We start from the raw sequence: 55,649 nt of genomic DNA, 5'->3' as shown, positions 1-55,649 counted from the left end.
CAACTCGTCCACCCGCTCCTCCGCGGCCGTGGAGGCGGCGTTCTGCGCCTGCGCCTCGGCGAGCGTCTCGGCCTGCACGTCGCGTCCCGGCAGCTTCAGGAGCTTGATGAGCGGCGGCAGGGTGAGCCCCTGGACGACGAGGGTGCCGATGACGGTCGTGAACGTCAGGAACAGGACCAGGTTGCGCGCCGGGAACGGCGACCCGTCGTCCGTGACGAGCGGGATCGAGAACGCGATCGCCAGCGAGACCACGCCCCGCATACCGGCCCAGCTCACGATCAGCGGCCGCTTCCAGTCGGTGTCGCTCTCCCGCTCCCTGATGCGCGTCGACAGACACCACGGCAAGTAGGTGGCGGGATACGACCACACGAAGCGGATCACGACCACGAAGAAGAACACCCCGACCGCGTACCAGACGGCCTGCCCCACGCTGTACTCGCCCAGATCCTCGACGACGACGCGCAGTTGGAGCCCGATCAGCGCGAAGACGGCCGACTCCAGGATGAACGCGACGACCTTCCACACCGCGGCCTCCTGGAGCCGCGTCTCGAAGTCGACCTGCCAGGAGCGGTGTCCCAGATAGAGCGCCACGGTCACCACGGCGAGGACTCCGGAGGCGCCTACTTGTTCGGCGGCGGCGTACGCGACAAAGGGGATGAGCAAGGAGAGCGTGTTCTGCAGAACGGCCTCCTTCAAGTGCGTGCGCAGCCAGTGCAGCGGCACCATGAGCAGCAGCCCGACGCCGACCCCGCCGACGGCCGCCACCAGGAACTCCTTGATGCCGCCCGCCCAGCTCGCCCCCTCCCCCACGGCGGCGGCGAGCGCCACCTTGTAGGCGGTGATCGCGGTCGCGTCGTTCACGAGGGACTCGCCCTGGAGGATCGTGGTGATCCGCGACGGCAGCCCCACCCGCCGCGCGATCGCCGTGGCCGCCACGGCGTCCGGCGGTGCGATTACGGCACCCAGGACGAGCGCCGCGGTCAGCGGCAGGTCCGGGATCAGCTCGTACGCGAGCCAGCCCACCGCCACCGTGGCGAACAGGACGTACCCCACCGACAGCAGCGCCACGGGCCTGATGTTGGCCCTCAGATCGAGGTACGAGCTCTCCAGCGCGGCGGTGTGCAGCAGCGGCGGCAGGATGAGCGGCAGCACGATGTGCGGGTCGAGCGCGTACTCCGGAACGCCCGGCACATAGGACGCGGCAAGGCCGATCGCGACAAGGAGGAGCGGTGCCGGCACCGGTGTCCTGCGTGCCGCCCCCGCCACCGCGGCGCTCACCGCGATCAGCCCCACCAGTGGCAATACGTCCATGGCCCGCCTTCCCGTCCGGCAGCCCATCGGCACGCCGCGCGTCGTAACCTGGCCATCATGAACGAGTGCCCGCACATCGACGCGCTGCCGCACCCCGAGCCCGCGCCCCTGAGCGAGACCTGCCTGGAGTGCCTCGCCGTCGGCAGTCACCCTGTGCAACTGCGGCTGTGTCTGGTCTGCGGTCACGTCGGCTGCTGCGACTCCTCGCCGTACAAACACGCGACGGAGCACCACAAGGAGACCGGGCACCCCGTCATGCGCACCTTCGAGCCTGGTGAGAGCTGGCGCTGGTGCTTCGTGGACGCGGTCCTGGTCTGATCGGCACCCCCATCGGGGTTCGATCCGTGGGCGCTTGGGTACGTCAACCCGGCGCCCGCTCTTTCCAATTGGGCCCGCACACCCTCTAGCCACTGTCCGTACCCGTAGGCTTACTATGAGTGACAGCAATGGGCCGGGGGTCCCCGGGACAGGAAAGTCGGGCGCGCGGTAGCGTCACCGCATATCTACGTGACGCATCACCCGGGGGAGGACCTCCCGGAGCCCGAAAGTGCTTGTACCACCTTGGAGGTGAGGGTGTCCCAGTTCGCAGGCGAGCCCGGGAATCAGGACTTCGTCGAAGTCCGGCTGCCGGCTGCGGGTGCCTACCTGTCGGTGCTGCGGACGGCCACGGCCGGTCTCGCGGCGCGTTTGGACTTCACCCTCGACGAGATCGAGGACCTGCGCATCGCGGTCGACGAGGCCTGCGCGATCCTGCTCCAGCAGGCCGTCGCGGGCTCCGTGCTCAGCTGCGTGTTCCGCCTCGTCGACGACTCCTTGGAGGTGACGGTCTCCGCGCCGACGACCGACGGCCGGGCACCGGAGCGCGACACGTTCGCGTGGACGGTCCTGTCGGCCCTCGCGGGCCAGGTCGACTCCTCGGTGGCCGACGACAACACGGTGTCGATCAGCCTCTACAAGAAGCGTGGCGCGGGCCCCGGCCCGGCGTGATGAGCGGGGACGGTCCGGTGCGGGACGACAAGCGCGGCACACGGGATCTCCCGGCCGACGGCACGGGCGGGGTGCGACGGCTGACCACCGGCATCCCCGAACAGCAGGCCAGGCCACACCCGGTAGACACAGCGGACCCGACCTCGGCGGCCGAGCTTCGCGGAGGCCAAGGGGGATCGGACGCGCGACGGGCGGGATTGATGAGCGACCACGAGCGACACGGTGAGCAGCAGGGCCGGCACAATCCACAGGACCGCAGCGGCGCGCGTGCGCTCTTCATCGAGCTGCGCACCCTGAAGGACGGCAGTCCGGAGTACGCGGAGCTGCGCAATCGGCTCGTGCGCATGCACCTGCCCCTCGTCGAGCATCTGGCGCGCCGCTTCCGCAACCGCGGCGAGCCGCTCGACGACCTGACCCAGGTCGCGACGATCGGCCTGATCAAGTCGGTCGACCGTTTCGACCCGGAGCGCGGCGTGGAGTTCTCCACGTACGCGACGCCGACGGTCGTCGGCGAGATCAAGCGGCACTTCCGCGACAAGGGCTGGGCCGTGCGTGTACCGCGCCGTCTCCAGGAGCTGCGGCTCGCCCTGACGACGGCGACGGCCGAGCTGTCGCAGCTGCACGGCCGCTCCCCCACGGTCCACGAGCTGGCCGAGAAGCTGGCCATCTCCGAGGAAGAGGTCCTGGAGGGCCTGGAGTCGGCCAACGCGTACTCCACGCTGTCCCTGGACGTCCCGGACACGGACGACGAGTCCCCGGCGGTCGCCGACACCCTCGGCGCGGAGGACGAGGCACTGGAGGGCGTCGAGTACCGCGAGTCCCTCAAGCCGCTCCTGGAGGACCTGCCGCCGCGCGAGAAGCGCATCCTGCTGCTGCGCTTCTTCGGGAACATGACGCAGTCGCAGATCGCCCAGGAGGTCGGCATCTCCCAGATGCACGTCTCCCGCCTGCTGGCCCGCACGCTGGCCCAGCTCCGGGAGAAGCTCCTCGTCGAGGAGTGACCTGTCGCCGCAGCGACGTACGTACGCACATGAAGGCGCCCGGTGCAGTGACGGTCACTGCACCGGGCGCCTTCATGTCGCTCACATGTCCGTCACTTGGATTCCTGCGCGCCCCCCGGCGTGCGGATGCCGAGCGCGCGGGTGGTCTGCGGATTGACGAGCAGCACCAGCGCGGCGATCGCGACGACGGCGAGCACGATCCCGCCGGGGATGGCGACGCTGTCGGCCTGGAGCAACGTATAGGCGACCGGGAGCGCCATGATCTGCGTGATGATCGCGGGGCCGCGGCTCCAGCTCTTGCGGGCGAGCAGCCCGCGCGCGGCGAACAGCGGCAGCAGTGCGAGGACGAGCAGCGTGACGCCGCCGGTGATGGCCTGCTCCGGGTTGTCGGGCTTGCCCGTGAGACCGGCGATCAGCATGTAGGCGCCGCCCACGGCGAGCGCGGCGCCTTCAAGGCCGGCCAGAGCGGCGGCGGCGGTCAGCCGGCCGGGGCGCGGGCCGGCTTCTTCGGGGGTCTCGGGGGCGGGGTTCTGCTCTGAGGTCACCTTTGCAGCGTAGCCCCCGACCCCTACCTCGGTCTGGGCCGGATCAAGGCCGCTGGGTACTCTGCCTTGCATGCGTGCACTTCTCGTGGTCAATCCGGCGGCAACCACCACCAGTGAGCGCACGCGTGATGTGCTGATCCACGCCTTGGCGAGCGAGATGAAACTCGAGGCCGTCACGACCGAGTACCGCGGCCATGCCCGGGACCTCGGCCGGCAGGCCGCGGAGAGCAAGGACATCGAGCTGGTCGTCGCCCTCGGCGGCGACGGCACGGTCAACGAGGTCGTGAACGGGCTGCTGCACAACGGCCCCGACCTCGACCGGCTGCCCGGCCTCGCGGTCGTCCCCGGCGGCTCCACGAACGTCTTCGCGCGCGCCCTGGGCCTGCCCAACGAGCCCGTCGAGGCCACCGGCCAGCTCCTGGACGCCCTGCGCGAGGGCCGGCAGCGCACGGTGGGCCTGGGCCTCGCCGCGGGCACGCCCGGCACCGAGGACGAAGGCGTCCCGTCGCGCTGGTTCACCTTCAGCGCGGGGCTCGGCTTCGACGCGGGTGTGGTGGGCCGGGTGGAGCAGCAGCGGGAAAGGGGCAAGCGTTCGACTCACGCCCTGTATGTGCGGCAGGTCGTACGCCAGTTCCTCGGGGAGCCGGACCGCCGGCACGGCACGATCACGCTCGAACGGCCGGGCGAGGCCCCGGTCACGGATCTGGTCGTCTCCATAATCAGCAACACCTCGCCGTGGTCCTTCCTGGGCAACCGGCCGCTGTACCCGACGCCCCAGGCGTCCTTCGACACCGGCCTTGACGTGCTAGGACTCAAGAAACTCTCCACCCCCGCGGTGGCCCGTTACGGCACCCAACTGCTCGCCTCGACACCCGAGCGCGGCCCCCACGGGAAGAACGCGGTCACGCTCCACGACCTGACGGACTTCACCTTGCATTCGAAGGCGCCTCTGCCCCTCCAGATGGACGGTGACCACCTGGGGCTGCGGACGAGCGTGACGTTCACAGGCGTACGTCGTGCACTGCGTGTGATTGTGTGAGTGGAAGGGCCCAAAGTCCTTTATCTCGAACGTTTGGGCCAGGCTCCACCCCATGGAAGTACGGCTGTGACCTAGCCGACACCGAGGAATCAAAAAAAACTTTCCAGAAGGGGTTGTATCCGCCGCCGAGGTTTGCGAATCTCTACATGGCGCTCGGGACGGCCCGCAACATCGGCCCCACAGAGAGCCCGAATCCCCTCCTCAAAGCAACGGACCACCGTCGCGTATGTGACGTTCGGCCCTTCACTTGTTGAGGGATTCGTGAAAGCGTTCACATTCACAAGCAACCTGCATGTAATACCAAGGAGAGGTAGCAGCCATGGACTGGCGTCACAACGCCGTTTGCCGCGAGGAAGACCCCGAGCTCTTCTTCCCCATCGGCAACACCGGTCCTGCGCTGCTGCAGATCGAGGAAGCCAAGGCCGTCTGCCGCCGCTGCCCCGTCATGGAGCAGTGCCTGCAGTGGGCGCTCGAGTCCGGCCAGGACTCCGGCGTCTGGGGTGGCCTCAGCGAGGACGAGCGCCGCGCGATGAAGCGCCGCGCCGCTCGCAACCGGGCCCGTCAGGCCTCTGCCTGATTCCCACCCCGTTCGAGCCTGAGCCCGGCGGCGCGTACAGCGAGTACGCATCTCCCGCCCCCGAGCCGCAGCGCGCAGTACCCCCGATGCTCCCCCAGGCTCAGCCCGGGACATGACCCGAGCAACGCGAGTAATGAGCCCCGGACCGTTCAACGGTCCGGGGCTCACTGCTGTTTGCGTCTGCGCAGCACTACTCAGCGCTACTTCTGGGTGCGCACCGGGATGTCGAGCACCACCCGGGTGCCGCGCTCCGGTGCGGGCACCATGTCGAACGTTCCGCCCAACTCGCCCTCCACCAGGGTGCGTACGATCTGCAGTCCCAGGTTCCCGGTCCGCTTCGGGTCGAAGCCCTCCGGCAGGCCGACGCCGTCGTCCTGGACCGTGATCAGCAGGCGGGCCTCCTTGCTGGTGCCGCCGCGCACCGCCGAGACCTCGACCGTGCCGGTGTCGCCCTGGCGGTAGCCGTGCTCCAGCGCGTTCTGGAGCACCTCGGTGAGGACCATGGAGAGCGGCGTCGCCACCTCCGCGTCCAGGATGCCGAAGCGGCCGGTGCGCCGGCCGGTGACCTGGCCCGGTGAGATCTCCGCCACCATGGCGAGCACGCGGTCGGCGATCTCGTCGAACTCCACGCGCTCGTCCAGGTTCTGGGAGAGCGTCTCGTGCACGATCGCGATGGAACCGACCCGCCGTACCGCCTCCTCCAGGGCCTCGCGTCCCCGGTCGGACTCGATGCGCCGCGCCTGGAGGCGCAGCAGCGCGGCGACCGTCTGCAGATTGTTCTTCACCCGGTGGTGGATCTCCCGGATGGTCGCGTCCTTGGTGATCAACTCCCGCTCGCGGCGGCGCAGTTCCGTCACGTCGCGCAGCAGTACGAGCGAACCGATGCGCGTCCCCTTGGGCTTGAGCGGGATCGCGCGTACCTGGATCGAGCCCTCCTCGCCCTCGATCTCGAACTCGCGCGGTGCCCAGCCGCTGGCCACCTTGGACAGCGCCTCGTCCACCGGGCCGCGGGACGGGGCGAGTTCGGCCGTCGTCGTACCGAGGTGGTGGCCGACCAGATCGGCGGAGAAGCCCAACCGGTGGTACGCGGACAGGGCGTTGGGCGAGGCGTACTGGACGACGCCGTCGGCGTCGAGGCGGATCAGGCCGTCGCCCACGCGCGGCGAGGCGTCCATGTCGACCTGCTGGTCGGGGAACGGGAAGGAGCCGGCCGCGATCATCTGCGCGAGGTCGGACGCCGACTGGAGATAGGTCAGCTCCAGGCGCGAGGGCGTGCGGACCGTGAGCAGGTTGGTGTTGCGCGCGATGACGCCGAGGACCCGGCCCTCCCGGCGTACGGGGATGGACTCCACCCGCACCGGGACCTCTTCGCGCCACTCGGGGTCGCCCTCGCGCACGATGCGGCCCTCGTCCAGCGCGGCGTCCAGCATCGGGCGGCGGCCGCGCGGCACCAGGTGGCCCACCATGTCGTCCTGGTAGGACGTCGGTCCGGTGTTGGGGCGCATCTGTGCGACGGAGACGTATCGCGTGCCGTCGCGGGTGGGGACCCACAGGACGAGGTCGGCGAAGGAGAGGTCGGAGAGCAACTGCCACTCCGAGACCAGCAGATGGAGCCACTCGAGATCGGAGTCACCGAGAGCGGTGTGCTGGCGTACGAGATCGTTCATGGAGGGCACGAGCCCGAGCGTACCTGTCGGCCGACAGCGCCCCGAATCGATCGGCTCCGCCCCGAATCGATCGTGATGGCGCCCGAAAAGACCGACGGGCCGCGGCGCCGGGGGTCGGGACCCTCAACCCTTTCCCTGGCACCGCAGCCCTTCAGGTGCATCGGCTTCCAGGTGTGCGGTCCCGGGGGCCGATCGAGGATCCGGCGCAGTCAGGGCAGAGAGCGACGGGTCCTCTGTCCGTCCTCCTGTGCGGGGAGGGCGGAGGTCTCAGTTACGCATTGTGGACTAGACCATTCTCCGATGTCCATGCATCGACGGAGGTTTGTTGTCGTCGCTTCCTCCGACAACCGCCCACGGTTACTCCAACGTACGCCCTCACTCACGCGTGCCGTGCAGGGCCGGTTCATTTGCCGGCCAGACCGTCATCGCGACCGCGGCGACGGCTTCGAGCTCGGCCCGGCTCGCACCGTCCCGCGACTGCTGTGACATGCCCTGGAACACGGCACCGACGAAGCGGGCGAGCGCCGTCGCGTCGGTGCGCGAGGGCAGCTCCCCGGCGGCGACGCCCTGGCGGATCCGGTCCTCGATGGCGCCCAGGCTGGCGTTGCGCTGATCCCGCAGCGTCTGCTCGACCTCGGGGGTCGTGCAGTTCGTCGCGGCGTGGATGACGAGGCAGCCGTGCGGATGATCGGGGTCGGTGAACTCGTCGGCCGCCTCGCGGAGCAGGCGCTCGACCGCCGCGCGCGCCGTGGGTTCCTCGGTCAGGGCGCGGCCGGGCCCTGCGCCGTGGGTGATGCCGTAGACCCGCACGACCTCCTCGAACAGCGAGCGCTTGTCGCCGAAGGCGGCGTACAGGCTCGGGGCGCCGATGCCCATCTCGCGGGTCAGGTCCGAGACCGAGGTCGCCTCGTACCCGTTCTCCCAGAAGGCGCGCATGGCCTTCTCCAGGGCGGTCTCCCGGTCGAAGGAGCGGGGCCGCCCGCGCTGCTTGGTCGCCATGGGGTGAATTCTATAGCGCCCACTAGAAAACCGGGACGGGTGTGCGCTACGGTCATTTTCATAACGAGCGCTACAGATTTGTGGCCACGGGTGAGCCGTGGCCGCCGCACGGAGGGGAAGGGGCGACGTCATGGGCGTACTCACGGGCAGGACGGCACTGGTCACGGGCGCGAGCCGGGGCATCGGGCGGGGCATCGCCGAGCGCCTGGGCCGGGACGGGGCGCGGGTCGCGGTGCATTACGGGTCGAACGAGGTGGCGGCGAAGGAGACGGTGGCCGCGATCGAGGCGGCGGGCGGTTCGGCGTTCGAGATCCGGGCGGACCTCGCCGAGCCGGGCGCGGCGCACAGGGTGTGGGAGGAGTTCGACGGGCGGGCGGACGGCCTGGACATCCTGGTGAACAACGCGGGGATCGGGACGTCCAGCGCCTTCGGCGAGATCGACGAGGCGGAGTTCGACCGTCTCCTCGCGGTCAACACCAAGGCCCCGTTCTTCCTCGCCCAGCTCGCGGCCCCGCGGCTGCGCGAGGGCGGCCGGATCATCAACATCTCGTCCGGCGCCGCCCGCACCACGATTCTCCCCGACCTCATGCCGTACGCGATGACGAAGAGCGCGCTCGATGTGTTCACGCGCTATCTGGCCCGGGTGCTCGGCCCGCGCGGCATCACGGCGAACACGGTGGCACCGGGGATCGTCGACACGGATGTGAACGCGGAGTGGCTGCGGGCGAGCGACGAGGCATGGGCCGGCGCCGCCGCCCTCTCGGTCCTCGGCAAGGTGGGGACACCGGCGGAGATAGCCGACGTGGTGGCGTTCCTGGCGTCGCCGGACGGGCGGTGGGTGACGGGCCAGTGGGTCGACGCGACGGGAGGTTCGCTGGTCTGACGGGCCCGTCACCGCCCTGACGGGGCGGGCCGACCGCCGATCGGCCCCCGCTACCGCGTCTCCGTCACCTTCGCGAGCGCGCGCGGGGCGTCGGGGTCCTGCCCGCGCGCGATGGTGACCTCGTACGCGAGCAGTTGCAGCGGCAGGATCTCCAGGACGGGCTGCACCTCTTCCGCCACCCCGGCGGTCGGCAGCACGAAGCCGGCCGAGGCCGCGTCCACCTGGGCCTGGGGCCCGATGACCACGAGGTCGGCACCGCGGCCGCGCAGCCGGTCGAGCACGGGCTGAAGGGCGAGGCCACCCCTGCCGTCGGTGACCACGGCGATGACCGGGGAGATGTTGTCGACCATGGCGAGCGGCCCGTGCAGCAGGTCGGCGCCCGAGTAGGACAGGGCGGGGATGTAACTGGTCTCCATCAGCTTCAGGGCCGCTTCCTTGGCGGTCGGATAGCCGTAACCACGGGAGGTGATGACCATGCGCTCGGCGAAGCGGTAGCGGGAGGCGAGGGTGCGGACCTCGTCCTGGCGGGCGATCAGCGCGGCCGCGAGATCGGGCAGGACGGCGGCAGCGGAGCCGTCGCCGCCGCGCAGTCCTTCGACGAAGAGGTACAGGGCGAGCAGGGACGCGGTGTACGTCTTGGTCGCGGGCAGGGCCTTCTCCGGCCCGGCCATGATGTCGATGTGGTGCTCGGAGACGGCCGCGAGCGGGGAGTCCGGGTTGTTGGTCACGGCCAGGGTGATCGCGCCGGCCTCGCGGGCGGCCTTCGTCGAGGCGACCAGGTCGGGGGAACCGCCGGACTGGCTGACGGTGATGACGAGGACGTCGCGCAGATCGGGGCGGGCGCCGTAGGCCGTCGTGGTGGACATCGAGGCGAGGCCGCAGGGCAGACCGAGCTGGATCTCCAGGAGGTACTTGGCGTAGAGGGCGGCGTTGTCCGAGGTGCCGCGGGCGGTGAGGAGGACGAAGCGCGGGGCGCGGGCGGCGACCTGACGGGCGACCTCCTGGATCCGCGGGGCGCCGGAGTCGAGGAGGCGGCGCAGGACGTCGGGCTGCTCCCGAATCTCCCGGACCATGATCCGCCCGGGCCGCTCCTCCCCCAGCGACCGCCCCGGCTCCGAGGAATCCAGCGACTCCGTCGGCTCCGAGGACTCCGGCGGCCGGCGCTGCGGATGGGCCTGCGGGTCGGGAGCGGATGGCGTGGCGGTCATGCGGGCACCTCCGATGGGGGACGCGGGCCCGGTGCCGGGGGCGGACCGGGGCGGGCGATCCGGGCACCTTCCACTGTGGCGGCCCCGGGCGCGCTTCGCCCAGTGGACGGGGGCGGACGCCGGGGCACCTCCCCGCCGGCACGCGCCGGCACCCCGCGCGCCCCGTGCTCCCCGTACTCCCTGCTCCCTGCCCGCCGCCCGCCGCTCCCCGACATGCCGACCCCCCGTCCAGCGTCGAGCATGGAGCCAGTGGACCGCACGGGATGCACACAGTGAGGGCGTGGAGGGCCTGACCGGGAGGGTCACGCTCTGCTAGATTGGTCTATACCACACGTTCCCTTCCAGTCCCCTCTGACCAGAAACGGCAGGCCCAGCGTGGAAGTTGTGATCGTTCCGGACGCCAAGGCAGGTGGCGAGCTGATCGCCGAGGCCATGGCCCAGCTGCTGCGGCGCAAGCCCGACGCGTTGCTCGGTGTGGCCACCGGCTCGACCCCGCTGCCCATCTACCAGGCCCTGACGGCCAAGGTGCGCGCCGGTGAGGTCGACGCGTCGGCGGCGCGCATCGCCCAGCTCGACGAGTACGTGGGCCTGCCGACCGGGCACCCGGAGTCGTACCGGGCGACCGTGCTGCGCGAGGTCGTGGAGCCGCTCGGGCTGAGCGAGGCGGCGTTCATGGGGCCGGACGGGAGCGCGGAGGACGTGCAGGCGGCCTGTGTGGCGTACGACCAGGCGCTTGCCGCGGCCGGGGGTGTCGATCTGCAGCTGCTCGGGATCGGGACCGACGGGCACATCGGGTTCAACGAGCCGTGTTCGTCGATCGCGTCGCGGACCCGGATCAAGACGCTGACCGAGCAGACGATCGCGGACAACGCGCGGTTCTTCGACGGGGACCTGAGCCAGGTGCCGCGGCACGTCATCACGCAGGGCATCGGGACGATCCTCGAGGCCCGGCACCTGGTGCTGCTCGCCACGGGTGAGGGCAAGGCGGACGCCGTGGCGGCGACCGTCGAGGGCCCGGTGGCGTCGGTGGTGCCGGCGTCGGCGTTGCAGCTGCACCCGCACGCGACGGTCGTGGTCGACGAGGCGGCCGCGTCCAAACTGAAGCTGGCGGACTACTTCCGGCACACGTACGCCAACAAGCCGGAGTGGCAGGGCCTGTAGGCCCCAGGTGCCCGGGCGACCGGGCACCCTCCACGGCAGAGGCAGAGTCCGGAGACGTAAAGGTGCCGGTCACCCCCGCCCGGGGTGACCGGCACCAGTCGTAGGTGCAGCTCGCAGGCGCCGGTCAGCCGCCGACGATGACCTCTGCCGCCGCCAGACCGCAGACGCGGGCCGCGCCGTGCGTGGCGATGTGCACGGCGCCGCGGGGCGGGGCCTGCGGCACGCCCATTTCGACGATCACCGTGTCGGGGCGGGCCGCGAGCAGGGTGTCGAGCGCCGTGGACATCCAGGCGTGGCGGTGTTCGTCGCGGACGACGGTCACGATGCGCCGGTCGCCGGCCGCGGCCAGGGCGGCGGTGCCGGCGTCCGGGCCCGTGTAGGAGCCGGTGGTGATGCCGGGCAGGAGGCGTTCCAGTTCGGCGGCGACGCCCCACGGGGTCTCGTCGCCGACCGCGATGTTGGCCACCGGCGAGAAGGCGGCGACGTGCACCGGGCCCGTCACCGGCGGGGTGTGCTCGCCACGGGTCACCCGGACCGCACGCCGCGCCGCGACCAGGCCGACCTCGGTGTCCACCGCGCCCCCCGACGACACGGCGGCGCGTGGCAGGGCCGTCCACTGGGCCAGCTCCCGCACCCGGGCGGCGGCGTCCGCGAGGCGTTCCTCGGAGAGTTCGCCCGCGCGGACCGCGGAGACGAGGGCGTCGCGCAGCCGGGTCACCGTCTCGTCGTCGGCGAGCCCGCCGCCCACGCAGATGGCGTCGGCGCCGGCCGCGATGGCGAGGACGCTGCCGCGCTCGATCCCGTACGTCGCGGAGATGGCCTGCATCTCCATGCCGTCGGTGACGATGAGCCCGTCGTAGCCCAGCTCCTCGCGGAGCAGGCCCGTCAGGATGCGGCGCGAGAGCGTCGCCGGGCGGTCCGGGTCGAGGGCCGGGACCAGGATGTGCGCGCTCATGACCGCCCGCGAGCCAGCCTCGATCGCCGCGCGGAACGGGGCGAGGTCGCGGGCGTGCAGGACGTCGAGGCCGACGTCGATGCGGGGCATGTCGTGGTGCGAGTCCACGCCGGTGTCGCCGTGCCCCGGGAAGTGCTTGGTGCAGGCGGCGACGCCGGCGGACTGCATGCCCTCGACGTACGCGGCCGTGTGGCGGGCGACCAGCGACGGGTCCGCGCCGAAGGAGCGCACGCCGATCACCGGGTTGTCGGGGTTGGCGTTGACGTCCGCGGACGGCGCCCAGTTGAGGTTGACCCCGCACTCGGCGAGGCGGCGGCCCAGTTCGGAGGCGACGTCCCGCGTCAGGGCGAGGTCGTCGACGGCGCCCAGCGCGTGGTTGCCGGGGAACGAGGAGCCCGTACGGACTTCGAGGCGGGTGACGTCGCCGCCCTCCTCGTCGATCGCGACCAGGATGTCGCCGCACTCGGCCCGCAACTGGGCGGTGAGGGCCGCCAGTTGGCCGGGCGTGGCGATGTTGCGGCCGAACAGGCCGACCGAGGCCAGGCCCTCGCCCAGGCGCCGCAGCAGCCAGTCGGGGGCGGTGGTGCCCGTGAAGCCGGGCTGCAGGACGGTGAGCGCGTCCCGCGTCAGAGTGTCCGTGCCGGTTGCGAGTGTCGTCATCAGGAGGGGTTATCCCTTCACGGCGCCGGAGGTGAGACCGCTGACGGCCTTGCGCTGGAGGAAGACGAAGAGGATCAGGATCGGGACGGCGAAGAGCGAGGACGCCGCCATCGTCGCACCCCAGTCGTCACCGAAGGCAGTGCGGAACTGGGAGATCCACAGCGGCAGCGTCTGCTTCTCGACGGCCTTGTTGAGGATCAGGACGAGCGGGAACTCGTTCCAGGCGGTGATGAACCCGAACAGCGAGGTGGCCATCAGGCCCGGCGCGAGCAGCGGGAAGATCACCTTGACGAAGGCCTGCGGCCGGGTGCAGCCGTCGACCATCGCGGACTCCTCCAGCTCCTTGGGCACCGCGGCGACGTAGCCGCGCAGCGTCAGGATCGTGAAGGGCAGCACCATCATCATGTAGAAGACGGTGAGCGGGACCAGGCTGTCCAGCATGTCGTTGTCGCGGACCAGCATGTAGATCGCGATGACCATGACCTCCCACGGGGCCATCTGCGCGATCATGAAGACGATCAGGAAGCCGCGCCGGCCCTTGAACCGCATGCGCGCCAGGGCGAACGACGCGAACAGCGCGATGACGAGGGAGAAGACCACGGCGAGGACGGTCACGGTGAGCGAGTTGCGCACCAGCGTCCAGAAGTGGTCGGCGTGGACGGCCTTGTCGAAGTGGTCGAACGTGATGTTCGTGGGGAACCAGACCGGGTCGTCCGTGATGATGTCGTTCGTCGGCTTGAAGGCCGTGGCGAACATCCAGTAGACGGGGAACGCGAAGACCACGAAGAGGGCGACCGCGGTCACGTTGGGCCACAGGCGGCCGAAGATCGAGCGCTTCACAGCCCGGACTCCTCTTCATTTTCCTGCTTGATCACGAGTCGCAGGTAGTACGACGTCAGGACGAGCAGCACCAGGATGGTCAGGAAGGCGATGGCGGAGCCCATGCCGAAGTGCTGGTTGCCGAAGCCCTCGATGTAGGCGTAGATCGGCAGGGTCTCGGTGAGCCGGTCGGGGCCGCCCTCGTTCATCGCGAAGATCTGCGGGAACGCCTTGAAGATCCAGATGACTTCGAGGAAGGTCGTGGCCAGCAGGAACGGCTTGAGGAACGGGAAGGTCACCGAGGTGAACGACTTCCAGCCGCCGGCGCCGTCCAGCGACGCGGCCTCGTACAGCTCCTTGGGGATGGTGGTCGTGGCGGCGTAGAGGTTGATCGCCACGAAGGGGATGGACTGCCACACGATCAGGAGGGTGACCACGGAGAACGTGGACATCTGGGTGCCGAGCCAGTTGTGGTCGGCCATCGAGTGCCAGCCGAGCGAGTCGAGCACGGAGTTGATCACGCCGAACCGCTGGGCGAACAGCCACTGGAAGACCGTGGTGGCGGCCAGTACCGGCATGGCCCAGGCGAGCACCAGGCCGAAGAGCAGCAGCAGGCGCATCCGTTTGCCGAGCCGGGCGAGCAGCAGGCCGACGAGGGCGCCGAACACCATGGTCAGCACCACGTTGACCGCGGTGAAGATCACCGTGCGCTCGACGACCTTCCAGAAGTCCGAACTGCCGAGGACTTCCTTGTAGTTGTCGATCCCGTTCCACTCGGTCAGGTGGAGGATCAGCTGCCGTGGGTTGAGGTTCTGGAACGACAGCATGCCGTTCTTGACCAGGGGCCAGCCGAGCAGGATCGCCGTGGCCACCAGGGCGGGCAGCAGGAGGAGGTACGGGGCGGACGCGCCCTTGCCTCGTTTCTCACCGGAGCCCGCCGGCCTGCGCGGCGGCGGCGCCTCGGTCTTGCGGACACCGGTCACCCCGGCCGTGCCCGTGCCTTCGGTCTGCACTGACATGACTCGCCATCTCTTCCGTGGCCGTACCGAACAGTCGACGCGTACGGTCGACACGCCTGTGCCGGGGGCGCCCGTCAGGGAGCGCCCCCGGCCGAGGGTGATCAGTTCTTCTGCGCGAGGCGCTTGTTGATCTCGCCCTCGACCGCCTTGGCGGCCGCAGCGGGCGACTTACCGTTGAGCACGGACGTCATGTAGTTCTTGATCGGGTTCGGGGTGTTCTCCACCGCGGCCCACTCGGGGATCAGCGGGGTGGTGCCACCGACCGCGGCGCCGGGCGCGGCGGCCTCGGCGACGGCGTTGCCCTTGAGGTTGGACTCCAGGGACTGCTTGTTCGGGATGACGCCGCTCTCCTTGGCGAGCGCGCCCTCGAACTTGTCGGAGAGGGCCATCTTCAGGAACTCCTTGGCGAGCTCCTGCTTCTTGCTGCCCGCCGCGACGGCGAAGTTCGAGCCGCCGAGGAAGACGCCCTCGGGCTTGTCCGCGGTCTCACCGGGGATGGTGAAGTAGCCGAGGTCCTTCTCGATCTTCTTGTTGGCCGCGACGGCGGTGCCGCCCTCCCAGCCCATGCCGATGAAGGCACCGACGTTGCCCTTGGCGAAGACCTCGGCCTGCTGCGGGGTGGCCTCGTCCTTGTCCTTGGGGGCCTTGGAGTAGGAGGCGTACTTCTTGTAGATCTCCATGGCCTTGGTGACCTTGGGGTCATCCAGGTTGGAGACGTACTTGTCGCCTTCCTTCTTCACCAGGTCGGCGCCCTGGCCGATGGTCAGGCCGTCGAAGAAGTACCAGTTCTGACCGGGCAGGTACAGCGGCTCGGCCTTGGTCTTCTTGCCGATGGTCTCGAGGTCCTTGTAGAACTCGTCGCGCGTCTTCGGCGTCTCCTTGATCCCGGCCTCGGCCCAGATCTTCTTGTTGTAGACGACGACGCGGTTGGCGAAGTACCACGGGGCGGCGTACTGCTTGCCCTCGTAGACCGAGGACTTGGAGACGGACTCGGTCCAGTCGGCGCCGATCTCCTTCTTCAGGTCGCTCAGGTCGGCGAGGCCGCCGGTGGCCGCGTAGGCCGGCGTCTGCGTGTTGCCGACCTCGATGACGTCCGGCGGGGTCGACTCGGAGAGCGCGGTGGTGATCTTCTGCTGAATGCCGTCCCACTTCTGGGTCTCGAACTTCAGCTTGGCGCCCGTCTTCTTCTCGAAGGCGGCCGTCAGGTCCTTGGTCCAGTTCGGCGGCGTGGAGCCGTCCATCGCCCAGACCGTCAGCGTCTCGCCCTTGAAGCTGTCGGGACCGGCTTTGCTGCCGCTGTCCTTGTCGTCGCTGCCACAGGCCGCGATCGAGACCAGCATGCCCGCGACGCCGATGGCCGCTATGAGCTTGCGCTTCATGTCACCCTCCTCAGGGATGCCTGCAACCCCCCACCCACAGCGATGACATACGGCGAGTACGTGAAACGTACGCGGATACGGCTGGTGGGACTGGGACCTGGCCACTAATGGTGTAGACCAGTACCGGGAGCTTGGCCCAGACCAATAGGCGTGTCAAGGGTGGCCGGGAAAGGGCTGTGCGTCCGTTATCGGAACGACACCCGCCGGTCGGGGCAAGGGTGTTGAGGCCTTCCGGACGTCACAGGAAGACGGCCAGGTGGACTAGACCAGACGGTCACCGGACGGTATAAGGAGGGATCACGGAGCGTGCGGGGAGTCCCGCGGAGCGAGCCGTGCCACGATGTGAGCCGTGGCCGATGGGTACGTCGGCCGCATCGGCACCGGAGCCGGAAGGCGGAGCATGAGCACCGACGTCAGCAGTGCGGAGAACGAGAGCGGGGCACCCGTCCGTACCGCGCGCGTGCCCAAGTACTACCGCCTGAAGAAGCATCTGCTCGACATGACGGAGACGCTCCCGCCGGGCACGCCCGTGCCGCCCGAGCGCACCCTCGCCGCCGAGTTCGACACCTCCCGCACCACCGTGCGCCAGGCCCTTCAGGAGCTGGTCGTCGAGGGCCGCCTGGAGCGCATCCAGGGCAAGGGAACCTTCGTCGCCAAGCCCAAGGTGTCGCAGGCCCTCCAACTCACCTCCTACACCGAGGACATGCGGGCGCAGGGCCTTGAGCCGACCTCGCAGCTCCTCGACATCGGGTACGTCACCGCCGACGACACCCTCGCCGGGCTGCTCGACATCACGGCCGGCGGGCGCGTGCTGCGCATCGAGCGGCTGCGCCTGGCGAGCGGCGAGCCGATGGCCATCGAGACCACGCACCTTTCGGCCAAGCGCTTCCCGGCGCTGCGCCGCTCGCTCGCCAAGTACACGTCCCTGTACACGGCCCTCGCCGAGGTCTACGACGTGCACCTCGCCGAGGCCGAGGAGACCATCGAGACGTCCCTGGCCACCCCGCGCGAGGCCGGCCTGCTCGGCACCGACGTGGGCCTGCCGATGCTGATGCTCTCCCGCCACTCGATCGACGGCTCGGGCCAGCCGGTGGAGTGGGTGCGGTCGGTGTACCGCGGCGACCGCTACAAGTTCGTGGCGCGGCTCAAGCGTCCGATGGACTGAGACGTTCCCGGCCGGGGGCCCGGGGGTTGCCCCCCCCCCGGGACAGCACAGCGTGGCGCGGCGCAAGCGTCCGATGGACTGAATGCAGGCCCAACTCGCCGTACGGCCACGCCTGTTCGCGGTGTAGCGCACATCACATTTCTGCCCTACGGTCCTCCCGTCGCCGCATGGACGGGAGGACGCCCACGTGCGTACCACAACCCCTCGCACCATCGCCCTGTGGGCCCTCGTCGCCCTCGTGGCGGCGGCCGGCTGGTCCGTGCTCGCGCTCGCCCGCGGCGAGGAGGTCTCCGCCGCCTGGATGGTGGCCGCGGCGCTCGGCTCGTACGCCATCGCGTACCGCTTCTACGCGGAGTTCATCGCCTACAAGGTCCTCAAGGTCGACGCGAAACGGGCCACGCCCGCCGAGCGCGGGGAAGGTCCTGCCGCCCGCCAGGACCATGGACGACATGCACACCGTCGTCACCAACTCCACGGTGGACGGCGTCCTTTCGGCCGCGCTCGCCCTGCTCGTCGTCGTGGTCGTCGCGGACGCGACGCGGGTATGCATCAAGCACGTACGCGACCCTCGGTCGTCCGAGCTGAGCGAGGCGCCGTACGTGGAGTCCGCGCTGGTCGCGCCGGCCGGGCTGATCCCGACCCAGCAAGAGAGGCAGGAGGCGCGCGATGCCGGCGTCGGCAGTGCTGCGGGTGGCTAGGTATGTGCGGTGGTTCGTACGGGAGTTGACGGACGAGAGCACGTACGAGCGGTATGTCGCGCACCTCAGGCAGACGCACCCGGGGGCGTCCGTGCCCTCGCGGCGCGAGTTCGAGCGAAGCCGGACGGACCGTCAGGAATCGGATCCCCGGCAGGGTTTCCGCTGCTGTTGAGCCCCGTACCGAGACCTGACAGAGGCGCGTCCGTTATGCGGACAGGGGTTCCATAGATCGAGACTCTCGCTTAGATTTCCCGCACGTTAAGCATGAGATAAGTGGGACGAGCGAGGGGACGGAGCCGCGAAATGTCCGATGCGCCTGAAGTGAGACAACCGGTGGTCACACCGGTGCGCGTGATCATTGCACTGTGTCTGGTCGCACCGTTCGTGGCGATGCTCTGGGTCAGCTCGTACGCGAAGATCGACCCGACCTTCATCGGCATCCCGTTCTTCTACTGGTACCAGATGCTCTGGGTCCTCATCTCGACCGCGCTCACGATGATCGCGTACAAGCTGTGGCGGCGTGACCAGCGCGGCCGCAAGTCCTCGGGGAGCCAGGCGTGAACGACGGCGTCAACGGTGTCGCACTCACCGTCTTCATCCTGTTCTTCCTGGCCGTCACGGTCATGGGCTTCCTCGCCGCGCGCTGGCGCCGGGCCGAGAACGACTCGCTCGACGAATGGGGCCTGGGCGGCCGCTCGTTCGGCACCTGGATCACCTGGTTCCTGCTCGGCGGCGACCTCTACACCGCGTACACCTTCGTCGCCGTGCCCGCGGCGATCTACGCGGCCGGCGCCTCCGGCTTCTTCGCGGTGCCGTACACGATCCTCGTCTACCCGCTGATCTTCACGTTCCTGCCGCGCCTGTGGTCGGTCTCGCACAAGCACGGGTACGTGACGACGTCCGACTTCGTGCGCGGGCGCTTCGGCTCCAAGGGCCTCTCGCTCGCGGTCGCCGTCACCGGCATCCTCGCGACGATGCCGTACATCGCGCTCCAACTCGTCGGCATCCAGGCCGTGCTCGACGTCCTCGGCGTCGGCGGCGGCGAGAACACGAACTGGTTCGTCAAGGACCTGCCGCTGCTCATCGCCTTCGGCGTGCTGGCCGCGTACACGTACTCGTCGGGTCTGCGGGCCCCCGCGCTGATCGCGTTCGTCAAGGACACGCTGATCTACATCGTCATCGCGGTCGCCATCATCTACATCCCGATCAAGCTCGGCGGCTTCGACAACATCTTCGCCGCGGCGGGCGAGAAGTTCTCGCAGATCAACCCCGCGACCGAGAAGCCCGTCGGGGCGCTCGCGCCCGGCTCTACCGGGACGTGGACGTACGCGACGCTCGCGCTCGGCTCGGCGCTCGCGCTGTTCATGTACCCGCACTCGATCACGGCGACCCTGTCGTCCAAGAGCCGCGAGGTCATCCGCCGCAACACCACGATCCTGCCGCTCTACTCGCTCATGCTGGGCCTGCTCGCGCTGCTCGGCTTCATGGCGATCGCGGCCGGGGTCAAGGTGCAGAACGGGCAGTTGGCGATTCCGCAGCTGTTCGAGGACATGTTCCCGGACTGGTTCACGGGCGTCGCGTTCGCGGCGATCGGCATCGGCGCGCTCGTGCCCGCCGCCATCATGTCCATCGCGGCGGCGAACCTGTTCACCCGCAACATCTACAAGGACTTCATCAAGCCCGACGCGACGCCCGAGCAGGAGACCAAGGTCTCCAAGCTGGTCTCGCTCCTGGTGAAGGTCGGCGCGCTCGCCTTCGTCCTGACCATGGACAAGACCGTCGCGATCAACTTCCAGTTGCTCGGCGGCATCTGGATCCTCCAGACCATGCCGGCGCTCGTCGGCGGCCTGTTCACCCGCTGGTTCCACCGGTGGGCGCTGCTCGCCGGCTGGGCGGTCGGCATGGTGTACGGCACGCTCGCCGCGTACGGGGTGGCCTCGCCGACGCAGAAGCACTTCGGCGGCTCCGCCAAGGAGATCCCCGGCATCGGCGAGATCGGCTACATCGGCCTGACCGCGTTCGTCCTGAACGTCGTCGTCACCGTCGTGCTGACCTTCGTACTGAAGGCCGTGAAGGCCCCCGAGGGCATCGACGAGACGTCGCCGGCGGACTACACCGCCGACGCCGGTGACAAGGGCGTCAAGGTCGAGCTGCCCGCCGTCGGAGTCGACGCCGGTCACTGACCCCCCTCGCACGTCCCCGACAAGCCCCTCCTTTCCGGAGGGGCTTGTCGCATTACGGTGTCCCTGACCACTGTCCCGCCATCGGAGGAACCTCCATGCCCGCTCCCATCGTCCTCGACAGCGACCCCGGCATCGACGACGCCGTCGCGCTCCAGTACCTCCTCGGCACGGGCCTGTGGGACCTCAAGGCGTACACGACCGTCGGCGGCAACGTCCCCTCCGAGCAGACCTTCCGCAACGGCCGCGCCCTCGCCCGCGCCTTCGGCATCGACGGCGGCGTCCCGGTGCACCGCGGCGCGGGACGCCCGCTGACCCGGCTGCCGTACTCGGCGGCCGGCGAGTTCCACGGCGCCGCCGGGCTCGGCACCGAGGTGCTGCCCGACTCGACCGCGCCCGAGCAGACCGAGTCCTCCACGCAGGCGCTCCTTCGCCTCTCGCGCGAGTACGAGGGTGAGCTCACCGTGTGCGCCACGGGACCGCTCACCAATGTGGCGCTCGCGCTCAGCGAGGACCCCGGCTTCGCCCGCCGCGTGAAGCACCTCGTCTTCATGGGCGGCGCCGCCGATGTGCCCGGCAACATCACACCGGTCGCCGAGTTCAACGCGTGGGCCGACCCGGACGCCGTCGACCTCGTCGTCTCCTCCGGCATCCGCTACACGATGGTCGGGCTCGACGCGACGCACGGCTGGCGGTTCGGCGCGAAGGAGCTGGAGATCCTGGAGGAGGCGGGCCACGACATGGCGCTCACCGCCCGCCTGATGAGCTTCTACCTCAACGCCTACCGCGCCGACGAGGGCTGCCCGCTGCACGACCCGCTGGCCGTCGGCGTCTGCGCGGACGAGTCGTTCATCACCGCCGCCGAGGGCACGGTCGTCGTCGAGTGCGCCTCCGAACTCACCCGCGGCAAGACCGTGTTCATCCCGTACGACGCCGACTACCCCCGGGAGTACTACGTCGAGTCGCCGCTCGTGAACGCCCGTACCCAGCACCGCGGCCGGGTCGCCCTCGGCACCGGCCCGCGCAACTTCACGGAGGACTTCGTCGACGCGCTCCTGAAGCGGCCGGGCACCGTATGAGCCCGCTCGTGCGGAGCGTACGGCCCGCGGACTTCGCGCCGCTCGGTGAACTCAGCGCCGCCGCCTACCTGGACAGCGGGCTGCTCGCGTTCGGGGAGAGCGACTGGTACGCCGGTGAGCTGCGGGACGTCGGGCGCCGGGCGCGCGAGTCCGAGGTGCTGGTCGCCGTGGACGCGGCAGGGACCGTGCTCGGCGGCGTCACGTACGTGCCCGCGCACGACCACCCGTACGCGGAGATCGCCCGCCCCGGCGAGGCCGAGTTCCGGATGCTCGCGGTCGCGAAGGAGGCCCGCGGGCAGGGCGTCGGCGAGGCGCTCGTGCGGGCCGTCGTCGAGCGGGCCCGGGCGGCGGGCCGCTCGGCCGTCGTCCTGTCCACGCAGCCCGTGGCCGCCGCCTCGCACCGCCTCTACGAGCGTGTCGGCTTCCGCCGCGCCCCCGCACGGGACTGGGCTCCGGTGCCCGAGGTCACGCTCCTCGCCTACGCCCTGGATCTGACGGCCTGACAGACGCGCCACCGCCGCCCGCGGCGGGCCGACACAAGATGTGGGCCTGCCGCAGCGACCCGACACAACATGTATGCTCGCTCTCGCTGTCGCCACAGGGGAATCCGGTGCAATTCCGGAACTGTCCCGCAACGGTGAACGTAGGCGTACATAAAGCGTCTGCGTGAGTCCGAAGACCTGTCGACGGTACGCCCGAGCCGTCCGGCCGGGCGTCGACGACGTCGGGCCTCGCGGATCGGGCCGGTGACGACGGTGCCGCCGTGCGTGCGCGCCCGAGCCACTCCACCCCCGCCTGGCCCCGAGCCGAGCGAGGGAGAGCCCCCACGTGACCATCGCGCCCGCTGATCCTGCCTCAGTCGTGGCCGAGGCGGATGCCCCCGGCACCGTGCTGCTGCGCACGCTGACCGAGCTGACCGCCGACCTCCCCGACGCCGACCCCGGCCGGGTGGCCGCCGCCGCGCTGCGCGGCCGCTCCGCCCGGGCCGACGAGTCCGAGCTGCGCGAACTCGCCACCGAGGCCGCCGCCGGGCTCATCTCCGAGGACCCGGCCTACTCCCGGCTCGCCGCGCGCCTGCTCACGCTCTCCATCGCCGCCGAGGCCGCCTCGCAGGGCGTCACCTCGTTCACCGAGTCGGTCGCCGTCGGCCACCGCGAGGGCCTGATCGCGGACCGCACCGCCGAGTTCGTCCGCGTACACGCCACGCGCCTCGACGCACTCGTCGACACGACGGCCGACGACCGCTTCGGCTACTTCGGGCTGCGCACCCTGCACAGTCGCTACCTGCTGCGCCACCCGATCACGCGGTCCGTGATCGAGACGCCGCAGCACTTCATGCTCCGCGTCGCCGCCGGTCTCGCCGAGGACGACTCCACCCGGGCGCTCGACGAAGTGGCCGCGCTCTACGGCCTGATGAGCCGCCTCGACTACCTGCCCTCCTCCCCCACCCTGTTCAACTCCGGCACCCGTCACCCGCAGATGTCGAGCTGCTACCTGCTCGACTCCCCGCTGGACGAACTGGACTCGATCTACGACCGCTACCACCAGGTGGCCCGTCTCTCCAAGCACGCCGGCGGCATCGGCCTCTCGTACTCCCGCATCCGCTCGCGCGGTTCGCTGATCCGGGGCACGAACGGGCACTCCAACGGCATCGTGCCGTTCCTCAAGACGCTCGACGCGTCGGTCGCCGCCGTGAACCAGGGCGGCCGCCGCAAGGGAGCCGCGGCCGTCTATCTGGAGACCTGGCACGCGGACATCGAGGAGTTCCTGGAGCTGCGCGACAACACCGGTGAGGACGCGCGCCGCACCCACAACCTCAACCTCGCGCACTGGATCCCGGACGAGTTCATGCGCCGGGTGAACGAGGGCGCCGACTGGTCCCTCTTCTCCCCCGCCGACGTGCCCGAGCTGGTCGACCTGTGGGGCGAGGAGTTCGACGCCGCGTACCGGAAGGCCGAGGCGGACGGCAAGGCCCGGAAGACCATCCCCGCGCGGGACTTGTACGGCCGCATGATGCGCACCCTCGCGCAGACCGGCAACGGCTGGATGACCTTCAAGGACGCCGCCAACCGCACCGCGAACCAGACCGCCGAGCCCGGCCACACGGTCCACTCCTCGAACCTGTGCACCGAGATCCTGGAGGTCACGGACGACGGCGAGACGGCGGTCTGCAACCTGGGCTCGGTCAACCTCGGGTCGTTCGTGGACACCGACTCCCAGGACATCGACTGGGAACGCCTCGACGCGACCGTCCGCACGGCCGTCACCTTCCTCGACCGCGTCGTCGACATCAACTTCTACCCGACCGAGCAGGCGGGCCGCTCCAACGCGAAGTGGCGCCCGGTCGGCCTCGGCGCGATGGGCCTCCAGGACGTCTTCTTCAAGCTGCGCCTGCCCTTCGACTCTCCGCAGGCCCGCGCACTCTCCACGCGCATCGCCGAGCGCATCATGCTCGCCGCGTACGAGGCGTCGGCCGACCTCGCCGAGCGCAACGGTCCGCTGCCCGCCTGGGAGAAGACCCGTACCGCGCGCGGCGTCCTGCACCCCGACCACTACGGCGTCGAGCCGGCCTGGCCGGAGCGCTGGGCCGCGCTGCGGGAACGTATCGCCGCTGTCGGCATGCGCAACTCCCTCCTCCTCGCCATCGCCCCGACGGCCACCATCGCCTCCATCGCCGGTGTCTACGAGTGCATCGAGCCGCAGGTCTCCAACCTCTTCAAGCGCGAGACGCTGTCCGGCGAGTTCCTCCAGGTCAACTCGTACCTCGTGGAGGAGCTCAAGGCACTCGGCGTCTGGGACGCCCAGACCCGCGAGGCGCTGCGCGAGTCCAACGGCTCGGTGCAGAGCTTCACCTGGGTCCCCGAAGAGGTCCGCGCCCTGTACCGCACGGCGTGGGAGATCCCGCAGCGCGGCCTCATCGACATGGCGGCGGCCCGCACCCCGTACCTCGACCAGGCCCAGTCCCTGAACCTGTTCCTGGAGACGCCGACCATCGGCAAGCTCTCCTCGATGTACGCGTACGCCTGGAAGTCGGGCCTGAAGACGACGTACTACCTGCGCTCACGCCCCGCGACGCGCATCGCGCGGGCCGCGGCCCGCGTGCCCGTACAAGCGACTGACGCGGTCGCCTGCTCCCTGGAAAACCCCGAGTCCTGCGAGGCCTGCCAGTAATGACCACTTCCTCCGAGAAGAACCTGCTCGACCCGGGCTTCGAACTGACCCTGCGCCCCATGCGCTACCCGGACTTCTACGAGCGCTACCGCGACGCCATCAAGAACACGTGGACGGTCGAGGAGGTCGACCTCCACTCGGACGTCGCGGACCTGGCCAAGCTCACGCCCGGCGAGCAGCACATGATCGGCCGCCTGGTCGCGTTCTTCGCGACGGGCGACTCGATCGTCTCGAACAACCTGGTCCTGACGCTCTACAAGCACATCAACTCCCCGGAGGCGCGGCTCTACCTCTCGCGCCAGCTCTTCGAGGAGGCCGTGCACGTCCAGTTCTACCTGACGCTCCTGGACACCTACCTGCCCGATCCGGAGGACCGCGCGGCGGCCTTCGACGCGGTCGAGGAGATCCCCTCCATCCGCGAGAAGGCCGAGTTCTGCTTCAAGTGGATGGACTCGGTCGAGAAGCTGGACCGTCTGGAGACCAAGGCGGACCGCCGCCGCTTCCTCCTCAACCTGATCTGCTTCGCCGCGTGCATCGAGGGCCTCTTCTTCTACGGTGCCTTCGCGTACGTCTACTGGTTCCGCAGCCGGGGCCTGCTGCACGGCCTCGCCACCGGCACCAACTGGGTGTTCCGCGACGAGACGATGCACATGAGCTTCGCCTTCGACGTGGTCGACACGGTCCGCAAGGAGGAGCCGGACCTCTTCGACGACGCGCTGCGCACGCAGGTGACGGACATGCTGCGCGAGGCGGTCGACGCGGAGCTGCAGTTCGCGCGCGACCTGTGCGGTGACGGGCTGCCGGGCATGAACACCGAGTCGATGCGCCAGTACCTGGAGTGCGTCGCCGACCAGCGCCTCCAGCGCCTCGGCTTCGCACCGCTGTACGGCTCCGAGAACCCCTTCTCCTTCATGGAGCTCCAGGGTGTCCAGGAGCTGACCAACTTCTTCGAGCGCCGCCCGTCGGCGTACCAGGTCGCGGTGGAGGGCTCGGTCGGCTTCGACGAGGACTTCTGAGCCTTGCCCTGTGGGGGCGGTGCCCGGCGATATTCGTATGCGTCGGGCGCCGCCCCTTCGTCACACTTGCCGGGCATGACAGCACTCCAGCCGGCAGAAGAAGTCCTCACCTACTACACCAGCCGCTACGACGAGCACGCCCGCCTCACCTCGTCCGCCTCCGGAGCCCTCGAACTGCTGCGTACGCAGGAGCTGTTGAGACGGCATCTGCCGGCCGCGCCGGCCGCCGTGCTCGACGTCGGCGGTGGTCCGGGCGCGCATGCGCGGTGGCTCGTCGAGGACGGGTACCGGGTGCATCTCGTCGACCCCGTGGAGCGGCATGTGCGGGAGGCCGCGGGGGCCGGGTGCAGCGTCGAGGTGGGTGACGCGCGGGAGTTGAGCGCGGGCGATGCCTCGTTTGACGTCGTGCTGCTGCTCGGGCCGATGTACCACCTGCCCGAACTCGCCGACCGGCAGCAGGTGTTGGCCGAGGCGCTACGCGTGGTGCGGCCCGGCGGGGTGGTCGCGGTCGCCGGGATCCAGCGGTACGCGGCGCTCTTCGACCACGTATCGCACGGGCGGCTGCATCTCGACGGGCGGGAGGACCGGTCGGGGCGGGTCCTCGCGACCGGGCTGAACGAGGGGGCGGGAGTTCACCTTCGCCTATTTTCACCGGGCGGAGGATCTGGCGGCGGAGGTACGGGAGGCCGGGTTGGCCGACTGCGTGCTGTACGGGGTGGAGGGGCCCGGCGACGCGCTGGTGAAGGCCGCCGAGACCGCGACCGGGCGGCAACTCCCGGTGGAGAGCGCACTGTCCGCGTCGGCGCTCGCGGCGGCCCGGGTCGCCGACGCGCACCCGGAGCTGCTGGTCGCGAACTCCCATCTGCTGGCCGTGGGCCGGCGGCCGGGTCAGGCGACGCGCTCGTAGCGGGCGCGAAGCTCGTCCGCGGCGCGGGCGGCCCGGATCTGCCGGTCGATCCGGCGGTCGTGGGCCGTCCCGTACAGCGAGGGGGCGGCGAGGAGGAGGAAGACGAAGAGGACGGTGAGGAGGTTCATCGCTGTGTTCATGCCTCTACTTTCGCGCCGGACGGCACCGCGCGGCAGTGGCAGGACTGTCACTGACCCTCGAATTACTGCCAAGCCTGCGGCACACTGGCAGACATGCCGAACGCGACATTGAACAACGTGGCCGCCGTACTGCTCGACGGTGTGCACCCCTTCGAACTCGGCGTCGTCTGCGAGGTGTTCGGCCTCGACCGGAGCGAGGACGGACTGCCCGTGTACGACTTCGCGGCGGTCTCCGTCGACGGGCCGACCCTGTCCACGCACGTCCCCGGTATGACGGTCTCGACGCCGTACGGGCTCGACCGCCTGGAGGAGGCCGACCTGATCGCGATACCGGCGGCCGGCGGGCACCGCGAGGGCTATCCGCCCCAGCTGCTCGCCGCGCTGCGCCGAGCCGTGGACCGCGGCGCGCGCGTCCTCAGCGTCTGCTCCGGCGTGTACGTGCTCGGCGAGGCCGGACTGCTCGACGGCCGCCGGTGCGCGGTGCACTGGCGCTACGCCCGCGACCTCGCGATCCGCTTCCCCCGCACACGGGTCGACCCCGATGTGCTGTACGTGGACGAGGGCCCGGTGATCACCTCCGCGGGCACGGCCGCCGGCATCGACGCCTGTCTGCACATCGTGCGCACGGAGCACGGCGCCGAGGTGGCCAACGCCATCGCGCGCCGCATGGTGGTGCCGCCGCACCGCGACGGCGGCCAGGCGCAGTACGTGGAGCGGCCGTTGCCCGCGACGCGCTGCGACACCGTGGGCGACGTGCTCGTCTGGATGGAGCGGCATCTCGGGGATGCGGTGACGGTGGAGGAGCTGGCGGCGCGGGCGCACATGTCGCCGCGCACCTTCGCCCGCCGCTTCCAGCAGGAGACGGGCACGACCCCGTACCGCTGGCTGCTGCGCCAACGGGTGCTGTTCGCCCAGGAGTTGCTGGAGGGCACGGACGAGACGGTGGACGCGATCGCCTACCGCGCCGGGTTCGGGAACGCGGCGGCGATGCGCCACCAGTTCATGAAGGCGCTGGGGACGACCCCCAACGCCTTCAGGAGGACCTTCCGGGTGCGGTCAGCCGCGTGACTTGGCCTCGACCCGGAGCAGCGCCCGCCGCGGCTGCAGCGTGATGCCGATGCGTGCGGTGCCGTCCGTCTCCGCGGTCGGCACCAGGCGCCACTCGGCCACCACCGTGCCCAGGATCAGCGCCAGTTCGGCCATGCTGAAGTGGTCGCCCGGGCACTTGCGGTTGCCGACGCTGAACGGCGCGTGCGCCGCCGGCGTGACGTCCGCGGCGCGCTCGGGCAGCCAGCGGTCGGGGTCGAACACCAGCGGGTCACGGAACGCGCGCGGGTCGCGCTGCATGGCCAGCGGGCTGTAGAGGATGTCGGACCCGGCCGGAATGCGGTACCCGCCGAGCGTCGTATCGACGGCGGCAAGCCGCGTCAATATCCATACGGCGGGCCGTATCCGCATGGACTCGGTGATGAGATTCCGCATATATGCGAGTTCTTTGAGGTCGCCGAAAGCAACCGGCCGGCCACCCGTGACGGATTCAAGTTCAGCGCTCAACCGCCTTTCGTGCTCGGGGTGTTCGGCGAGAAGCTGGAAAGCCCAAGTCAGGGTCTTCGCCACATTTTCGGCACCGGCGACGACGAGGGACACGACCTGGTCGTGCACCTCCTGTTCGTTGACGGGTTCACCATTCTCGTCGCGGTCCGCGAGCAATGCCGCGAGCAGGTCGTCCGGATTGGTTCCCGAAGCGGCCTCGGCCCGTCGTTCGGCGATGATCTCGTCGACCAGGCGATGCAAATCGGCCAGGGCGCTGTCGAATCGCCGATTGGCGGGCGACGGCACCCGGTAGAGCGGGCCGAAGGAGAGGATCATCCGCCGGTACAGGCCTTCGAAGACCGTGTGCAGCGCCGCGCTGAGCCGGTCGGCCCGCTCGTCGATCGAGTCGACCTGGAGCACCGAACGCGCCACGACCCGGGTCGCCGTGCGGAACACCTCGGCGGTGATGTCGACGGTCTGTCCGTCGCTCCAGCGCGCGGCCATCGCGCGCGCCTCCTCCTCCATCACCGTCGCGTACTCATGGATCCGGTCCATCCTGAACGCGGGCTGGATCGCCCGTCGTTGGCGCCGGTGCAGCGGTCCGTTGCTGGTCGCCACCCCCTTGCCGAGCAGGACGCCCATGGTCTCCCACAGAGGCCCGCCGACCAGGAAGTCCGGGCTCTTGAGCAGCGTCGCGACGAGCTCGGGGTCGCACACCGCGTACGCGGTCTTCGGTCCGAGCCTCAGCTGTACGACGTCGCCGCCGTCGCGCAGCCCGGACAGGAATCCGAGCGGGTCGCGCAGCAGGTTCCAGGCGTGGCCGAGGAGCGGCGCGCCGCCGGGGGCGGGCGGCGGCAGCTGTCCGGGTCCTGCGCCGGCGGCCGGGGCCGGCAGGGTCGATTCGACGGTCATGCGCACTCACCCACCTGGTCGGGCTGTTCGTCACAGATGTAGGGCGGTGTGGCCCTGTCGTCCCAGCTGTCGACCGCGTAGCGGCCGGACTCGTGGTGGAACCAGTACACGGAACTGAACCAGTTCCGCATATTTCCGATGCACGACCTGATGGCCGTCGCGAGTTCTGCCCCGTGCGGTCCGACATTCTCCGTCACCACCGCGAGCTGCTCCACCTCGGCCTCCGCCACGAGGAATTCCTGAATGGTTCCCTCGACCCTTTTCCGTACTTCCGTCACGGCTTCCTGGAGGGACATCCCCTCATGTTTGATGAGGCTTATCCCGAGGTTGTGCAATTCCTCTCCCGCGAGCTCCTTCGGAAGCGAGCAGAGGTCGTTGTACCAGGCGGCGAAATCCTGGCAGGCGAGCGCCGCCCGTACGAATGCCTCGTTTTTCCGCACCCACGAGGGGAGTTCGTACTGCGCGGTCGGCTCCAACAGGTCGAGCCATATCCAGTGCGCGAAGGTGTTCCTGCGCAGGGCTATGTACTCGTCGACGGTGGGCACCGTCCCCGCCATGCGATTGCGGAACTCCTGGTCGTACGCGTCGATCACCACGTGGAAGTGGCGCGCGAACCGGGCGTTCCAGGACCGGCCGAGGGAGCCGTAGAGCCGCGCGACACTGTCCGCGAACCCCGCCACCAGGGGGTCCTTGTGGTCCAGGTGAAGCTCCGGGGCCTCGGTGGCCGCGTGGAGCTGGACGGCGAGCCGCCGCCAGCTCGCCGTCCTTCCGTGGATCACGTCGCGGTCGTGTCGGTCGTCCCAGACGAAGAACCACGCGCTGTAGTCGCAGATCGCGGCGAGCACGTCGTTGGGTGCACCAATGTAGTAGCCCGCCATCAGGTCCGTGTAGCACAGGCCATCGGCATATTTCTCCACCTTGTCGGCGGGCATCAGCCGCTTTTCGAGCAGCCAGGAGCGCGTCTTCTCCTGGAGCTTGGGCCAATACGGATGGAGATTGCGAGGAAACGCGTCCTCGATCACCGGTAGCGCCAGCGCCGGTGGGACCGCTGTGTGTGGATAAGCAGGCACGAAAAACCCCTCTCTGCCGCCTGGTGGCGTACGCCCCTCCCGCGGTGCCGGGCGCGCGCCGTTGCGTATCCCCGCACTTTCTATTCAGCACTACAACTGACCGTTCTGGGAACGGATTTGCTCCCCTCACTACCCCCGGGCACCTGATTCGTCCCCTTACATGACCGAATATGGATCTCTGACGGCCGATCCTGTTCGCACACGCGGGCGTACGCGGGTGTGTGCGGGCGCGTTCGGGCAGACAGCAGAGCGGCGCCTGGCCGGAAACATCCGTACCAGGCGCCGCTCGGCGCTCAACAGGCCTTCTGGGCTCAGCTGTTGGGGACCACCTCGTAGCGCGGCGTCCCCTCCTCCATCTGCTTCAGCGCGTTCTTCCGCTCGCGCTTCGAGAGCCGGTCGATGTACAGGTAGCCGTACAGGTGATCCGTCTCGTGCTGGAGGCAGCGCGCGAAGTAGCCGGTGCCGCGCACGGTGATCGCGTTGCCCTTCTCGTCCTGCCCGGTGACCACCGCGTAGTCGGGGCGGGCGAGTTCGGCGTACGCGGTCGGCACGGACAGGCAACCCTCGTTGGAGTCGTCGAGCCGACGCCGCTCGGCGGGCAGCTCCTGGAGGACGGGGTTGCAGACGACGCCGGTGTGCCGCACGCCCTCGTCGTCCGGGCAGTCGTAGACGAAGACCTTCAGGTCCACACCGATCTGGTTGGCGGCGAGACCCACGCCCTCGGCGGTCCGCTGGCTGGCGAACATGTCGTCCACGAGCTTGGCCAGCTCGTCGTCGAACTCGGTGACGTCCTTGCACTCCTTGTGCAGCACCGGGTTCCCGACGACGGTGATCGGCCGCGACGTCCCGCGCTCCCGGTAGGCAGCCTCACGCGCCTCGCAGTCCTCGGTGTCGACGACGAAGCCCTCGTCGTCGACGGGGAGCACGCCGGCGTGCTGCTGATCGGTGTCCTGCTGGGCCATGACGGACGTAAGCCTTCCTGGGAAAACGGGGTTCTAGCTACCAGGGTACGGGGAGATCAGCTGACCAGGGGCGCGGGGAACTGCGCGAGCAACCCCCACGATCCGCGGTCGGCAACGCACCTCAACACACCTCTTCAAGATCCCGCCAGTCCCGGGAATCCGGCGAGTCCGCGACCCACCCGTCCAACAGCCCCCGAACCAGCGAAGCCGGCGCAGCCACCCCGCACTCCCGCTCCGGCACCCACAACTGCCCATCCGTCACATGCCCCAGCGGCCCGGGATGCCCCGGCTCACTGTGATCATGCGGATCCAGATGCTCCCCGTCACCCTCGTCGGACGGCATCCGCGACTCCGAACACATCCGGCACAGCAACCGCACGGACGACGACCAGTCCTCCGCGGCGAACCCCGCATCAGCGGCAAGCCGCTCCAACGCGTCCCGGTCGGCTTCGGTGGCGGCCTCCAGCAGCACAACCCATGTGGGCACCGGCGACGGCGCCCACAGCTCGATCTCGTCGAACACGGGGTACGAGTGCCCGGCCGCGGTCGTCCGCTCGCCGTGCGGCACCCCGTCGTGGAGAACGACCTCGCCCCAGCGCCGCCCGGACGACGGCAACGGAATGGACAGCACCTCGATACGCGCGGGGTCCAGCCTGCGCCCCCACACCACCTCGGCCTCACCCTCGGGCGAGAGCCGCACCGCGGCGCTGCCCAGGTCCATCCCGGTCGGCTCCCCGGCGGCCGCGGCGCCGCCCGGCACCTTCAGCCCGTACGCCTGCCAGGCCCGCCGGGCCAGCGGCCAGTCCTGGAGGGCGGTGGCGGCGATACCCACGTTCCACCAGTCGGGAGCGCCGGCCTCGCGGTCGAGCAGGGCGACGGCCCGCAGCCCGGCGGTGCGCGCCTGCTCCCAGTCGTGCCGGAACTTGTGCAGCAGCGCGAGGTTGAACCAGGACTCCGAGAGCCAGGGCTCCAGGTCGGCGGCGCGGGTCAGCAGAGCCCCCGCGTCCTCGTACCGACCGTCGCCGATCAGCGTGAACGCGCGGTCTGTGGCCTGCCGCCACGAGGCGGAGGGCCGGTGCCGTCCCTTGCCGAAGATCCTCACGATTCCTGCCTGCCGATACTCGAGGCCCGTGCCCCCCGGGCGCGCCTCTTTTGTGGGCTTCTTCGCATCCAACCACGTACGGTCGGACGCCCGCTCATTACCCATGGGTTACCCAGCCGACCCTAGGCGCAGACCCGGGTGGGCGACCACTCTGGCCAGCGCTTCCACGACCTCCGGCTGGTAGTCGCGGCCCGTGGCCAGGCGCAGTCGCTCCAGGGCCGTGAGCGGCCCCTGAGGGCCCTGTTCCCTCGACATCTCGTCGTACGCGTTCGCTGTCCGCACAATCCGTGCGGGCAGCGGCTGCTCCCGGTACGGATCGGCCTGCCGCTCGACGACGACGGCGACCTGGGCGTCCACCCCGGTCTGCCGGACGACGGCGCCGCCGAGCAGCGCTATCCGCCGCTGCTGGGCGGTGGGCAGCACGGCGGTGGCCCCTTCGGCGACGGGGTCGAGCAGGGAGAGCTGCCCGATGTCGTGCATCAGGGCCGCGTACTCCAGGACGGTCAGGTCGGGCTCGGAAAGCCCCAGGTCACGTCCGACGGCACGGCTGAGCGCCGCGACCCGCAGGGCATGCCCGTGCGGGGTGTACCCGGCGATCTCGGTGGCGCGGGCCAGCGAGGCGATCGTCTGGCGGTACGTGGCCTTCACGGCGGAGTAGCGCCGGAACGCCAGCTGGGTCAGGAGCAGCGGCAGGCTGATGACGGGCAGCGCCCACAGCCCGGCGACGGCCACGGCGAGCGCCATCACGGCCCCCGTCGCGCACACGGCGGACCCGATGCCGAGCATGGCCCGCAGTTCGTCGCGCAGGAGCGGGCCGAACGGCCACCGGGTGCGGGCGTGCACCATGGCCGCGGCGAGCACGGCGTCGCACAGCGCGGTCAGCGCGAGCAGCCCGGCGATGAGCAGCGCGTAGGGCGCTCCGTCGCCGAGCCACTCCTCCAACTTGCCCTGGTTGTAGAGCGGTTGGAAGCACACGGCGGCGAACCCCACGGTCAGCACCCGCCGTGCCATGTGGTCGAGCGTGGGCCCCTTGCCGCGGGCGACGTGCGGGACGCAGCCGACGAGCGCGCCCGCCACGGCGATGGTCACGACCTGCCCCACGCCGTGGTGCGTGGGCTGCCCCGCCGCCGTGCCGAGCAGCGCGTACGCCAGTGCGCCCGCGGCCCCGAGCGGCGCCGGCTCCCGGTCCCCGCCGCCGCCCCAGCGCGCCAGCTCGCCCACGGCGACGAGCACACCGAAGGCGAGGGCGACGCCCCGGTCGTCGACGCCGCGCCAGAGGGTCTCGCCGAGTGCGACGACGGTGACAGCGCAGGCGACGGCGTACACGCCGACCACGAACAGGGGCACCCGCGCCGCACCGGCCTGCGCCCCCGTCACCGGGACGCCGCCCCCGGCACCGGAACGCCCTCCGTGCGGGGCGCGGGCACCGGCGCCGTCTCGTCCGCCGTGACCACGGGGTGCCAGCCCTCCCGCCGCAGCACCCGCACCAGCGCGTCCACCATCACCGGGTCGAACTGCGACCCCGCGCACCGCTCCAGCTCCGCGAGGGCGACGGGCACGGGCCTCGCCCGCGAGTACGTCCGCGTGGAGGTCATGGCGTCGAACGCGTCGGCCACCGCGACCACCCGGGCGTACTCGGGGATCTGCGGCCCCGCGAGCCCGTACGGGTATCCGCTGCCGTCGAGCCGCTCGTGGTGGTGGAGGATCGCGGCCCGCGCCTCACCGAGGAAGCCGATGCCGCGCACCATCTCGTGCCCGTACTCAGGGTGCAGCTGGATGACCTCGCGCTCCTCGGGGGTGAGCGGCCCGTCCTTCCTCAACAGCCGGGTGGGGACGCCGAGTTTGCCCACGTCGTGCAGGATCCCGGCGAACCGCAGGACCTCGACCCGCTCGTCGTCCATGCCCAGCTCGCGGGCGATCATCATCGACGCCTGCCCGACCCGCTCGCTGTGCCCGCGCGTGTACCCGTCCTTGATGTCGACGGCCTGCACCAGGGCCCGGATGGTCGCCTGGTGGGCGGCGCGCTCGCGCTGGTACTGGGCGAAGACCCAGCAGGAGATGTACATGGGGAGCAGCACGAGCAGCGACGCGACCGGCCCGTACGTGCTCGCCCAGAGCACCGCCATCACCAGTCCGGCCAGGCCGTGCACGGCGACCGGCCCGAGGGAGCGCAGGAAGAGTCCTGGCCAGGCGCGGCGCACGGGGGCCCGCTCGGCGGTGGCGAGGATGCCGCAGTCGAGGACGGTGAGGGCGGCGCAGAAGGCGAGGACGGCGGCGGCAGCGGGCACCAGGGCGTACGGGAAGCGCGGCGTGGAGACCGCCTCGGGCCCGCCGAGCGCGCCGAAGACCCGCGCCGACGCCCAGAGCGCGAGGGCGAGTTGGGCCGCCCGCCAGGTCCGGCGCAGCCCCGCGGGCCGCTGTTCGACGCGGGCGAGCAGCGCTCCGGGCAGGGCGACGAGCGCGGCGGCGGCCGGCGGCAGCAGAAACGCTCCTGCGAGCAGCACGGGGAAGAACGTCCCCATGCCCTTGGGCGCCCGGCGCCCCAGGATCCGGCACCGCCCGACCTGCTCGCAGCCCGCGTACACGCAGGCGAGCAGCGCGACGGCGGGCCAGGAGGTGGCGGGGGTGAACGCGGGCGCGGCGCACACGAGGGCGGCGCCGACGGCCAGGAGCACATAGGCGCGGGCCACCGGCGGAACCGACCGCATGCCCCAACTCCCTCCCCGTGGCGTTCAGTTCACGGAGAATAGGACGCGGGGCGCGGCACGGGTGCGGCATCGCGCGGAATACCGGGGCCGCGAGGCCCCGGATTAGCACGATCGGGTGAACGAAGTGACGAACGGGCCGCAGGAGCGGGCCAGGGCCGAACTCCGCTGTCAGGTGAGGGAGTTACCCATGCCGTCGTCGGGTGCGGCCTGTCCGGAACGGATCACTTCGATCCGCCCCATGACCTTGGCCCGCAGGTCGCTGGGCACGTCGTCCGAGCCGCAGCACCGCTTGACCAGCTTCTTCACGGCCTGCTCCAGGCCGTACTTCTCCAGGCACGGGGAGCACTCCTCGAAGTGCACCTCGAACTTGGTGCAGTCCGGGTCGGGCATCTCGTGGTCGAGATACTCGTAGAGGTGATCCAGGACCTCACTGCAGTCCGTCTCGTGCGGCTCTCCGCAGCTCATGAGCCCGAGCCTTTCGCGTCGTTCGACTCTCCGGCGCCGGCCGGGACGAGCCCGCGGTCACGGGCGTAGTCCTCCAGCATGCCGCGCAGCTGGCGGCGGCCCCGGTGGAGCCGGGACATCACTGTCCCGATGGGTGTCCCCATGATGTCCGCGATCTCCTTGTACGCAAAGCCCTCTACGTCGGCGAGATAGACGGCGATGCGGAATTCCTCCGGGATCGCCTGCAGCGCCGACTTCACGTCCGAGTCGGGCAGGTGATCGAGCGCCTGCGACTCGGCGGAGCGCAGACCGGTCGACATGTGCGACTCGGCACGCGCCAGCTGCCAGTCCTCGATCTCCTCGGCCGCACTGCGCTGGGGCTCGCGCTGCTTCTTGCGGTACGAGTTGATGAAGGTGTTCGTGAGGATCCGGTACAGCCACGCCTTGAGGTTGGTGCCCTCGCGGAACTGGTGGAACGACGCGTACGCCTTCGCGTACGTCTCCTGCACCAGGTCCTCCGCGTCCGCCGGGTTGCGCGTCATGCGCAGCGCCGCGGAGTACATCTGGTCGAGGAACTCCAGCGCGTCCCGCTCGAAGCGGGCGTTCCGCTCGGCAGTGCTCTCCGCCGGCTCCGGGCGCTCGTCCGCCTGGCCATGTTCGGTCCCTGCGTCGGTCCCTGTGACCGGACCCACCTCCTCCAACGACGTCGTGAGACCCAGCGAGGTCCCACTCGAATCGGAGGATAGACGACGATCCGGTCCGCCCGCCGCCCGAATAGGAGCGTTCTTGGCCGCGCTCAGCACGCTCCACTCCAGCTCAGGAGCGGTACTGCGCTGCGGGCAGATGGTCGAACCCATGCGGCGGACTTCCTCTCGTACTGACTGTGTTCCGACAATGGCGACAACAGTCGTCCCGCGCTCAACATTCCCGTGCGCTACGCGAGTGATCCGGTCCACTCGACGACGGCGTCCGTGATCACCGCGAGAGCCTCGTCCTGGGTGACGTCCGCGCGCTTCGGTACGGCGAATCCGTGGTCCCCGTACGGGACTTCGACCAGCTGGAACGCGGCCGGGCGGGGGAACTCGGCGGGCTTGCCGAAGGGGTCGTTGCCGCCCTGCACGACGAGGGTCGGCACCCCTGCGCCGAGGAGTTCGTCGGCGCGGGACTTCTCGGGCTTGCCCGGCGGGTGCAGCGGGAAGCTCAGCGCGAGCACGGCGGCGGCGCCCAGCTCCTTCGCGGTGCGGCAGGCGACGCGGGCCCCGGCGCTTCTGCCTCCGGCGATCACCGGGAGTCCGGGTTCGGCCAGAGCGGGCCATACGCCGCGCCATCCGGTGTCCAGGGTCTTCGGCGCGGGGGCCACCTTCTTGCCGGCGACGCGCCAGGGCTGCTCGACGAGGGCGACGGTCACTCCGTGGGCGGGCAGGGTCGCGGCGAGGGCCTGAAGATCCCTCGCCTCGATCCCGCCACCCGCGCCGTGGCTCGCCGCCAGGATCAGGGTGGGGGTCGCCGCGGGGTACCAGGTGACGCGGGCGTCGCCGGTCTCGGTGGGGACGGTGTCTGTGGTGCGGGTCACGGGATCATGGTGCCTTGTCCGGTTCGTTGCGGGGTGCGGGTCCGGTGGGGGTTGCTCGCGCAGTTCCCCGCGCCCCTGAGATGCGCACCTTCGGTGCGGCATCTCATCGGGCGCGTTCGCGTCGGGGAAATGCGACGCGAAGCGTCTGCATTTCAGGGGCGCGGGGAACTGCGCGACCAGCCCCCACGCACCCGCAGACGAACTGAACAGGCCCCCCGACGGCGCCTAGAACAACGTCCCCACCTCGGGCCCCTCCAGCTCCTCCAGCAGCTCGGGCCCGTTGTTGCGGACATTGCTGACCGCGGTCGACACGGGATACGCCCGCATCAGCCCCTCCGGCGGCGGCGCCAGAAGCCCCCTGACGTCCTCCGGATCCGTACGCGACGGGTCCAGCCACGCGTCCCACCGGTCCGGCGTCAGCATCAACGGCATCCGCGGGTGAATGTCCGCGAGCGACCGCGGCCCCTCCTTCGGCGCGACCCCGAGCGGAGCGGTCTCCGCCTCCAGCGTGATCACGGAGCACGTCACCCACCAGGCCAGCGGATGCTCGTCCGGCAGCGTGCGGTCGCGCCAGAACTCGTAGAGCCCGGCCATGGCGAAGACGGACCCGTCCGCGGGCGTCACGAAGTACGGCTGCTTGCGCGGGCGCTTCTTCTTGCCCTCGACCTCCAGGTCCCGCTCCCCCGACCCGGTCACCCACTCGTAATAGCCGTCGGCGGGGATGATGCACCGCCGCGTCGAGAACGCCCGCCGGAACGAGGGCTTCTCGTGGACCGTCTCGGCGCGCGCGTTGATCATGCGGGCGCCGCCCTCCGGCGTCTTGGCCCACGAGGGCACCAGGCCCCACTTGAGTGTGCGCAGCTGGCGAACCGGACGCGGATCGTCGGCGTCTTTCACGGGGCGGTCGAGCACCGCGTAGACCTCCTTCGTAGGAGCCACGTTGTAGTCGGGTGCCAGGGCCTCCTGCGGCTCCCACTTCTCGATCTCAAAGATTCCTGCGAGATCCTCGGGCCTACGACTCGATGCATACCGTCCGCACATACGTGCCACAGTGCCAGAAGCAAGCCCTCCACCGAACGGGAGCCCGGAAAGACCATGGACACCAGCCTCTGGGACAGGATCTTCGGGACCCAGACCGACCCCGACCAGTGGGTGGTGATCGCCACCGGCGTCGTCGCGCTCGCCGCGATCGTCCCGCACAACGTCTGGCGCCTCTCCCGCAACGCCATCACCATCGCCCACGAGGGCGGCCACGGCCTGATCGCCCTCCTGATGGGCCGCCGCCTCGACGGCATCCGGCTGCACTCGGACACCAGCGGCCTGACGGTCAGCCGCGGAAAACCGACCGGCCTCGGCATGATCCTGACCGCGGCCGCCGGGTACACGGCCCCGCCGCTGCTCGGCCTCGGCGGCGCCGCCCTGCTCGCTGAGGGGCACATCACGCTGCTGCTGTGGCTGGCGACGGCGCTGCTCGTGGCGATGCTGGTGATGATCAGGAACGCGTACGGCGTGCTGACGGTCGTGGTGGCCGGCGGAGCGTTCCTGCTGGTGTCCTGGCTGGCCGGACCGCAGGTGCAGGCGGCCTTCGCGTACGCGGTGGTGTGGTTCCTGCTGCTCGGCGGTGTGCGGCCCGCGTTCGAGCTCCAGTCGAAGCGGCGCCGCGGGGGCGCCGGTGACTCGGACGCCGATCAGCTCTCCCGCCTCACACACGTCCCCGCGGGAATGTGGCTCTTTTTCTTCCACGCCGTCTCACTGTGCGCACTGCTGGGCGGCGGTCGCTGGCTGCTCGGTCTGTGAACAGGTGGGTCCTGCCGGGCCCACTAAAGTAAAGGCATGACCTCGAACCCCGCGCACACCGCACTCTGGCCGGCCCCTCTCGCGAGCGGAGCCGTCGACGCCACCGTCCAGGTGCCGGGGTCCAAATCCGTGACCAACCGCGCGCTCGTGCTGGCCGCGCTCGCCGCGGAGCCGGGCTGGCTGCGCCGCCCGCTGCGCTCGCGCGACACCCTCCTGATGGCGGGCGCGCTGCGCGCGATGGGCGTGGGCATCGAGGAGGGCGTGGGTCCCGACGGCTCCGGTGAGGCGTGGCGGGTCATCCCGTCCGGCCTCCAGGGCCCGGCCACGGTCGACGTCGGCAACGCGGGCACGGTCATGCGCTTCCTGCCGCCGGTCGCCGCGCTCGCCGACGGTCCGATCCGCTTCGACGGCGACCCGCGGTCGTACGAGCGTCCGCTGCACGGCGTGATCGACGCGCTGCGCGCGCTCGGCGCCCGGATCGACGACGAGGGGCGCGGCGCGCTGCCGCTGACCGTGCACGGCGGGGGCGCGCTCGACGGCGGCCCGGTCGAGATCGACGCCTCGTCCTCGTCCCAGTTCGTGAGCGCCCTGCTGCTGTCCGCGCCGCGCTTCAACCAGGGCGTGGAGCTCCGGCACACGGGCTCCTCGCTCCCCTCCATGCCGCACATCCGGATGACGGTCGACATGCTGCGCGCGGTCGGCGCCCAGGTGGACACCCCGGAGTCGGGCGGCGAGGCGAACGTGTGGCGGGTGACGCCGGGCGCGCTGCTCGGCCGCGACATCACCATCGAGCCGGACCTCTCGAACGCCCAGCCGTTCCTGGCCGCGGCCCTGATCGCCGGCGGCACGGTCACGATCCCCGACTGGCCCGCCCACACCACGCAGCCCGGTGACGCGCTGCGCGACATCTTCACGCAGATGGGCGGCAGCTGCGAACTGACCGAGAACGGGCTGGAGTTCACCGGCACCGGCACGATCCACGGCATCGACGTGGACCTGAGCGAGGTCGGTGAGCTGACCCCGGGCATCGCCGCCGTGGCCGCCCTCGCCGACGGCCCGTCCACGCTGCGCGGTGTCGCCCACCTGCGGCTGCACGAGACGGACCGCCTGGCCGCGCTCACCAAGGAGATCAACGAGCTGGGCGGTGACGTGACGGAGACGGCCGACGGTCTGCACATCCGCCCGCGCCGGCTGCACGGCGGGATCTTCCACACGTACGACGACCACCGGATGGCGACGGCGGGCGCGATCATCGGCCTGGCCGTGGAGGGCGTACAGATCGAGAACGTCGCGACGACGGCGAAGACGCTGCCCGACTTCCCCGACATGTGGACCGGGATGCTCCAGGCAGGCCGGGCGTAGGGAACGAGACGCGATGCGCCGCTACAGCAAGAACACCGACGAGGACGACATCCGCCAGCGCCCGAACCGCAAGGGCAACCGGCCGCGGACCAACATCCGCCCCAAGCACGAGGACGCTGCCGAGGGCATGGTCCTCACCGTCGACCGGGGCCGCCTGACCGTCCTGATCGACGACATCCCCGTCACCGCGATGAAGGCCCGCGAGCTGGGCCGCAAGGCGGCGGTGGTGGGTGACCGGGTCTCCGTCGTCGGTGATCTGTCCGGCAAGAAGGACACGCTCGCGCGCATCGTCCGTATCGAACCGCGCAGCTCGCTGCTGCGCCGCACGGCGGACGACGACGACCCGTACGAGCGCGTCGTCGTCGCCAACGCGGACCAGCTGGCCATCGTCACCGCGCTTGCCGACCCCGAGCCGCGCCCGCGCATGATCGACCGCTGTCTCGTGGCGGCGTTCGACGGTGGTCTCACCCCGCTCCTGGTCCTGACGAAGTCGGACCTGGCCCCGCCCGACAAGCTCCTGGAGCTCTACGGCGACCTGGACATCCCCTACGTCGTGACCAGCCGCGAGGAGCTGGAGAACGGCACGGCGGTGGCGCGGGTGCGCGAGCAGCTCGACGGGAAGATCACGGCGTTCGTCGGGCACTCGGGCGTCGGCAAGACGACCCTGGTCAACGCGCTTGTCCCGCAGGATCAGCGGCGTTCGACCGGGCATGTCAACGCGGTCACGGGCCGCGGCCGGCACACCACCACGTCCGCGCTCGCGCTGCCGCTGTCCGACGACGCGGGCTGGGTGGTCGACACCCCGGGCGTCCGCTCGTTCGGCCTCCACCATGTGGACCCGTCCCGGGTCATCCACGCCTTCCCCGACCTGGAGCCCGGCACGGAGAACTGCCCGCGCGCGTGCAGCCACGACGAGCCGGAATGCGCCCTGGACGCCTGGGTGGAGGAGGGTCACGCGGACCCGGCGCGCCTGTACTCGCTGCGCCGGCTGCTCGCGACCCGCGAGCGCCGCGATGGCGACTGACCTCCGGCTTGTTTGCTGCCCCCGCGCACCGGTAAAGGCATAATCGCACCGAGCCGGACGCAAGATCGAGATCGGACCCTCGGCAGACCGAGATCAACAGACCGAGATCAGTGGAACGCGGGAGGCACAACACATGGCGTGGCTGCTGGTGGTCGTCGCGGGGATGCTCGAGACCGGTTTCGCCGTCTGTCTGAAGCTCTCGCACGGCTTCACGCGGCTGTGGCCGACGATCGCGTTCGCCGCGTTCGCCCTGGGCAGCTTCGGCCTGCTCACGCTCTCCCTGAAGAAGCTCGACGTGGGCCCGGCGTACGCGGTGTGGACGGGCATCGGCGCGGCCGGCACCGCGATCTACGGAATGATCTTCCTCGGCGACGTGGTCTCCACTCTCAAGATCGTCTCGATCAGCCTGGTGATCGCGGGCGTGATCGGCCTCCAGCTGTCCGGCTCCGCGCACTGAGGCCCCTCAAAGAGTCCTAGCCTGCGACGCGTCCGGGCCGGATGGCCTCCCGCACCATCCGGCCCACCCCGCCTTCCCCCGGCGGCACCATCACGCACGACAGCGCGAGCCGCACCGCCAGTTCGCAGTCCCGGGCCAGCGTCTCCACCTCGTTCTTCGCGGCGCCCGGTGATCCGAGCGCGGCCACGGTCCGGTCCCGTACGGCACTGACGAAGTCGGTCGGCGCGGGCAGCGGGCCGTCCGCGCGGCGCTGCGCGGGCACGGCCGAGGACGAGGGCACCGCGGACAGCGTCGGCGAGGGCAGCCGCTCGCTCCAGCAGCCGGTCAGCACGGCCCGCACCAGCGGATTGCGGCGGGCGCTGGCCACCGTCCACTCGGCGACCGTGTCGAGGCCGCCCTCCTTCAGCGCCCGGTCGACGCCGGCGAGATAGGCGTCGGCCTCGCGTCGCACGAGGGCGCGGGCCAGGCCTTCCTTGCTGCCGAACTCGTTGTAGAGGGTCTGCCGGGAGACCCCGGCGACCGCGGCGACGTCCACCATCCGCACCCCGGACCAGGGGCGGCGGGCCAGCGCCGTGTAGGCCGCGTCCAGTAGGGATTCCCGCGCTGCAGGCATCGTCGCCTCCCGGGGCCGCAGGGTGCGTACGGCTTGTCCCGTCAGAGTTGACGCGCTCGTACGCACTGTCAATAGTCCGCGCGACCCGTCCCGGGCGGCCGCGGGATCAGGCCCTGTAGCAGCGGACCGACCACGATCGATACTGTTCACTCATGCCCGACTACCACGATGATCTGCGCCTCGCCCACGTCCTCGCCGACGTCGCCGACGCCGCGACGATGGACCGCTTCAAGGCTCTCGACCTGAAGGTGGAGACGAAGCCGGACATGACGCCGGTGAGCGAGGCCGACAAGGCCGCCGAGGAGCTGATCCGTGGCAACCTCCAGCGCGCCAGGCCGCGCGACGCGGTCCTCGGCGAGGAGTACGGCATCGAGGGCACGGGCCCGCGCCGCTGGGTGATCGACCCGATCGACGGCACGAAGAACTACGTGCGCGGCGTCCCGGTGTGGGCCACGCTGATCTCCCTCATGGAGGCGGGCGAGGGCGGCTACCAGCCGGTCGTCGGTGTCGTCTCGGCGCCCGCGCTCGGCCGGCGCTGGTGGGCGGCGAAGGGCGCGGGCGCGTACACGGGCCGCAGCCTGACCTCGGCGTCCCGGCTGCACGTCTCCAAGGTGGGGCGGATGTCCGACGCGTCGTTCGCGTACTCCTCGCTGACCGGCTGGGAGGAGCAGAACCGGCTCGACGGGTTCCTCGACCTGACGCGGGACGTGTGGCGCACGCGCGGCTACGGCGACTTCTGGCCGTACATGATGGTCGCCGAGGGCTCGATCGACATCTGCGCCGAGCCGGAGCTCTCGCTCTGGGACATGGCGGCGCCGGCGATCGTGGTGACGGAGGCGGGCGGCACGTTCACCGGCCTCGACGGCCGCCCCGGCCCGCACAGCGGCAACGCGGCGGCGTCGAACGGCCTGCTGCACGACGAGCTGTTGAGCTACCTGCGCGCCTGAACTCACCTCCCGCGCCCCCTTGTTGACACTCCCTTTACCTGTAACTCTGAGAGTCCCCCACTTGTGAACTTGTGAACCGTTTCTCGCGGTCCCACAGGTGACTCACACAGGAAAGGTGGCTCCATCCATGCTCGTCCGTGACGCCATGAGCACGATGGTCCTCACCATCGGTCCCACCCACACCCTGCGCCAGGCGGCCCGGCTGATGTCCGCCCGCCGCGTCGGAGCGGCCGTGGTCCTCGACCCCGACGGCTCCGGCATCGGCATCCTGACCGAGCGCGACATCCTCAACTCCGTCGGCCTGAACCAGAACCCCGACCACGAGACGGCAGGCACCCACACCACGACGGACGTCGTCTTCGCCGCCCCGGCCTGGACCCTCGACGACGCCGCGGAGGCCATGTCGCACGGCGGCTTCCGTCATCTGATCGTGCTCGACGGCCAGGAGGCGATCGGCATCGTCTCGGTCCGCGACATCATCCGCTGCTGGGCCCCGGCCAAGCGGCACGCGGCGGCCACGGCCCTGACGGTCTGATCCCCGTACGAGGATTTCCGTAAGAGGATTCGCGTACGGCGATGCGCGTACGACAAAGAGGGCCGGCCCCCGAAGGGAACCGGCCCTCTTCTACTCAACTGTCAGAACTCAGACCAGGTCGAACCGGTCGAGGTCCATGACCTTGGCCCACGCGGCGACGAAGTCGTTCACGAACTTCTCCTTCGCGTCGTCGCTCGCGTAGACCTCGGCGACGGCGCGCAGCTCGGAGTTCGAGCCGAAGACGAGGTCGGCGCGGGTGCCGGTCCACTTGACCGTGCCCGACGCGTCGCGCGCCTCGAACTCGTCCTGCGCCTCGGACGTGGACTTCCACTCGGTGTCCAGGTCGAGCAGGTTGACGAAGAAGTCGTTCGTCAGCGTGCCGGGACGGTCCGTGAGGACGCCGTGCTTGGACTGGGCGTGGTTGGCGCCCAGGACGCGCAGGCCGCCGACGAGGACCGTCAGCTCGGGCGCGCTCAGGGTGAGCAGGTTCGCCTTGTCGAGCAGCAGGTACTCGGCGGGGAGGCGGTTGCCCTTGCCCACGTAGTTGCGGAAGCCGTCGGCGGTCGGCTCGAGCGCGGCGAACGACTCGACGTCCGTCTGCTCCTGCGAGGCGTCGACGCGGCCCGCGCTGAACGGCACGGTCACGTCGTGACCGGCGTCCTTGGCGGCCTTCTCGACGGCCGCCGAGCCCGCGAGCACGATCAGGTCGGCGAGCGAGACCTGCTTGCCACCCTGGGCGTTGAAGGACTCCTGGATGCCTTCGAGGGTGCGCAGGACCGCGGCGAGCTGGTCGGGGTTGTTGACCTCCCAGTTGCGCTGCGGCTCCAGGCGGACGCGGGCGCCGTTGGCACCGCCGCGCTTGTCGCTGCCGCGGAAGGAGGACGCGGAGGCCCAGGCGGCGGAGACGAGCTCGGAGACCGAGTGGCCGGAGGCGAGGACGCGCTCCTTGAGGGCCGCGATGTCCGCGTCGTCGATCAGCTCACCGGTGCGGGCCGGCAGCGGGTCCTGCCACAGCAGCTCCTCGGAGGGAACCTCCGGGCCGAGGTAGCGGACGACCGGGCCCATGTCGCGGTGCGTCAGCTTGTACCAGGCGCGGGCGAAGGCGTCCGCGAACTGGTCGGGGTTCTCGTAGAAGCGGCGCGAGATCTGCTCGTAGATCGGGTCGAAGCGCAGCGACAGGTCGGTGGTGAGCATCGTCGGCTTGTGCTTCTTCGAGGAGTCGAAGGCGTCCGGGATGGTCTCCTCGGCGTCCTTCGCGACCCACTGGTGGGCGCCGGCCGGGCTCTTGGTGAGCTCGTACTCGTACTCGAAGAGGTTCGCGAAGAACCCGTTGCTCCACTGGGTCGGGGTGCTCGTCCACGTCACCTCGAGGCCGGAGGTGATGGCGTCCTTGCCGACGCCCGTGCCGTACGTGGACTTCCAGCCGAGGCCCAGCTGCTCCATGGGGGCGGCCTCGGGGTCGGCCTGCACGTTGTCCGCGGGGCCCGCGCCGTGGGTCTTGCCGAAGGTGTGGCCACCGGCGATGAGGGCGACGGTCTCCTCGTCGTTCATCGCCATGCGGCGGAACGTCTCACGGATGTCGCGGGCCGCGGCGATCGGGTCCGGGTTGCCGTTGGGGCCCTCGGGGTTGACGTAGATGAGGCCCATCTGGACGGCGCCGAGCGGGTTCTCCAGCTCGCGGTCGCCGGTGTAGCGGCCGTCGCCGAGCCACTCGGTCTCGGGGCCCCAGTACACGTCCTCCTCGGGCTCCCACACGTCCTCGCGGCCGCCGGCGAAGCCGAAGGTCTTGAAGCCCATCGTCTCCAGCGCCACGTTGCCCGTGAGGATCATGAGGTCGGCCCACGAGATGCTCTTGCCGTACTTCTTCTTGACCGGCCACAGCAGACGGCGGGCCTTGTCGAGCGAGGCGTTGTCCGGCCAGCTGTTGAGCGGCGCGAACCGCTGCTGCCCGGCGCCCGCGCCACCGCGGCCGTCGCTGATGCGGTAGGTACCGGCGGAGTGCCAGGCCATACGGATCATCAGCGGGCCGTAGTTGCCGAAGTCGGCCGGCCACCAGTCCTGCGAGGTGGTGAGCACCTCGGCGATGTCCCGCTTCACGGCGGGCAGGTCGAGGGCGTTGAACGCCTCGGCGTAGTCGAAGTCGTCGCCCATCGGGTTCGACACCGCGGGGTTCTTGGCGAGGATCTTCAGATTGAGCCGCTCCGGCCACCACTGCCGGTTTCCGCCGCCCTGGGTCGGGTGCGCCGCACGCCCGTGCGCGACCGGGCAACCGCCCGTCCCCTCAGCCTTCGGGTCAGTGACGATTGCTTCATGGTTCTCGGACATTGGGGCCCTTCCGGAGTCGTCCTGTCGCTTGGCCTGAGCCGTTTGTGATCCTACAATGGACAATGTCTAAGTCAAGCAATGCTCCAAAGTTACGCCCGTTCGGGACCTGGGTCCCTTGACTGTTAGGCTGGCCTGCATGAGTGACCTGTTGGAACGACTGCGCGGACGCGGCTGGCGTATGACCGCCCAGCGGCGCGTCGTGGCCGAGGTCCTCGACGGGGACCACGTCCATCTGACGGCCGACGAGGTGCACGCCCGTGCCGTCGCCAGGCTTCCCGAGATCTCCCGCGCCACCGTGTACAACACGCTGGGCGAGATGGTCTCCCTCGGCGAAGTCATCGAGGTCGCCACGGACAAGCGCGCGAAGCGGTACGACCCGAACGCGCACCGTCCGCACCAGCACCTGGTCTGCGCCCAGTGCGGCCAGATCCGCGACGTCCACCCGAGCGGCAACCCGCTGACGGACCTCCCCGACACGGAGCGCTTCGGCTTCACGATCTCGGACGTAGAGGTCACGTACAGGGGCTTGTGCCCGAACTGCGCGACGAAGGCGTAGCTTCCTTACACGCAGCAATAAGGCCCGCACCTGCAAGGTGCGGGCCTTATTGCTGCGCCCCGCAAGGGGCGCGGGGCTGTATCGATTTGCGGCTCCGCCGCGGGGCGCGAGCAACCACAGCGAACCCGCACCCGGCAACAACCCACGCTCCCCACATCCTCTTCCGAATCCTCTTCCGAAATCTGACACCCCGTCATATTCTCACCGGCGCCCACGACAATCCCGCACCCCGGAGGGCCCATGGCCCACAAACTCCGCGCCACAGACCTCACCCGAACCTTCGACACCACCCACGCCCTGGGCCCGCTGAACCTCACCCTCGCCCCCGGCGAATTCGTCTGCGTCGTAGGCCCGTCGGGCTGCGGCAAATCCACCCTGCTCCGGATAGCCGCGGGCCTGACCCGCCCCTCCACCGGCACCCTGGAGATCCGCACCGACAGCCCCCGCCCGGCCGCGATGATCTTCCAGGACTACGGCATCTACGACTGGAAGACGGTCCTGGCCAACGTCCGCTTCGGCCTCGACATCCAGAAGGTCCCCCGCAAGGAGGCCACCGCCCGCGCCCGCGACTGGCTGACCCGCATGGGCCTCGCCGACTTCGCCGACGCCCACCCCGCGGCCCTCTCCGGCGGCATGCGCCAACGCGTGGCGATCGCACGGGCGTTGGCGGTCGAACCCGAGATCCTGCTCATGGACGAGCCCTTCGCCGCGCTCGACGCCCAGCTCCGCACGATCCTCCAGGACGAACTCCTCGCCCTGACCCAGACGACGCAGACCACGACCCTCTTCATCACGCACAGCCTGGAGGAGGCGATCGTCCTCGGCGACCGCGTCCTCGTGATGTCGGCCCGGCCGGGCCGCGTGATCGCCGAACGCCGCCCGCCGTTCCCCCGCCCGCGCACGGGGGACATCCGCTCCACGCCCGAGTTCACCTCCCTCAAGGGCGAGTTGTGGGACCTGCTGCGCGGCGAGGTGCACCAGGAGGCGGTCCCGGCATGACGACGACGGCCCCCGCCAAGGACACCGACGGCCTCCTGGTCCGCGCCCCGGGCCCGCAGGAACTCCACCCCGTCCGCACCCGCCGCAGGCGCCGCGCCCTGGAACTCTCCCTCGCGGCCGCCGTCCCCCTCGCCCTCGTCCTGCTGTGGCAACTGGCCGCGACGCAGGCCTGGATCGACGCCCGCGTCTACCCCGCCCCGTCCACGATCCTGGCCGACGGCTGGGACCGCGCGGCCGCCGGCGACCTGTGGCCGGACGTGTGGGCCACCCTCAAGCGCGTCCTCGCCGGCTACGCGATCGGCACGGCGACGGGCTACCTCCTCGGCCTCCTCATGGGTTCGGTCCCCTTGATCCGCGCGGCCCTCGAACCCCTCCTCGACGCCCTGTACGTCGTCCCGAAGCTGGCCCTGCTCCCCGTCTTCCTCAACATGTTCGGGCTCGGCGAGGGCCCCCAGATCGCGCTCGTCGCCGCGACCGTCTTCTTCTTCGTGTGGATCTCGACGATGGCGGCAGTGATCTCCGTGCCGTCCGGCCACCGCGACGCCGGCCAGGTCTTCGGCGCCTCCCCGTGGCAGATGTTCCGCCACGTCCTGCTGCCCGCCTCGCTCCCCGCCGTCCTGGTCGGCGCGCGCATCGCGGCGGGCGTCGCGGTCCTCGTCATCGTCGCCTCGGAACAGATCGCCGCGACGAACGGCCTCGGCCACCTCATCTTCGACGCCCGCGCCCTCTTCCAGAACGACGTGATGTTCGTCGGCATCGTCTGCGTGGCCGTCCTCGGCGTCGTCTTCTCCGAACTGGTACGTCTCGCGGGCCGGTTGCTCACCCCGTGGGCCCCGCGCGACCGCGGCCGCGGCCAGTCCTGAACTCACCTTTGTGTACGGAGGTTCCATGCGCACCAGAAACGTGGGTACGACGCTGCTCGTGAGCGGCGCCCTGCTGATCGGCGCGAGCGCGTGCGCCGAGAACGGCGCCTCGTCCGGTTCGTCGGCCGCGAAGCCCCGTACGATCACGGCAGTTGAGGGCTGCGGCAAGGGAAGCTGGACCGACCCCTCCGACCTCTCCCCCGACCGGAAGCCGGCCCGCTGCGCCGCCGGCGCCCCCGCCCCGGTCGAACTCGCCAGGACCCGCAAGCTGACGATCGCCACGGGCACGCTCAGCGCCGAGTACGTGGCGCCGCTCGAAATGGCTGTCGAGAAGGGCGAGTTCAAGAAGGAGGGTCTGGACATCACCCTCAAGGTCCTGCCCACCCCGGACGCCCTGCCGCTCCTCGCCAAGGGCGACATCGACGCCCAGTGGGCAGCGCCCGAGGCCGCCGTCATGAACGGCATCCTGGGCGGCTTCGACATTAAGTGGGTCGCCGGGAACTTCTCCCCCGACCCGAAGTCGAAGTCCGGCCTGTGGGTGCGCCTGAAGGACGGCCAGAGCGCCGCCCAGGTGGAGATGGCAGGGCGCAAGATGGGCACGATGATCGGCAAGGGGTCCGTCATCTCGTACCCCATGAACACCGCGCTCAAGAAGCACGGCGGCGGCCTCGACAAGATCCAGTTCCAGCAGCTCGGCTCGGCCGACGTGCTGACCGCGCTCCAGAACGGCGGCGTCGACTCGGCGTGGCTGCTCGACCCGGTCTGGCGCAAGGTCGACGGCGACCGGCGCTACGCGTTCCTCGGCGGTCAGCCCCAGGGCGAACCCCTCGGCGGTCTCCTCTTCGGCCCGAAGCTCCTCAAGGACGACCCGGACGCGGGCGTCGCGCTCCTGCGCGCGTACATCCGCACGGTGAACACGTACTTCCCGGGCGACTACAAGAAGGACCCCGCCCTCGTGACGGAGCTGGCCGGACTGCTCAAGACGGACAAGGACGTCCTGGAGTCGACGCCGTCGCTGCGCATGGACTGGGAGATCCGCGGCGGCACGACCGACCGCCTCCAGGCCGCATACAAGGCGGCCGGCGTCGCGGACGGCGATCCCCTGCCGGAGTCGAGGACGGTCGACAGGAAGCTGTACGAGGAGGCCGTGGGGCACACCTCGTAGGCGTCCCGACATACGTCGAAGGCCCGGAACCTCACGGTTCCGGGCCTCGGACTTATCAGTAGCGGGGACAGGATTTGAACCTGCGACCTCTGGGTTATGAGCCCAGCGAGCTACCGAGCTGCTCCACCCCGCGGCGATGAATGCAACTCTACGGTACGGCTCCGACCAGCGCAAATCCCTTTGGCGCCGCCCCGCGCGGAGCTACGCCGTCAGCTCCTGGCGCAGCGCGTCCCGCAGGCGCCCGGCCCGCTCCGCGACCTCCGCGGGCCCGAGCTCGACCGCACGGGACGCCCACTTCTGCCCCTCGACCAGATCGCCGCGGCGCGCCCGCAGCAGGGCGAGCCGGAGCGCGGCGCGGCCGTGCCCGGCGTCCGCGGCCCGCATCCACCACAGCGCGGCCTCCGGCTCGCTGCCCTCGCGGGCGAGCAGCAGGCCGAGGTTGAAGGCGCCGTTGCGGGACCCGGCCTCGGCGGCCTCGCGGTACCAGCGCGCCGCCTCGACCACGTCACCGCGCGCGGCGGCCAGCATGCCGACACGGACCTGCGCGCGCCGGTGCCCGTGCTCGGCGGCCCGCTCGTACCACTCCTCGCACTCGCTCTTCGCGGTGACGGGCTCGCCCAGCTCGTGCCGGACCTCCGGCGGCCTGCGCACGTCGAGCAGCGAGGCCAGCCGGTAGGCCGCCTCGGCGCTGCCGCCGCCCGCCGCGCACCGCAGATGCCGCTCGGCGGTCTGCTCGTCGCCTTCGAGGAGGCGCGCGATGCCGACCTGCAGCGCGGCTTCGGTGTGCCCGCCGGCCGCGGCCCGCTCGTACCACTGGAGCGCCTTCTGGTGCGACTCCTCGTCCTCGCGGCCCGCGTACAGGATCCCGAGGTTGAAGGCCGCGTCGACGCTGCCCGCCTCGGCCGCCTTGGAGAACCAGGGCTCGGCCCCGACCGCGTCCCCGTTCTGGAGCAGGAGCACGGCCAGCGCGTTGGCCGCCTCACGGTGACCCGCGTAGGCGGCGCGTCTGTACCAGCCCTCGGCCTGCGCGGTGCGCTTCTGCTCGGCGCACAGCAGGCCGAGGTTGTACGCGCCGTTGTTGTCGCCCGCGTCCATGGCGGCGCGGTACCAGCGCTCGGCGGTCTGCGTCTCGCCCCGCTGGGCGTGCAGCGCGCCCAGCGCGTTCGCCGCGTTCCCGTCGCCGTCCTGGGCGGCGCGCAGCCACCACACGGCGGCGCTCTCCTCGTCCCCGGCGTCGCGCAGCAGGAACGCGAGGGCGCACGCGGCGCGCGGCTCGCCGTCCTTGGCGGACGTCAGGTACCAGCGCCCGGCCTCTTTGAGCTCGCCGCGCTTCTCCAGGATCGAGCCGAGGTGCAGCGCGGCCCTGCGGTGCCCGCGCGCGGCGGCCTGCCGGTACCACTGCTCGGCCTCGGCGGCCGGCTTCCGGTCACCGTCGGAGCCTTCGGGGACGCGGACGTCGTCGGGGCCCTGCTGGGCGGCCTGGCGGTCGAGGGCGCGGGCGAGGCGGTACGCGGCCTCGCGGTGCCCGCGCTCGGCGGCCACGCGCATCCAGCGCTCGGCGCCGACGTCGCTGCGGTGCTCCAGGAGGTCGGCGAGCGCGTAGGCGCCCAGGGTGTGGCCCTGCTCGGCGGACTGGCGCAGCCAGTACTCGGCGGCGGGTTCGTCGCCGCGCTCGCGGAAGTGGCGGCCGAGGGCGTGGGCGGCGGGGGCCGAACCGGCGACGGCGGCGATCCGCCACCATCCGGCGGCCTCATCCGCGTAGCCGCGCTGGTGCAGGAGGACGCCGAGGTTGTTGGCCGCGGCGCGGTCGCCCTCGCCCGTGGCAGCGCGCAGCAGGGGCTCCGCTCCGTCGAGATCTCCGCGGCGCAGCAGCATGGCGCCGAGGACACTCATCGCCTCGACGTCGCCGGCCTCCGCGGCCAGCCGCTGGCGTGCCTCCTCGGCAGCCTCACCGGGTTCGTCCCGATCTGTCGGCTGCACAAACCGCCCTGTCTCCAACAGAGTTGCCTTGTCCCCCATAACGTCCATCGTCGCACCACCTGCAACCTGGGTACACCTCGTATACCGCAGCCAGTGAGGTCACTTCAGCGTTTTGTCGACATGCCCACAGGGCGACAAGTGAAACACAGATTTCCCAACTCCCCCCGGGCGGAGCACTCTTCGCACGAACTTGGTACACGCATCGCACATGCCAATGGCTCATGACGTCCGGGACGCTGACGCACCGAAGGCCCGGAAGCTGCTGCTTCCGAGCCTTCGATCATCAGTAGCGGGGACAGGATTTGAACCTGCGACCTCTGGGTTATGAGCCCAGCGAGCTACCGAGCTGCTCCACCCCGCGCCGTTGTGTCCAAACCGTACCACGGCGCGGAGGGGCCTCCCGACCGGTCAGCCGCCGGCCTCCTCCTTGTCACCGCTGTTCTTGTCGCTGCTCTTGTCAGCGTTCTTGTCCGCACCCTTGTCGGTGCTCTTGTCCGCGCTCTTGTCGGCTTCTGTCTGGGCCTTCTCGGCGCGCTCCAGGGCGTCCTGCAACTTGTCCTGTGCCTCGCCGTACGCGGTCCAGTCGCCTTCCTTGAGGGCCTTCTGGCCGTCCTCGAAGGCCTTCTCGGCGTCCGTCAGGGCGTCCTTCACCGTGGAGTTCGCCGGCGGCTTCGTGGTGCCGTCGCCCGGCTCCTCCGGCTCGGCGGGGGTGTCCCCGTCGACCTCGAAGGCCTGGTTGAGCGCCTCCGACAGGTTGTTGGCGAAGCCCATGTTGTCGCCGTACGAGACCGCGACCTTGCGCATCAGCGGGTACTCGGAATTGCGGCCCTGTGCGTAGATCGGCTCGACGTAGAGGAAGCCCTTGTCGAGCGGCACCGTCAGCAGATTGCCGTACAGGACCGTCGAGTCCGCGCCCTTCATGTCGCGCACCCAGTTCGCCACCGGATCCGAGGAGTTGAGCTTGTTCTGCACCTGCTCAGGTCCTTGGACCTTGTCCTCGGTGACTCTCAGGAGCCTTATGGTCCCGTAGTCCTTACTGGTGGCGTCGGCGTCCACCGCCATGAAGGCGCGCAGGTTGGGCCTGCCGCTCGGCGTGAACGTCGTCGTCAGCGAGAACTGCTGGCTGGTCTCGCCCGGCATCTTCATGGACAGGTAGTACGGCGGAACCGCGCTGTTGTCCTTCTTGGTCGGGTCGTTCGGGACCTGCCAGGCGTCGGACGCGTTGTAGAACTGGTCCGAGTCCGTGACGTGGTACAGGCTCAGCAGCTCGCGCTGGACCTTGAACATGTCCTGCGGGTAGCGCAGGTGCTCCTTCAGGTCGGCCGGGATGGCGCTCTTGGGCTCGACCGTGTCCGGGAACGCCTTCTTCCACGTCTTCAGGACCGGGTCGTTGTCGTCCCACGTGTAGAGCTTGACCTCGCCCGTGTACGCGTCGACGGTCGCCTTCACCGAGTTGCGGATGTAGTTGACCTGGTTCTGCTGGGCCACCACGGAGCGCTGGCTGTCGGCCTCGTTGAGCGAGTCGGCCGTGGTGTCACCGAGCGTCGTACGGGACGCGTACGGGTATCCGTTCGACGTCGTGTACGCGTCGACGACCCACTTGACCTTGCCGCCGACGACCGTCGGGTACGCGTCGCCGTCGATCGTCAGCCACGGTGCGACGGCCTCGACGCGCTCCTTCGGAGTGCGGTTGTACAGGATCCGCGAACCCTCGCCGATGGCACCGGAGTAGAGGATCTGCGGCTCGCTGAAGGACACCGCGTAGGCGGCCCTGTTGATCGGGTTCGAGAGGTTGACGCCGCTGTCGCCCTTGTAGCTCGTGGTCTTCTGCGTGCCGTCGTCCTGCTCGTAGTCCAGCTCCTTCTGCGGCCCGCCGACGATCGAGTACTGCGTCGTCTTCTCGCCGTAGTAGATGCGCTGGTTGTACTCGCCGAGGTCGCCGCTGGTGGGCAGTCCCGACTCGGTGAACTGCGGGGCGCCCTGGGACGTCGACGTGCCCTTCGCCGTCACGGCTCCGTAGCCGTGCGTGTAGACGAAGTGGTCGTTGATCCAGTTGCGCTTGTCGAGCTTGCTCAGGTTCAGCTCGCGCAGGCCCACGACGGTGTCCGTGCCGTTGTAGCGGTCCACGTCCAAAGTCGTCGGGAACTGGTAGTACTTCCGCTGCTGTTCGAGCTGCTGGAAGGTCGGCGAGACCACGTTCGGGTCGTTGAGGCGGTAGCTGGCCGCCGAGTCGGCGTCCGAGCGCTGCTTCGCGGTGCCCTTGTCCGACCCCTTGCCGCTGTAGTCGACGGGCGTCGCCTTGTCGATGCCGTACGCCTTGCGGGTCGCCTCGATGTTCTTCTCGATGTACGGGGCTTCCTTGGACTGCTCGTTCGGCTGGACCTGGAACTTCTGGACGATGGCCGGGTACAGGCCGCCGATCAGGATCGCCGAGAGCACCATCAGGCCGAAGCCGATGACCGGCAATTGCCAGGTGCGCCGCCACAGCGTCGCGAAGAAGAGGATCGCGCAGATGATGGCGATGCAGAACAGGATCGTCTTCGCCGGCAGGTAGGCCTGCGCGTCCACATAGCGCAGACCCGTCCAGTTGTCCGTCGCCTTGAAGTCGCTCGACTTCACCGCGAGCCCGTACCGGTCGAGCCAGTAGGCGACGGCCTTCAGGGTCACGAACACGCCGAGCAGGACCGACAGATGGCCCGTCGCCGCGGCCGTGGCGCGCGCGCCCGGGCTCGTGATGCGCAGCCCGCCGTACAGGTAGTGCGTCAGCGCGGCGGCGACCAGGCCGATCACCGCGGCGGCGAACCCGAAGCCGAGCAGGAAGCGGTACCAGGGCAGATCGAACGCGTAGAAGGACACGTCCATGTGGAACTGCGGGTCCTTCTGGCCGAAGGGCACGCCGTTCACGAACATCAGCCAGGTGCGCCACTGGCTCGCGGCCGAGGCGCCGGCGATCAGCCCCACCAGGGCGGTGATCCCGAGCAGCAGCCACTTCTTGAAGGGCGCGATGCCCATCCGGTAGCGGTCGAGGCTCTGCTGCTCCATCGACATGGCGCTGAGCGGCGGGCGCAGCCGGTGCGCCAGCCAGATGTTCACGCCCACGGCCAGCGCCATGAGCAGTCCGAAGACGAAGAAGAGCCCGATCTTCGTCCACAGCATCGTCGTGAACACGGACGAGAACTTGACCGACCGGTACCAGAGCCAGTCCGTCCAGAACCCGGCGAACATGACGAAAGCCATGCCGAGCACGGCAAGGACGCCCAGTGTCAGCAGCAACGTCCGGGCACGCCGGGAAGGCCGCCCCACTCTGATCCGCGGCCCCGTCGGGCCTCCGCCGCGGTCCGGCATCTGGAAAGCCAAGGTGCGCACCTCGAAAGTTCAGTAATCGGTCGGTCAGGCCCCCGAGATCGCGGACCCATCACCTATGCAACTTACTCACGCTTTACTCAGTTCCCGGTTCGGGGGAGGAACGAGGCAGGATTGTGACCATGCCCAACACTCCTATGGCAGCGAGCCCCCTCACCCGGGCCGTACTCGAGATCGACGAGTACGCCTCCGGCCTCGGCTGGGACCAGCCCGCTCGCCTCTTCGCCCTTGTCGACACGGCCGCGCTGCGCGCCCAGGAACCCGCTCTCGCCGCCCAGCTCGGCCTGGAGGGCGAGCAGGAGGCCCCCGGCCTCACCCCCATCGAGCAGGACGAGATCCCTGCCGGAAAGCCGCTGGACGAGTTCCTCGGCACCATCGCCTGGCCCGACGCCGTCGCGGGCTGCGCTCTGACGGTGGAGCGCCTCATGCTGCCGCCGTCCGCCGAGGCCTCGGTGCCCGAGGGCCTGAGCGACAAGAAGCTCGCGAAGTGGGTCGCCGAGCACCCGGACCGCCAGGAGGTCCGGATGACGGTCGGTGTGCTGCGCGACGGCACGCGCGACTCGGCGCTGCGCCTGCGCGAGAAGGACGCGTCGACCGAGGTCCTCACCGGCGCGTCGCTGGTGCCGGGTCTCGCGGAGGCCCTGGCGGCGACGTTCGCCGAGTGACGTTTTTCTCGTCCACGTAGAGGGGCGGGGGGGGGGGGGGCCCCCCGCCCCCCCCCCCCCGGGGGGGGGGGGGGGGGGAAGAAGGCCCAGGTCAAGACCAGACAACAGACACGGACAGAGGTGAGCTG

At 70.3% G+C, this 55,649-nt stretch carries 51 protein-coding genes, 2 tRNA genes, 3 pseudogenes and 1 riboswitch (1 of these 57 running past the window's edge); of the genes and pseudogenes, 30 read left to right on the top strand and 26 right to left on the bottom strand.

What is annotated here, in order from left to right; all coding sequences use genetic code 11:
- On the bottom strand, positions 1-1,311 hold the 5' portion of the coding sequence (locus AB0L37_RS28595) for a Na+/H+ antiporter (protein WP_365511411.1). It extends 288 nt beyond the left edge of the window; the window shows 1,311 of its 1,599 coding nt (coding positions 1-1,311); it begins with the start codon at positions 1,309-1,311; its stop codon lies off the left edge, out of view.
- 57 nt (positions 1,312-1,368) lie between these two features.
- Between AB0L37_RS28595 and AB0L37_RS28590 the strand changes: the two genes are divergently transcribed.
- The 3 genes from AB0L37_RS28590 (at position 1,369) to AB0L37_RS28580 (ending at position 3,299) form a co-directional block, all read left to right on the top strand.
- Positions 1,369-1,629: a UBP-type zinc finger domain-containing protein gene (locus AB0L37_RS28590; RefSeq protein WP_365511408.1), complete on the top strand. Its 261-nt coding sequence runs from the start codon at positions 1,369-1,371 to the stop codon at positions 1,627-1,629.
- A 255-nt stretch (positions 1,630-1,884) separates the two neighbouring features.
- Positions 1,885-2,298, top strand: a complete 414-nt coding sequence (locus tag AB0L37_RS28585; RefSeq protein WP_338700329.1) for an anti-sigma regulatory factor — start codon at positions 1,885-1,887, stop codon at positions 2,296-2,298.
- Positions 2,295-3,299: an RNA polymerase sigma factor SigF gene (locus AB0L37_RS28580; RefSeq protein ID WP_365511405.1), complete on the top strand. Its 1,005-nt coding sequence runs from the start codon at positions 2,295-2,297 to the stop codon at positions 3,297-3,299. Before AB0L37_RS28585 ends, AB0L37_RS28580 begins: the two co-directional genes overlap by 4 nt.
- Before the next feature lie 92 nt (positions 3,300-3,391).
- Here AB0L37_RS28580 and AB0L37_RS28575 read toward each other — a convergent pair whose 3' ends face one another.
- Complete coding sequence (locus AB0L37_RS28575) at positions 3,392-3,844, bottom strand: hypothetical protein (RefSeq protein ID WP_365511403.1); 453 nt, start codon at positions 3,842-3,844, stop codon at positions 3,392-3,394.
- A gap of 70 nt (positions 3,845-3,914) precedes the next feature.
- Here AB0L37_RS28575 and AB0L37_RS28570 point away from each other — a divergent pair, with 70 nt between their 5' ends.
- Together AB0L37_RS28570 and AB0L37_RS28565 are read left to right on the top strand one after the other, a co-directional pair.
- Positions 3,915-4,883 carry a diacylglycerol kinase family protein gene (locus tag AB0L37_RS28570; protein WP_365511400.1) on the top strand — a complete coding sequence of 323 codons (969 nt, stop codon included), beginning with the start codon at positions 3,915-3,917 and terminating at the stop codon, positions 4,881-4,883.
- A gap of 319 nt (positions 4,884-5,202) precedes the next feature.
- A complete protein-coding gene (locus AB0L37_RS28565; protein ID WP_016639615.1) occupies positions 5,203-5,460 on the top strand; it encodes a WhiB family transcriptional regulator in 258 nt (85 codons plus the stop codon).
- 200 nt (positions 5,461-5,660) lie between these two features.
- Here the strand turns inward: AB0L37_RS28565 and AB0L37_RS28560 are convergent, their stop codons facing one another.
- Both AB0L37_RS28560 and AB0L37_RS28555 read right to left on the bottom strand, forming a co-directional pair.
- Complete coding sequence (locus tag AB0L37_RS28560) at positions 5,661-7,127, bottom strand: PAS domain-containing sensor histidine kinase (protein ID WP_365511648.1); 1,467 nt, start codon at positions 7,125-7,127, stop codon at positions 5,661-5,663.
- 375 nt (positions 7,128-7,502) lie between these two features.
- Positions 7,503-8,126 (bottom strand): TetR/AcrR family transcriptional regulator, encoded by a 624-nt coding sequence (locus AB0L37_RS28555; RefSeq protein ID WP_365511397.1) that lies wholly within the window; start codon positions 8,124-8,126, stop codon positions 7,503-7,505.
- Positions 8,127-8,256: 130 nt separating this feature from the next.
- On the opposite strand from AB0L37_RS28555, the gene AB0L37_RS28550 reads away from it, so the two are divergent.
- Positions 8,257-9,009 (top strand): SDR family oxidoreductase, encoded by a 753-nt coding sequence (locus AB0L37_RS28550; RefSeq protein WP_365511394.1) that lies wholly within the window; start codon positions 8,257-8,259, stop codon positions 9,007-9,009.
- Between the two features lie 50 nt (positions 9,010-9,059).
- Here the strand turns inward: AB0L37_RS28550 and AB0L37_RS28545 are convergent, their stop codons facing one another.
- Positions 9,060-10,082, bottom strand: a complete 1,023-nt coding sequence (locus AB0L37_RS28545; protein WP_365511645.1) for an SIS domain-containing protein — start codon at positions 10,080-10,082, stop codon at positions 9,060-9,062.
- A gap of 510 nt (positions 10,083-10,592) precedes the next feature.
- Here AB0L37_RS28545 and nagB point away from each other — a divergent pair.
- Positions 10,593-11,378 carry a glucosamine-6-phosphate deaminase gene (gene nagB, locus AB0L37_RS28540; protein ID WP_365511391.1) on the top strand — a complete coding sequence of 262 codons (786 nt, stop codon included), beginning with the start codon at positions 10,593-10,595 and terminating at the stop codon, positions 11,376-11,378.
- Between the two features lie 124 nt (positions 11,379-11,502).
- Here nagB and AB0L37_RS28535 read toward each other — a convergent pair whose 3' ends face one another.
- From AB0L37_RS28535 to AB0L37_RS28520, 4 genes are all read right to left on the bottom strand, one after another.
- Complete coding sequence (locus tag AB0L37_RS28535) at positions 11,503-12,993, bottom strand: glycoside hydrolase family 3 protein (RefSeq protein ID WP_365511388.1); 1,491 nt, start codon at positions 12,991-12,993, stop codon at positions 11,503-11,505.
- Positions 12,994-13,002: 9 nt separating this feature from the next.
- Entirely contained in the window at positions 13,003-13,833 is an 831-nt protein-coding gene (locus tag AB0L37_RS28530; RefSeq protein WP_365511385.1) for a carbohydrate ABC transporter permease, read from the bottom strand.
- Positions 13,830-14,825: a sugar ABC transporter permease gene (locus tag AB0L37_RS28525; protein ID WP_365511642.1), complete on the bottom strand. Its 996-nt coding sequence runs from the start codon at positions 14,823-14,825 to the stop codon at positions 13,830-13,832. The genes AB0L37_RS28530 and AB0L37_RS28525 overlap by 4 nt, the downstream gene beginning before the upstream one ends.
- A 107-nt stretch (positions 14,826-14,932) precedes the next feature.
- A complete protein-coding gene (locus AB0L37_RS28520; protein WP_365511382.1) occupies positions 14,933-16,210 on the bottom strand; it encodes an extracellular solute-binding protein in 1,278 nt (425 codons plus the stop codon).
- Positions 16,211-16,610: 400 nt separating this feature from the next.
- On the opposite strand from AB0L37_RS28520, the gene AB0L37_RS28515 reads away from it, so the two are divergent.
- The 11 genes and pseudogenes from AB0L37_RS28515 to AB0L37_RS28465 all read left to right on the top strand — a co-directional run bounded on the left by AB0L37_RS28515 (position 16,611) and on the right by AB0L37_RS28465 (position 26,426).
- The gene (locus AB0L37_RS28515) at positions 16,611-17,375 is read left to right on the top strand and encodes a GntR family transcriptional regulator (RefSeq protein ID WP_338700315.1); all 765 of its coding nucleotides are present in this window, start codon (positions 16,611-16,613) and stop codon (positions 17,373-17,375) included.
- Positions 17,376-17,676: 301 nt separating this feature from the next.
- Positions 17,677-17,730, top strand: a pseudogene (locus AB0L37_RS28510) (hypothetical protein); the annotation flags it as partial.
- A gap of 58 nt (positions 17,731-17,788) precedes the next feature.
- A pseudogene (locus AB0L37_RS28505) lies at positions 17,789-18,073 on the top strand (carbon starvation protein A); the annotation flags it as partial.
- Entirely contained in the window at positions 18,042-18,245 is a 204-nt protein-coding gene (locus tag AB0L37_RS28500; RefSeq protein WP_365511379.1) for a YbdD/YjiX family protein, read from the top strand. The pseudogene AB0L37_RS28505 and the gene AB0L37_RS28500, both read left to right, overlap by 32 nt.
- 131 nt (positions 18,246-18,376) lie before the next feature.
- A complete protein-coding gene (locus tag AB0L37_RS28495; protein WP_365511376.1) occupies positions 18,377-18,634 on the top strand; it encodes a DUF3311 domain-containing protein in 258 nt (85 codons plus the stop codon).
- On the top strand, positions 18,631-20,256 hold the full coding sequence (gene mctP, locus AB0L37_RS28490; RefSeq protein WP_365511373.1) for a monocarboxylate uptake permease MctP: 1,626 nt from the start codon (positions 18,631-18,633) through the stop codon (positions 20,254-20,256). Before AB0L37_RS28495 ends, mctP begins: the two co-directional genes overlap by 4 nt.
- 95 nt (positions 20,257-20,351) lie before the next feature.
- Complete coding sequence (locus tag AB0L37_RS28485) at positions 20,352-21,332, top strand: nucleoside hydrolase (protein ID WP_365511370.1); 981 nt, start codon at positions 20,352-20,354, stop codon at positions 21,330-21,332.
- Complete coding sequence (locus AB0L37_RS28480; protein WP_365511367.1) at positions 21,329-21,835, top strand: GNAT family N-acetyltransferase; 507 nt, start codon at positions 21,329-21,331, stop codon at positions 21,833-21,835. The genes AB0L37_RS28485 and AB0L37_RS28480 overlap by 4 nt, the downstream gene beginning before the upstream one ends.
- Before the next feature lie 98 nt (positions 21,836-21,933).
- A riboswitch (cobalamin riboswitch) is annotated at positions 21,934-22,013 on the top strand.
- 147 nt (positions 22,014-22,160) lie between these two features.
- Positions 22,161-24,503 carry a ribonucleoside-diphosphate reductase subunit alpha gene (locus tag AB0L37_RS28475; protein WP_365511364.1) on the top strand — a complete coding sequence of 781 codons (2,343 nt, stop codon included), beginning with the start codon at positions 22,161-22,163 and terminating at the stop codon, positions 24,501-24,503.
- On the top strand, positions 24,503-25,519 hold the full coding sequence (locus AB0L37_RS28470) for a ribonucleotide-diphosphate reductase subunit beta (RefSeq protein ID WP_365511361.1): 1,017 nt from the start codon (positions 24,503-24,505) through the stop codon (positions 25,517-25,519). Before AB0L37_RS28475 ends, AB0L37_RS28470 begins: the two co-directional genes overlap by 1 nt.
- A 75-nt stretch (positions 25,520-25,594) precedes the next feature.
- A pseudogene (locus AB0L37_RS28465) lies at positions 25,595-26,426 on the top strand (class I SAM-dependent methyltransferase).
- On the opposite strand, the gene AB0L37_RS28460 reads toward AB0L37_RS28465, so the two are convergent.
- Complete coding sequence (locus AB0L37_RS28460; RefSeq protein ID WP_365511358.1) at positions 26,408-26,566, bottom strand: hypothetical protein; 159 nt, start codon at positions 26,564-26,566, stop codon at positions 26,408-26,410. The pseudogene AB0L37_RS28465 and the gene AB0L37_RS28460 sit on opposite strands and share 19 nt — an antisense overlap.
- 93 nt (positions 26,567-26,659) lie before the next feature.
- On the opposite strand from AB0L37_RS28460, the gene AB0L37_RS28455 reads away from it, so the two are divergent.
- Complete coding sequence (locus tag AB0L37_RS28455; protein ID WP_365511355.1) at positions 26,660-27,634, top strand: helix-turn-helix domain-containing protein; 975 nt, start codon at positions 26,660-26,662, stop codon at positions 27,632-27,634.
- Here AB0L37_RS28455 and AB0L37_RS28450 read toward each other — a convergent pair.
- The 10 genes from AB0L37_RS28450 to AB0L37_RS28405 form a co-directional block, all read right to left on the bottom strand.
- On the bottom strand, positions 27,623-29,011 hold the full coding sequence (locus AB0L37_RS28450; protein ID WP_365511352.1) for a cytochrome P450: 1,389 nt from the start codon (positions 29,009-29,011) through the stop codon (positions 27,623-27,625). The two genes, AB0L37_RS28455 and AB0L37_RS28450, sit on opposite strands and share 12 nt — an antisense overlap.
- Positions 29,008-30,033, bottom strand: a complete 1,026-nt coding sequence (locus AB0L37_RS28445; protein ID WP_365511349.1) for a multidrug MFS transporter — start codon at positions 30,031-30,033, stop codon at positions 29,008-29,010. Before AB0L37_RS28445 ends, AB0L37_RS28450 begins: the two co-directional genes overlap by 4 nt.
- A 359-nt stretch (positions 30,034-30,392) precedes the next feature.
- Positions 30,393-31,043 carry a peptide deformylase gene (gene def / locus AB0L37_RS28440; protein ID WP_365511346.1) on the bottom strand — a complete coding sequence of 217 codons (651 nt, stop codon included), beginning with the start codon at positions 31,041-31,043 and terminating at the stop codon, positions 30,393-30,395.
- 121 nt (positions 31,044-31,164) lie between these two features.
- Complete coding sequence (locus tag AB0L37_RS28435) at positions 31,165-32,145, bottom strand: hypothetical protein (protein ID WP_365511343.1); 981 nt, start codon at positions 32,143-32,145, stop codon at positions 31,165-31,167.
- A 108-nt stretch (positions 32,146-32,253) separates the two neighbouring features.
- Complete coding sequence (locus AB0L37_RS28430) at positions 32,254-33,471, bottom strand: HD domain-containing protein (protein ID WP_365511639.1); 1,218 nt, start codon at positions 33,469-33,471, stop codon at positions 32,254-32,256.
- Between the two features lie 47 nt (positions 33,472-33,518).
- Positions 33,519-34,853 carry an HD-GYP domain-containing protein gene (locus AB0L37_RS28425; protein ID WP_365511340.1) on the bottom strand — a complete coding sequence of 445 codons (1,335 nt, stop codon included), beginning with the start codon at positions 34,851-34,853 and terminating at the stop codon, positions 33,519-33,521.
- Positions 34,854-35,021: 168 nt separating this feature from the next.
- Complete coding sequence (gene rsrA / locus AB0L37_RS28420) at positions 35,022-35,318, bottom strand: mycothiol system anti-sigma-R factor (RefSeq protein ID WP_365511337.1); 297 nt, start codon at positions 35,316-35,318, stop codon at positions 35,022-35,024.
- A complete protein-coding gene (gene sigR, locus AB0L37_RS28415) occupies positions 35,315-35,989 on the bottom strand; it encodes an RNA polymerase sigma factor SigR (protein WP_365511334.1) in 675 nt (224 codons plus the stop codon). The genes rsrA and sigR overlap by 4 nt, the downstream gene beginning before the upstream one ends.
- A gap of 242 nt (positions 35,990-36,231) precedes the next feature.
- Positions 36,232-36,870, bottom strand: a complete 639-nt coding sequence (locus AB0L37_RS28410; protein WP_365511331.1) for an alpha/beta family hydrolase — start codon at positions 36,868-36,870, stop codon at positions 36,232-36,234.
- Between the two features lie 225 nt (positions 36,871-37,095).
- Complete coding sequence (locus AB0L37_RS28405; RefSeq protein WP_365511328.1) at positions 37,096-37,911, bottom strand: SOS response-associated peptidase; 816 nt, start codon at positions 37,909-37,911, stop codon at positions 37,096-37,098.
- A gap of 54 nt (positions 37,912-37,965) precedes the next feature.
- On the opposite strand from AB0L37_RS28405, the gene AB0L37_RS28400 reads away from it, so the two are divergent.
- From AB0L37_RS28400 to AB0L37_RS28385, 4 genes are all read left to right on the top strand, one after another.
- Positions 37,966-38,667, top strand: coding sequence for a M50 family metallopeptidase (locus AB0L37_RS28400; protein ID WP_365511326.1), 702 nt, complete (start codon positions 37,966-37,968; stop codon positions 38,665-38,667).
- 36 nt (positions 38,668-38,703) lie between these two features.
- Entirely contained in the window at positions 38,704-40,029 is a 1,326-nt protein-coding gene (gene aroA / locus AB0L37_RS28395) for a 3-phosphoshikimate 1-carboxyvinyltransferase (protein WP_365511323.1), read from the top strand.
- A gap of 13 nt (positions 40,030-40,042) precedes the next feature.
- The gene (gene rsgA, locus AB0L37_RS28390; RefSeq protein ID WP_365511320.1) at positions 40,043-41,053 is read left to right on the top strand and encodes a ribosome small subunit-dependent GTPase A; all 1,011 of its coding nucleotides are present in this window, start codon (positions 40,043-40,045) and stop codon (positions 41,051-41,053) included.
- A gap of 133 nt (positions 41,054-41,186) precedes the next feature.
- The gene (locus tag AB0L37_RS28385; protein WP_365511317.1) at positions 41,187-41,510 is read left to right on the top strand and encodes a multidrug efflux SMR transporter; all 324 of its coding nucleotides are present in this window, start codon (positions 41,187-41,189) and stop codon (positions 41,508-41,510) included.
- Positions 41,511-41,526: 16 nt separating this feature from the next.
- Here AB0L37_RS28385 and AB0L37_RS28380 read toward each other — a convergent pair whose 3' ends face one another.
- On the bottom strand, positions 41,527-42,123 hold the full coding sequence (locus AB0L37_RS28380; RefSeq protein ID WP_365511314.1) for a TetR/AcrR family transcriptional regulator: 597 nt from the start codon (positions 42,121-42,123) through the stop codon (positions 41,527-41,529).
- Positions 42,124-42,275: 152 nt separating this feature from the next.
- Between AB0L37_RS28380 and hisN the strand changes: the two genes are divergently transcribed.
- Together hisN and AB0L37_RS28370 are read left to right on the top strand one after the other, a co-directional pair.
- On the top strand, positions 42,276-43,070 hold the full coding sequence (hisN, locus tag AB0L37_RS28375; RefSeq protein WP_365511311.1) for a histidinol-phosphatase: 795 nt from the start codon (positions 42,276-42,278) through the stop codon (positions 43,068-43,070).
- A 127-nt stretch (positions 43,071-43,197) separates the two neighbouring features.
- On the top strand, positions 43,198-43,605 hold the full coding sequence (locus AB0L37_RS28370; RefSeq protein WP_365511308.1) for a CBS domain-containing protein: 408 nt from the start codon (positions 43,198-43,200) through the stop codon (positions 43,603-43,605).
- Between the two features lie 108 nt (positions 43,606-43,713).
- Here AB0L37_RS28370 and katG read toward each other — a convergent pair whose 3' ends face one another.
- A complete protein-coding gene (gene katG / locus AB0L37_RS28365; protein ID WP_365511305.1) occupies positions 43,714-45,930 on the bottom strand; it encodes a catalase/peroxidase HPI in 2,217 nt (738 codons plus the stop codon).
- A 136-nt stretch (positions 45,931-46,066) separates the two neighbouring features.
- On the opposite strand from katG, the gene AB0L37_RS28360 reads away from it, so the two are divergent.
- The 4 genes from AB0L37_RS28360 to AB0L37_RS28345 all read left to right on the top strand — a co-directional run bounded on the left by AB0L37_RS28360 (position 46,067) and on the right by AB0L37_RS28345 (position 49,513).
- Entirely contained in the window at positions 46,067-46,486 is a 420-nt protein-coding gene (locus tag AB0L37_RS28360) for a Fur family transcriptional regulator (RefSeq protein ID WP_365511303.1), read from the top strand.
- A gap of 240 nt (positions 46,487-46,726) precedes the next feature.
- Positions 46,727-47,485: an ABC transporter ATP-binding protein gene (locus tag AB0L37_RS28355; protein ID WP_365511300.1), complete on the top strand. Its 759-nt coding sequence runs from the start codon at positions 46,727-46,729 to the stop codon at positions 47,483-47,485.
- Complete coding sequence (locus tag AB0L37_RS28350; protein ID WP_365511297.1) at positions 47,482-48,348, top strand: ABC transporter permease; 867 nt, start codon at positions 47,482-47,484, stop codon at positions 48,346-48,348. The genes AB0L37_RS28355 and AB0L37_RS28350 overlap by 4 nt, the downstream gene beginning before the upstream one ends.
- Positions 48,349-48,373: 25 nt before the next feature.
- Entirely contained in the window at positions 48,374-49,513 is a 1,140-nt protein-coding gene (locus AB0L37_RS28345; protein ID WP_365511294.1) for an ABC transporter substrate-binding protein, read from the top strand.
- A gap of 59 nt (positions 49,514-49,572) precedes the next feature.
- On the opposite strand, the gene AB0L37_RS28340 is transcribed toward AB0L37_RS28345, so the two are convergent.
- The 4 genes from AB0L37_RS28340 to AB0L37_RS28325 form a co-directional block, all read right to left on the bottom strand.
- Positions 49,573-49,646 (bottom strand) — tRNA-Met (locus tag AB0L37_RS28340).
- Positions 49,647-49,714: 68 nt separating this feature from the next.
- Positions 49,715-51,541: a tetratricopeptide repeat protein gene (locus AB0L37_RS28335; RefSeq protein ID WP_365511291.1), complete on the bottom strand. Its 1,827-nt coding sequence runs from the start codon at positions 51,539-51,541 to the stop codon at positions 49,715-49,717.
- A 239-nt stretch (positions 51,542-51,780) separates the two neighbouring features.
- Positions 51,781-51,854 (bottom strand) — tRNA-Met (locus AB0L37_RS28330).
- A gap of 47 nt (positions 51,855-51,901) precedes the next feature.
- A complete protein-coding gene (locus AB0L37_RS28325) occupies positions 51,902-54,838 on the bottom strand; it encodes a UPF0182 family protein (RefSeq protein WP_365511636.1) in 2,937 nt (978 codons plus the stop codon).
- A 140-nt stretch (positions 54,839-54,978) separates the two neighbouring features.
- Between AB0L37_RS28325 and AB0L37_RS28320 the strand changes: the two genes are divergently transcribed.
- Complete coding sequence (locus AB0L37_RS28320; protein ID WP_365511288.1) at positions 54,979-55,521, top strand: PPA1309 family protein; 543 nt, start codon at positions 54,979-54,981, stop codon at positions 55,519-55,521.
- Positions 55,522-55,649: the final 128 nt, after the last annotated feature.

The organism is Streptomyces sp. NPDC052225 (assembly GCF_040679615.1).
Classification (GTDB): Bacteria; Actinomycetota; Actinomycetes; order Streptomycetales; family Streptomycetaceae; genus Streptomyces.
This window is presented reverse-complemented; position numbering and strand designations above follow the sequence as displayed.

Excerpts from the sequence above, each read along its gene's own strand:
- AB0L37_RS28550 (WP_365511394.1), top strand. The coding sequence starts at position 8,257 with ATGGGCGTACTCACGGGCAGGACGGCACTGGTCACGGGCGCGAGCCGG.
- AB0L37_RS28545 (WP_365511645.1), bottom strand. The coding sequence starts at position 10,082 with ATGGTCCGGGAGATTCGGGAGCAGCCCGACGTCCTGCGCCGCCTCCTC.
- AB0L37_RS28500 (WP_365511379.1), top strand. The coding sequence starts at position 18,042 with ATGCCGGCGTCGGCAGTGCTGCGGGTGGCTAGGTATGTGCGGTGGTTC.
- AB0L37_RS28425 (WP_365511340.1), bottom strand. The coding sequence starts at position 34,853 with ATGCGGTCGGTTCCGCCGGTGGCCCGCGCCTATGTGCTCCTGGCCGTC.
- AB0L37_RS28515 (WP_338700315.1), top strand. The coding sequence starts at position 16,611 with ATGAGCACCGACGTCAGCAGTGCGGAGAACGAGAGCGGGGCACCCGTC.
- AB0L37_RS28345 (WP_365511294.1), top strand. The coding sequence starts at position 48,374 with ATGCGCACCAGAAACGTGGGTACGACGCTGCTCGTGAGCGGCGCCCTG.
- AB0L37_RS28450 (WP_365511352.1), bottom strand. The coding sequence starts at position 29,011 with ATGACCGTCGAATCGACCCTGCCGGCCCCGGCCGCCGGCGCAGGACCC.
- AB0L37_RS28535 (WP_365511388.1), bottom strand. The coding sequence starts at position 12,993 with ATGACGACACTCGCAACCGGCACGGACACTCTGACGCGGGACGCGCTC.
- AB0L37_RS28470 (WP_365511361.1), top strand. The coding sequence starts at position 24,503 with ATGACCACTTCCTCCGAGAAGAACCTGCTCGACCCGGGCTTCGAACTG.
- rsrA (WP_365511337.1), bottom strand. The coding sequence starts at position 35,318 with ATGAGCTGCGGAGAGCCGCACGAGACGGACTGCAGTGAGGTCCTGGAT.
- AB0L37_RS28555 (WP_365511397.1), bottom strand. The coding sequence starts at position 8,126 with ATGGCGACCAAGCAGCGCGGGCGGCCCCGCTCCTTCGACCGGGAGACC.
- aroA (WP_365511323.1), top strand. The coding sequence starts at position 38,704 with ATGACCTCGAACCCCGCGCACACCGCACTCTGGCCGGCCCCTCTCGCG.
- AB0L37_RS28355 (WP_365511300.1), top strand. The coding sequence starts at position 46,727 with ATGGCCCACAAACTCCGCGCCACAGACCTCACCCGAACCTTCGACACC.
- AB0L37_RS28370 (WP_365511308.1), top strand. The coding sequence starts at position 43,198 with ATGCTCGTCCGTGACGCCATGAGCACGATGGTCCTCACCATCGGTCCC.
- AB0L37_RS28560 (WP_365511648.1), bottom strand. The coding sequence starts at position 7,127 with ATGAACGATCTCGTACGCCAGCACACCGCTCTCGGTGACTCCGATCTC.
- AB0L37_RS28360 (WP_365511303.1), top strand. The coding sequence starts at position 46,067 with ATGAGTGACCTGTTGGAACGACTGCGCGGACGCGGCTGGCGTATGACC.
- AB0L37_RS28320 (WP_365511288.1), top strand. The coding sequence starts at position 54,979 with ATGCCCAACACTCCTATGGCAGCGAGCCCCCTCACCCGGGCCGTACTC.
- AB0L37_RS28380 (WP_365511314.1), bottom strand. The coding sequence starts at position 42,123 with ATGCCTGCAGCGCGGGAATCCCTACTGGACGCGGCCTACACGGCGCTG.
- def (WP_365511346.1), bottom strand. The coding sequence starts at position 31,043 with ATGGCCCAGCAGGACACCGATCAGCAGCACGCCGGCGTGCTCCCCGTC.
- AB0L37_RS28325 (WP_365511636.1), bottom strand. The coding sequence starts at position 54,838 with ATGCCGGACCGCGGCGGAGGCCCGACGGGGCCGCGGATCAGAGTGGGG.
- rsgA (WP_365511320.1), top strand. The coding sequence starts at position 40,043 with ATGCGCCGCTACAGCAAGAACACCGACGAGGACGACATCCGCCAGCGC.
- hisN (WP_365511311.1), top strand. The coding sequence starts at position 42,276 with ATGCCCGACTACCACGATGATCTGCGCCTCGCCCACGTCCTCGCCGAC.
- AB0L37_RS28480 (WP_365511367.1), top strand. The coding sequence starts at position 21,329 with ATGAGCCCGCTCGTGCGGAGCGTACGGCCCGCGGACTTCGCGCCGCTC.
- AB0L37_RS28565 (WP_016639615.1), top strand. The coding sequence starts at position 5,203 with ATGGACTGGCGTCACAACGCCGTTTGCCGCGAGGAAGACCCCGAGCTC.
- AB0L37_RS28455 (WP_365511355.1), top strand. The coding sequence starts at position 26,660 with ATGCCGAACGCGACATTGAACAACGTGGCCGCCGTACTGCTCGACGGT.
- AB0L37_RS28335 (WP_365511291.1), bottom strand. The coding sequence starts at position 51,541 with ATGGACGTTATGGGGGACAAGGCAACTCTGTTGGAGACAGGGCGGTTT.
- AB0L37_RS28400 (WP_365511326.1), top strand. The coding sequence starts at position 37,966 with ATGGACACCAGCCTCTGGGACAGGATCTTCGGGACCCAGACCGACCCC.
- AB0L37_RS28570 (WP_365511400.1), top strand. The coding sequence starts at position 3,915 with ATGCGTGCACTTCTCGTGGTCAATCCGGCGGCAACCACCACCAGTGAG.
- AB0L37_RS28485 (WP_365511370.1), top strand. The coding sequence starts at position 20,352 with ATGCCCGCTCCCATCGTCCTCGACAGCGACCCCGGCATCGACGACGCC.
- AB0L37_RS28495 (WP_365511376.1), top strand. The coding sequence starts at position 18,377 with ATGTCCGATGCGCCTGAAGTGAGACAACCGGTGGTCACACCGGTGCGC.
- AB0L37_RS28405 (WP_365511328.1), bottom strand. The coding sequence starts at position 37,911 with ATGTGCGGACGGTATGCATCGAGTCGTAGGCCCGAGGATCTCGCAGGA.
- AB0L37_RS28385 (WP_365511317.1), top strand. The coding sequence starts at position 41,187 with ATGGCGTGGCTGCTGGTGGTCGTCGCGGGGATGCTCGAGACCGGTTTC.
- AB0L37_RS28460 (WP_365511358.1), bottom strand. The coding sequence starts at position 26,566 with ATGAACACAGCGATGAACCTCCTCACCGTCCTCTTCGTCTTCCTCCTC.
- AB0L37_RS28520 (WP_365511382.1), bottom strand. The coding sequence starts at position 16,210 with ATGAAGCGCAAGCTCATAGCGGCCATCGGCGTCGCGGGCATGCTGGTC.
- katG (WP_365511305.1), bottom strand. The coding sequence starts at position 45,930 with ATGTCCGAGAACCATGAAGCAATCGTCACTGACCCGAAGGCTGAGGGG.
- AB0L37_RS28590 (WP_365511408.1), top strand. The coding sequence starts at position 1,369 with ATGAACGAGTGCCCGCACATCGACGCGCTGCCGCACCCCGAGCCCGCG.
- AB0L37_RS28350 (WP_365511297.1), top strand. The coding sequence starts at position 47,482 with ATGACGACGACGGCCCCCGCCAAGGACACCGACGGCCTCCTGGTCCGC.